The sequence below is a fragment of the Rhodococcus sp. Q genome (assembly GCF_005503035.1).
Lineage (GTDB): Bacteria > Actinomycetota > Actinomycetes > Mycobacteriales > Mycobacteriaceae > Rhodococcus_G.
Genome location: NZ_SCOY01000026.1, coordinates 1 through 57,671, shown reverse-complemented (window position 1 = coordinate 57,671; position 57,671 = coordinate 1). Strand labels below are relative to the sequence as shown.

Genomic DNA, 57,671 nt, shown 5'->3' with positions numbered 1-57,671 from the left:
GACCGACACCGAGGCCAGCAAGCGAGCTGACGGCGCAATGAAGCTCACCATCGGCCTCGCCGGCCTCGCGGTGATCCTGGTGGCCGGGATCGTGTTCAGCGTCATCGTCTTCTTCCGTGACGACGCGGAGCCATTGGTGGCGCTGGACCAGGCCACCGACCAAAGCGTGGTCGAAAGCGGCGAGTTCGAGCCAGATCCGGTGCTCGACAAAGCCAACCGCGTGATCTACGTGCCGCTCGACGAGAACGGGGTCATCCTGTCGAGGTCAACCGCCCAGGGCGGCTCCCGCCCGGAGGATCAGGCTCCCAGCGGCGTGATGCTTCAGCGCATCCACGGAAACATGGATATGCCGTTCTCGACGTCGGACGGTCCGACCGACTTCACCGACACCGGTATCGCCACCGGATTTGCGCGCACTGCGCAGGGTGCGGGTCTCGCTGCCGCTCACTACCTCGGGTACATGAGCGCGGGGGCGGATCGCACGCAGATGCTCGTCGATTCGGGCTTGGTGTCGGACCCGGCTGGAGAGGTGCCGAAGAAGTGGATGATCGTGCCGGGGAGCATCCCGGCTGTTGCGATGCCGATTGTTCGGGTGACGTTCAATCCAGACCTCACCCTTGTTGAGTTCGGCCGGCAGGTGGAGAAGACGTCCGAGGGCACCTCGCACATCCAGCTGCTCAAAGTGCAGATGGTGTGGCGTAACGGCACCGGGTGGGTGCTCAAGGTAGACCCGTCCAGCACGAGCGTTCACACGGAGCCGATGGGATCACCGGGGTGGTCACAGTGGTGGTGACCAAGTCGACGGCGGCGCGGGCGCTGTTCGCCGCGCTCATCCTCATTGTCGTCACGGTGCTCGGCGGCGGGCCAGCACTGGCTCAAGAGACTGCCCCGGCAGAACCCGGGACCTCCGGCGAGACAGTCGCTACGCCGGGAGACGAGTCCGGCGAGGCGGCAGCAGCTGACGACGACTCGGGTGTCGGTGGCGCACTCGCCGGCGCCGCGGCGTGCGCCGCATCCGCGATCAATCCCGGTGCAGGGATGGTGATCGACGCCGCCGCGAGCATCCTCGGTGCTGATTCTCCGGGCTGCGATGATGCCGCGACGGGGGTACTCGGTGCCGCCGCGGACACGGTGGGGGATGTTGCCACCGAGGCAGCAGGAGGTGCTGTCGAGAAGGCCGCGCTGGCGTTCGGTAATGCCGGAGTGGCGATCCTGAAGTTCGCGCTCGGCTGGTGGATCCCGGTCAAGACACTGGACGCCGATACTTTCGAGACGACGGTCGGCAAGATCAACGACTACACGTTCTATATCCAGCTCGCAGCATTCGGGCTGTCGCTGATTCTGCTCGGTGGCCGCTTGGCGCTGGCCCGCTCGGGCGCCATCCGTGATGTCTCGGAAGACGGGCTCAAGCAAATGGCCCGCGCCACGGTCATCTCGGGCGCGCTGACGGGGCTGATCGTCATCGGAACTCGGCTGTCCGACAACATTTCCAGCTGGTTTCTGAACGGGACCGTCGGAGCGGACCCGTCAGGCCTCGTAGAGGCGATGATCACCGTCACGCAGTTCGGCGGCTCGGCCGGCATGGCATTGCTGTTCGTGATCGGCATCATCGGCATCTTGGGCGGTCTGATGATGGCGTTCCTGATGCTCCTGCGCACCGGCTTCCTGGTTCTGATGACGGTTGCCCTGCCGATCGCCGGTGCGGCCGGAGGGACGAAGGTCGGCAGCCAGGCATTCGACAAGATGCTCTCGTGGACCATCGCGTGGCTCCTGGTCAAGCCGGTCGGTGCCTTCGTGATCGGATGTGCGGCAATCCTGTTCGTCGAAGCGACACCGACGATCTCAGATCCGGAGAACGGCGACGGGCTGATGGCGTTGTCCGGCGTGATCTTGCTGTGCGCCGCTGCTCTGGTTCTGCCCTCCTTGATGAGGCTGATCGTTCCGAACGTCGGCGCGCTCGGCGGCGGGGGTTCGGGAGCCGCTACCGCCGCAGGTGTCGCCGGCGCCGTCGCTATGGGCGCGAAACTCGCCGCTACCGGAGGCGCATCCGCTGGTGCTGATGCTGCGCAATCCACCTCCGGCGGCTTCACTCCGCCCACTGGGGCCTCGGGAAATCAATCGGCTCCGGCCAGCTTCGGTACAGGTGGCGAGGGTTCCGGTGGCGGTCAGCAACCGGGCGGAAACGCCACTGGAAGTCCAGGTGGTGGCAATTCGACGGGCGGTCCTGACGGGAACAGCTCGGGCACTCCTGGTGGCGGTTCCGGTGCGGCGTTGGTGGCCGCAGGGGTCGCTGGGGCCGTCGCGACGGGCGCGGATCCGAAATTCGATGACGGAGGTTTCGAACGATGAGTGACAGGCCGACGTACGCCACGTACGGAAACTGGCGTCAGCCTCGCGAAACGGGACTGCTTGGAGCCACTTTCGGGACGTCGATGCTCGGCATCGGAGTCGCCGTCCTGGTGATCTTCTCTGGTCTGCTCCTCGGGATGAAGGCGGCGATCGTCATCGCCGTTCCCGTGGTGATCGGCTTCATTCCCCTGGTCAGTTCCCGCGACGGCCGTTCTGGATACGAAAGAGGACTCATGAGATTTCAGTTCTGGCGTGGGGTCAAGCGCCGCGAGCACATCTACGCATCGGGCACCTTCTCCCGCATCCCCGGCCGTAAGTACCGGTTGCCGGGTGTGCTCGCCGAGACCGAGCTCTACCAGGGGATCGACTCCGACGGCCGCAGTTTCGGCATGATCCACATGCCGAGCAAGAGCGCCTACACGGTCGTATTCGACGCCTTCCCGCAAGGCGCGGAGGCTGTTGACCAGGACGTGATCGACCTCTACGTCGGGAATTGGGCTCAGTTCCTCGGCAGTGCGGGCGAGACGTCGGATGTGCTCGGCGTTGTCACCGTGGTCGAGACACTCCCGGAGACCGGGATCGAGCTGTACGAGACGGTGCACCAGAACACCCTCGCCACTGCGCCACAGCTCGCACGGGACTCCGCCTACCAACTCGCGACCGGACTGACGGCTGGCGGTATCCGCCTGGCCGCGCGGATCGCCATCACCTTCGAGGCGAAAACGGCTGAGCGTAAGAAGGACCCGTCGGAGCAGGCTGTCGAGCTGGGTCGGCGTCTGCCGGGTCTGACCGCGGCGGCTGCGCGTGCCGGCGTGCCGTGCTCGCCGATGGATGCGGACGAGATCATGGCGTTCGTGCGGCGCTCGTACGACCCCTCTGCACTGGTCGATGTGGAGTCGGGTCTGCACTCGAGTGAGGGCACCGGGTTGACATGGGAGGACTGCGGCCCCCGGACGGCCATCGAAACGCCCGACGGCAGCAAGTACGTGCACGACGGCGCGGTGTCGGTGACGTGGGAGATGCGTGAAGCGCCGCGAGGCGCGGTGACCGAGCAGGTCCTCCAACGGCTGCTGGCGCCGAACAGCGGCGTGCCGATCAAGCGGGTCGCCGTGATCTACCGGCCCCACTCGGCCGGTGACGCCACCGAGATCGTGGACCGCGACCACCACAATGCGACCGCGGAAGCGCGCGGCGGTTCCGTCAAGAGCATGGGTGTCGCCTCGGCTAAGGCGCAGATCGACGTCGCTGCCACCGCTCAGGCGCGGATGGAACAGGCAAGGGGCGCAGGCGTGATCCGGTTCGGGATCCTCGTCACGGTCACCGAGCCTGCGGAAAGCTCCGACGTACCGAAGATCGACGCCCTGATCGAAGACCTATCGCGGCAGTCCCGGCTGTCGATCCGACGGTCGCGGTACTGGCAGGCAGCGGCGTTTGCGTCGTCGCTCGGGGTCGGCGTGATCGCGCCTGACCACTCCACCATTCCTTCCTTCCTGAGCACGTAGAGGAGAGGCCACAGATGAGCGCACGTAAGGCTGCTCAGTCGAGTACGAACGCCAGGATCGACAAGATCGCCGCAACACTGCTCTCCGCTGACGAGTTGAACACGCTGCGGGCCGAGATGAACTCGGCGAGCGGTCTGCGGAAGCTGTGGAAAGAGGCGCTGTACAAGCGGCAGATCAGTCGCCAGGCGACGGTCGATCGGTCGATCAGGACTGGGCAGGACGGCTTCGACCGCGATGTTGCATCCATCGGCCCTCGCGGATACGACGGCGAGACGGGTGGCCGCATGTCAACGGTCATTCCTCCCGTTGAGTACCGGGCGACCAGTGTGCAGGTCGCCGGCATCAACCCGTGGGTCGTCGGCGCCAAGGCTCCGCTGCTCGGGACGCCACTCGGTCCGCATCTACGGACAGGTGCCGCCGTCGGATTCGACCCGTTGTATGCGTGGAAGATGAAGGCGATCACGGCTCCGTCGTGCTTCATCTGCGCCCTCAACGGCTTCGGCAAGTCGACGCTGCTGCGCCGTATGGCGCTTGGCGACATTGCGCGAGGCACGCTGGTGCTCGTTCCAGGAGATGTGAAGCCCGACCTCCGCGTGCTCGCGGAGGCGGTTGGCGGTCAGGTTAGCGAGGTCGGCTACGGGACCGGCTCGATCAACCCGCTCGACCGGGGTCCGATCGGTGACGCGATCGAGCGGCTGCCTGACGGAATCGAGCGTGAGCGCGCCGAGTTCGCGCTGCACGCACGCCAACTGAACATGGTGTGCGCCTTGCTTGAAATCGTTCGCCGCGGTCCGCTCGTGGACTTCGAGGAGACCATGCTCTCCTCGGCGATCCGCCATCTCTACGAACCCGGCTCAGCCTTCTCCAATCGCCGACCGGCGCTGCTCGAGGATCTGATGGCCGTGATCGACGACGGCCCGGAAGAGTTGATGGGCGACGCGGTCGCCGACACCGCCGACGAATACCGCAAGCAGATCAAGCCCCTGCTGCGTTCACTGCGAGCGCTGGTCAAGGGCCGCTTCGGCGAAACGTTCAATCGGCAGTCGACGATTCGCATCGACGTCACCAAGCCGATGGTCGACCTCGACATGTCCTCGGTCCCGCCAGGCGACGAATTGATGCGCGCAGCGGTGCTGCTGTCCGGCTGGAACGAGGCATTTGCCGCGGTGGAGGCCGCGCACATCCTCGCGGACAACAACCTTGGCCCCAACCTCGCGGCCCACATCTACATGGACGAAGTGTGGCAGGTGGTCAGTGTGGCAGGAAATGCCTTGGTCCCACGGATGGACGCGGTGCAGCGATTGCAGCGACAGATCGGTGTGGCAATGACGATGGTCACCCACTCGAGCGCGGAGTTCGAGCAGGCCGGCGCATTGGGCATGATCGAACGTTCTCGCGCCCGGATCATCGGCCCCGTCCCCGAAGCGGAGCTGGACCGACTGAGCCGGTTCATGAGGTTCTCGCAGGCCGAACGCGCCATGCTCACCAACTGGGCGACAGACGGAACGTCCTCGGTGGACGAGAAGAAGCAGACGCGACGCAACCGGCAGCGCGTCGACGATGTTGCGACTACAGACAGCTCCGGAGCCCCGGTACGCAAGCGGACCGCGGCGGGCGTCGGACACTTCCTGCTCAAGCTCGGTGAGGGCGCGACGCCGGGAACACCGTTCAAGGTGTGGGTGCCACCTGCTGAGCAGGCAGCGGGGATCCACGACACCGACGCTCGCCTGCGCTCGGCAGACGAGGACCGCGGAAAGAAGGACGCGGCATGAGTCGTCGTCGGTACACCGTGGTCGACGACACCACCCGGGAGGCGGCAGTGCGGGCGGTGGTCAACCGCATCAACGCGGGAGACAGCTTCACCGCCGCTGCGCGGGCGGCAGCAAGTCATTTGGAGGTCGCTGAGACCACAGTCCGGTGCTGGGTGAACAAGTCGGGGCAGCGACCCCGCCGCACATCCAAGGACGTCGCAGCGCTCGAAGCGGAGCTGGCTCTGGCGCGGGAACTGAACAGGTCGCTGATCGAAAAGTACGGAGCGAAAGAGGGGCTGACGGTCCGATGAACGACAAGGGGGGGACGGGGCTGATCGCAATCATCCTGGCGCTCGTACTCGGCCCGTTCCTCCTGATCCTGCTGCTGATGGTCGGCATCCAGGACGAAGAGGACCGACAGCAGGGCACGAGCTGCCTCGGCCCGAGCAGCTCGGCGCAGGGAGGCGATCGCCTCGCGCCATTGGGGTCGTTCATCAAGCCGGTCGACCCGGCCGCCGTCACACTCACCTCCGGGTTCGGGGACCGCGGGGGTGAACAGCACCAAGGCATCGACCTGGCCGGCAACATCGGTACCCCGATCTACGCCTCGGCCGACGGCGTGGTTAGCAACGCTGGCCCCGCAAGCGGATTCGGTCAGTGGGTGGTTCTCGACCACGTCCAGGGCGGTCAGCTCGTCTCCACCGTGTACGGCCACATCGACAGCTACTCGGTGGAGGTCGGGCAGCAGGTCCGCGCCGGCCAGCAGATCGCCACGGTCGGAAACCGTGGCGTATCGACGGGACCTCACCTGCACTGGGAAGTGTGGCAGGGCGGATGGGGTACTACTGCTGTCGATCCGATGCCGTACTACGAAGCGGCACCGGCCCCGGGCGCACCGACCGCGGCGCGTCCGGAGTCGGCCGAGATGACCGGACCGTCTGGCGCTGACCTGTCGCAGCCGCTCCCGGTCTCGGCCGGGTCCGAGACGAACATGCAGTCGGACACCAAGCGGCTGATCCGCGCATTGCACCTTCAGTTCGGGGACAGGATCGACACCCTTGGCGGGTGGCGTGCCGACGGCGGCTACGCCACCGACCACCCCGAAGGTCGCGCCATCGACGCGATGATCCCGAACTACGCCTCGGGCGAGGGTGTCGCTCTCGGCGACGAGATCGTCGACTACGTGCTGGCGAACGCCGAATTCTTCAACGTCGAGTACCTGATCTGGCGGCAGACGTACTACCCCGCCGACGGAGGCCGGCCGAATCTCATGGAGGACAGGTTCACTGACACCCAGAACCACTACGACCACGTGCACATCACCGTCAACGGTGACGGGTACAACGACGTCTCGTTCGACTGGGGGTCACTGCCCGGTGGTAGCGGCAACGCGACCGCGGCCGCCGCTGACTGTGTGATCTCCGGGGAGGGTCTCGGCGACAGCCTCGCCGAGGGCACTGTGCCGCCAGAGTTCGCGCCGTGGATCGAGAAGGCCGGCGCGATCTGCCCGCAGATCAAGCCGTCCCTGCTCGCATCCCAACTCTCCGCCGAGAACGGATTCAAGTACGGCGCGAACGCCCCGGTGTCGGAGGACGGGGCTGGTGGCCCGGCCCAGTTCATGCCAGGAACGTGGGCGGCATACGGCAAGGACTACGACGGTGACGGCCGCGTGGACGTCAACAGCATCGGTGATGCCGTGATGTCGCAGGGCCACTACATGTGCGCGATCGCGGCATCCGTCGACGGGTGGATCGGCGAAGGGAAGGTCAGCGCTCCGAACGGACGACCAGAGCTCTACATCGCCGGGTACAACGCGGGCGAGGGTGCCGTCCTCGCCTCCGGCGGATTTCCCACCGGGTCACCGGATTACGTCACTCAGACCCGACCGTACGTAGACAAGATCCTCGCCAACGAATCCAGCTACCGGGCCATCAACCAATGAAGGGCGCACCCGTGAAGATTCAACGAGCAACTGCTGTGGCCGTGATGGTCGCCGCCGCTGCGGTCACGCTCACCGGTTGTGGCAGCAACGGCGAGCAAGAGCACACCGGCCGCGACGACCACCAGGTGATCGACCCACTGCCTCCGCAAGAGATCGACGCGGACCAGACCGCGATCACAGCAATGCAGATGATCCTGTCGTGGCAGCCTGCCGTCGACACCAGCAAGTCCGACGCGCTGCTGCGGGCGCAGCGGTACCTGGGCGGTGACCTCCTCGCCGTCGCCCAGTCCGACACCCGCGCTGAGGTTCGCCCAGACGCAGACTGGCAACAGTGGGCCGCGTCGAAGGATGCGCTCACCGCGACCTGTGCTCGATCGGACTCGACACCGGCCGCGCCAGCCGGGATGCGGACCCTCGTCATCGACGTCGCGTGCACGCAGACCGTCCTGCACGCGACCGGGCAGAGCACCCGGCTTACGCCAGAGCAGTGGCGCACCACCGTCACCCGGACCGATGACGGCTGGCGCCTGACCGAATACCGATTCGAGCAGTAGGAGAGACGTGATGGCACAGGCACGCCGGGACAGGCCGGCCACCAGTAGCAGCGCCGACGAGATGTTCCTCAAGGTCTTCCCAGTCGCGGCCGCCGCTGCATTCCTCCCGACCATCGCCTACAACCTCGGCGGTGGTCAGAACCCGACGTGGAATCCGATCGGACTCCTGCTGTCCCTGCCATTCGGGACACGCACCTGGACGACGGCCGCGACGGTCATCCTGATCCTCGAGGCTGTCGCCGTCGCTGCGGTGGCCGGCGCGTCTTGGTGGGCGCTGCGTCACTTCGGGGTACTCGAACGGCGGCAGGGCAAGAAGTTCGAGAAGCGGATCGACCGACTCGCACAGACGATGGGCGATCCCCGCGAGGTCGACGAGGCCAACGCGAAGTACCTCGCGCAGAGCACCGACCGGCTCGCTCCGCTGATCCCGCAGGATCACCCTGGTTATCTCGGTATCCCTCTCGGGCGGACCGTGGTCGGGGACCGAGAACTCAGAATGACTTGGGAGTTTGTGGGAGTGGCCTTCGCGGGCGCCCGAATGGGAAAGTCAGCAAGCCTGGCGATCCCGGCGATCTGCCACGCCCCAGGAGGGGCGATCGTCGCCTCGAACCGCGGGGACGTGTACTCCCACACGGTCGGCATCCGCCGCAAGAGTGGGCGAGTGTGGTTGTTCGACCTCCAGGGCGTCACCACCGGCAACCGGGCTGAACACGCGACCTTCTGGTTCAACCCACTGCGGTACGTCACCGACATACCGTCGGCGGCTGCGGTGTGTGGGTACTTCATCTCCGCCGCCACCGACGCCAATGCACGCGTTGACGCCTACTTCGACGGCAACGCCCGCGACTTGTTCGCCTCCTACATGCTCGCTGCGGCGTTGGCCGATGGCGACGTTCGGCACGTTTTCGAGTGGCTGACCGACACCCAGTCACAGATCCCGGCGTTCGTCCTGGAACAGCGGGGATACCCGGACCTGGCACGCACGATGCGCGGCAAGCAGTCCGTCAACGCCAAGCAACGAGACGGCTTCTACGACATGGCTCGACGGTTCCTCGCGCCGCTCGACGAGCCGCGCTATGCCGCAGCCGTCCTACCGAACCGGCGCACTGTCATCGGCACCGACACCGCCGGCCGGATCATGTCCTCGCCGGGTCGAGAGATCCACGACCTGCCCGAGTTCATCGCGCACGAGTTCGTGAAGCGAACCGACACCATGTACGCCATGTCGAAGGAAGGACCGGGATCAGCCTCGGCGATCGCGACAGCATTGGTCGGGCAGATTCTCGCGTGCGCGGAGGAGTATTCCGCCGCGCAGGAGACGGGCCGGATGCCGATCCCGCTGACTGCGGTTCTCGACGAGATTGCGAACATCTGCAAGCTCGACCAACTGCCGAACTGGGCCAGCCACTTCGGCGGCCGCGGCCTGATCCTGCTTGCTTTCTTCCAGTCGCCCTCACAGGGCGAGAGAGTCTGGGGCCGCGAGCAGTTCAAGGCGATGCTCGACGCGTGCAGCGTCGTCTGGTACGGCGGCAACGTCGTCGATGACGCCTTTCTCGGCGGGATGGTCGATGCGGTGGGCACCCACTATGTCGACACCGAGTCCCGCAGCCGCGGGTCCGGGTTCTTCAGTAGCAGCCAGCCCACAGTCTCGAGCAGTTGGCAGAAGGAGAACATCTTCGAGAAGGGTGATCTTCAAGCCTTGCCGAAGACCCGCGCCTTGGTGACCATCGGTGGCTCGCCGCCGATCCTGGTCCGCAAGGGTTTCTGGGGGAACTCGTCGTTCGCAGACGAGATTCGCCAGTCCGTGCGCGAGTGCGCGCAGAGCGGCCAACCGGCCGAGCAGAAGGCGCTACCGATCGGACACTCGGACCGGCCGGACCCCATCGCGCCTCGGGAGCCGGCCACCCCGGTCGCGGTCATTGACGAGAACCCGGACGAGCGCGTGGAACAGCTGTTCGCGTCGCAGTTCATGAAGGAGAACTGACCGATGGTTGATGTAAGCACTCCTGGCGACTGGGAAGTCGACTCCGCGCCCGGCGATTACGACGACGTCGACCCGGACTTCGACGACGACAACACGGACTTCGACGACGACGAGCAGGCGCAGGACATCGAGCACGCAGAGGAAGCCAAGCACCCCGCCTACGCGAACGTCATCGAGTTCGTCGAGGGCTTCTTCCTCGACGTGATCAGGCGGAAGGTCACCGACGGAAGCCCTCTGTCGTGGGACGCGCGCTGGTGGCTGTACCCCGAGGTCGTCGCACGACTGACCGCGCTCTACTACGCCTATGAAGAATCACGCGCGTCGACGTCCGGGCTGGCCATGTCCTCTTGGTGGATCCAGCATTTGGAGCCGCATCTGCGCGTGATCCTGGACGGCGACACGGGGCCTATGGCGAATGCGAGAACCGACGGAAGCTTCTCCGGCTGGCCGCGGATGCCGGCCGAACCGGTTCCGAGCGAAGTGCGCGATCTTCTTCTCAATCAGTAGCCCGACCAATAGCAGGGGGAATCTCATCTATCAGCATGTGAAAGCGACGGCAGACGTGACCGATCCGAACCAACACCCAGTCTCGCAGTCGCCACGGGGGGTACTGCTCGGGTGCGCGGCCACAGCGGTCGGTCTGGTGGTCGCGCTGACCGGTTGCAGCGGCAGCGACAGCGCCGGTGCAGATACCGTGGTCAGCACCGGCACCACGACGTCAGCTGCGGAATTCGTCCCTGACCTCTTCAATGCGGAGTTCAGTGACGGGTGGCGCGACAAGAAGACCCAGCAGCCCGTCACGCCGCCGCAGCGCATCAGGATCACCGGAAGTCTCGATCTAACTGAGGCGGCCGAGTCGATCGGATACGGCGCCGCGGAGCGACGACTACCGAAGAAAGCGGACGCGACCACCGATTCCAGTTTCCCGATCAACGCAAATTCGGTTCGCATGTACACAGACACGGACAACGTTCTGCGTTTGAGCTGGAGCTGCGAGTTCGTCGGGGATGACCCGGATGGTGAGAACTGCCAGAAGGTATACCGCATCGCTTTCGACGTCTCGGGGTCGGAACCGGAGATTGTTGAGACGACGAACACGGTCGGACCTCAGCCAGATGAGCTGATGGATTCGACGACGTTGACGTATCCGCGAGTGGTGGTCGCTGACCCGACGCAGCTGCCGAAGTCTGTCATCGGCACGGACCGAGCCACTGGCGCGACCACGGCCTTGTTGCATGTTGTTGCTCAGCCGCGGGATGGTCTCGCCAAGGTGTACTTCGTGGTGACTGATTCGCTGAAGCTCTACTTCGGGGAACTCGAGCCCAGTCGTTAGATCGCGATAGAAGGAGGACCCCGCACCGAGTCTCGGTGCGGGGTCCTCCGCCGTTCGGGCGAACGGTCGGCGCGCGACTTCGTCGCACCCCTCAATCTCATGCGCGGACAGGTTTGTTCCGCATCCCTGTCGTCCCCTGCGTAGCTGCCCATCCAGGGCGGACTGCGGCCGTGCTCATTCCGTGTCGGACCGGAGCTAGTAGCCGGCCACCAGCTCCGGTCCGCGCTCGGCACCCATGTCGGGGACGAACGCATCGGCGTTGGTGTGGTCTGGCTGCCGGTCGGCGTTGAGCATCTCAGTCACCGATCGGGGATGACTCTTCATTGCCGATCCGATCGCGCCGAGTAGCTCTTGGGTCACCTTGTTCAGATCCACGGGGGACAGTGGCGGCGCGACGTCGTCGTCACCCTGGACCGGCCCGGCGGCTGCGGCGATACCGCGGCCTGCGCTCTGGAGGATCTCGCTCAAGCCACCGAGGTCGTTCCTCGCCTCGGGTTGCGCCGATGGGGCGACCTCCTCGAGAGCGTCGGACACGTCGGCATCCTCAGCAGGGCCGGACACAGCGTCCACGTTCTCCGGCGTCGGCTTGGTGGTGGTGCTCTCCCTTTCACCCAGCTCCGCTCCCTCAGTCGTTGTCCGCTCCGGCTGCGGCGCCTGGCCGGCCACCTCAGCGCCGGTGAGGTGTTCCCGCGACAGGTCGTCGAGTGTCACGTACGGCGGCAGGCTCTTGGCCGCGACGTAGCTCAGTGCGACCGCGGCGGCGGCGTCGAAGACAAGCTTCTCGTCCGCCGCGATCTGCTCTTGCGGTCGACCGGCCTGAGTCTGCCGGGCCTCGATCCGCGCCTGCCGAACCGCGTTGTCCTGCGCGAGCTTCTCCCACCGCCGCGCTTGCTCGGACTCGGCATGAAAGTGGCGTGCTGCGCCTGCGGCTGCGAGAACCTGGATTCGGGTCTGCGCCGCTGGATTGCCTCGGAACTGACCGAGTACCTCGCTCATCGGACGTGGTGTCGGAGCGAACTTGGCTTGGCTGCGAGCGTCGCTCACCCGGCCGATGAACGTGGAGACTGCCGCGATGTCCTTCGTCGCCTGGGCTGCTGGCGCGGTCGGCGCCGTCGCGGCGGGTTGTGGTGCGCTGGGCTCGCGCCGGGTTGGGCGGAACCGGCCCGGATTGCGCTTGTCTGCCATCGTGCGTCTCCTCTACTGCGGTGATGGAGCGGTTACAGGTCGACCCCGGTGTCGCGGGCGTGGTCGGTTGGGTCAAGCACCGGGACTGTGGTGCTCTCGGGCGTCGCGGCCCCGGGGCGCCGCTTGTTCTCGTCGCCGCGGTTGTCTGCGCCCTTCCGGCGGGCCAGCTCGGCGTCGAGCTCGGCGACGACGCCTGCCTCCGCTTGCTGAATGGATTCGAGCCGCTCGATGCGGGCCGAGACCCGGCCGACGGCGCGGTCGTCGATGACATGTGCGCGGTCGTACCGCGCGGCGGACGCACGATTGAACTGCGCGTTGCGTTCGATGATCGGCCAGTCGCGCTCGGCCGGTGCGGCATCTCGCGCCGCATTCTCTTCTGCGGCCGCGGCGGCGATCTGTTCGTCTGTGGCGGTGCCGGATTGGCGCAGCGCATCGAGATGTGCGCGGGCCTGCCGGGCAGCAACGATCTGATCTTCCTGCTCGATCACTTCGGCGACGCGGCGGTCGACGGCCCCGACCGCGGAGTCGCCGCGTAGGCGGGACAGCTCCTGTTGTGCCAGCCCGAGCATCATCCGGTTCTCACCGAGACGTCGCTGAGCAGACCGCCGCGCCGCGGTCAGGTCTTCTTCGGAGTACCGGGAGTAGGGGCGCGGCGCGGCCTTCCGCTTGGTCTGGTGCAGGCGTTCGATCGCCGCCTCGACGTCCTGGCGCGTGCGACCGGAGACGTAGTGCAGGGGGTCGGCTACATCGTCGGTGGCCTTGCCAAGCACACGGGAGAGCGCGACCTGTCGGATGGTCCTCTCCCACAGTGCGCGGCGTCTCGGATCATTGCCGGGGGCTCCGAGGGCGTGGACCCACGCGGCGTTCTGCGCGATGGCGGTGGTGGCGTAGGCATCGACGTAGCCATGCATCTGCTGCTGCTGGGCGCGGGCGTGCGCGGCCAGGATCGTATCCATCTCGGCTACGCCGTCGGGTAGTGCCGGGACACGGTAGTCAGCAACATCGTCGCTGCGAGTGCGGGGGAGGTGCTCGGTCCTGTTCTCGAGCGCGCGTGCCAGAACGTGCCCGGGGGCATCCTTCTTGTCGTTGACCTTGCCGCTGCGGCCCGCCTCGCGCATCTCGGCAACTGCGTCGGCGAGCAGGGTTCGGGTGTCCCAGCCGAACGTCTCGGACTGGGCGATCTGCTTGACGACAGCGTCCCAGCCTCCGAGGTCGTGGACCCAAGCGAACTGCCGCTCGGTGAGCAGCTGGCCGACGAGCTTCTCGGCGTAGTCCTCATAGAGAGCGCTGACCGCGAGACCGTAGATCTCGGTGATCCCCGTCCAGGACTCGGCGCGCCGCTGCTCGTCTTCGATCATCTGATGCGCGGTCCGCTGCGAGCCGTCGCGGGCGAGAATGGCGTTGAGAAGGCCGATTGCGCCGGGGTGCTCCTCTGGGCGGTGCTCGAAGTCCCAGTCGGGCAGCTCGTCGTTTGCGGCGTAGACGATGTTGGTGTTCTTGCCGCGTGTCATCGCCACGTACAGGGACTGGCGGTCCATGTTCGACGAGGCGAGGACGTGGCAGTTGCCGACAGTCATGCCCTGCGATCGGTGCACAGTCGTGGCGTAGCCGAGCTGGACGTTGTCGGCGATGTAGTCGGCAGCGACGGTGACCTCACCACCGCTGATGTTGTTGCGCAGCATCATCGACCCGTCGTCGCCGAGACCGGCGATGGTCCACAGGTCACCGTTCTTGACGCGGCCCTTCTTCTCACCGGAGGTGGTCTTCACGACATACTTCGAGTTGTTCTTCCGGGTCACCACCACGTCACCGACGGCGGCCTCAAGACCGTCGGCGAGGATCAGTCCGGGGCCGGAGACGGTGCCGTTGTCCCGGTAGTAGGCGGCAGCCTTCTCGTTCAGTCCGCGGACCAGGTCGTTCGTCGGGGCGACCATCAGTGCGACCTGGTCGGCTTCGACGTCGGCGACGTAGGCGTCGAATACCTTGTCGGCCAGCTCGTGCTTCATCGCGTCGACGATCCGGCCGTTCTCGTCGTACCACTCGATCGCGTTCTGAGCGCCGGCCCGCATTGCCAGGCTCGCTTCGGCTTCGCCTTCGGTGACGAACCGGTGCACCTTCTCGAGGAACGGGGCGTTGGTCCGTTCGGCCAGATCACGCAGAACGCCGCCCGCCTCGACGGAGGCGAGCTGCTGCGGATCACCGAGCAGGCGCACCACGGCGCCGGACTCGGTGGCGATCTTGGTCAGGTCAGCAAGGTCGCGGGCCGACGCCATGCCAGCTTCGTCGACGAGTAGAAGACTGCCTCGCTCCACGCCGGTCGGGATGCCTGCCCGATGGCGCGTGAGAACGTCGGCGATGGTCCGTCCCTCGACCTCGATCTCGTCGCCGAGAACCTCGGCAGCGCGCGCCGAGGGACCGAGAGCGACGACCTTGCCGTTCGTCGTCTCCCATGCGCGGGCGATCACGGATGCCGCGGTGGTCTTACCCGCACCGGCCGCGCCGACGGCGACCGCGACACGCTTCTTCGCGGTCAAGAAGTGCCGGATCATAGCGATCTGGTCGTCACCGAGACTGTGGCCGGCCTTCTTCTCGGCGATCCGAATCTGACGGCGGATCACGAAGTCGGAGACATCCCCCTCATCGTCGATCTCGGCCTGCTCACGCATGAACTCCTCGGCGTCGAGGACGGGCTGAGCGGTGTAGCGCATCTCGGCGCGATCGCGGGTGCGGGCGCGAACAATGCCCAACTCGACGCGCTCGGACACACGCTCCGGGACGCCGTAATCTTCGGTGAACATCGGCAGGCAGTAGTCCCGCATTGCCAGTTCGAGCGCATTCTCTGTCATTGCTTGAACGTCGTCATCGGCGTTGAAACTGAACTCGCGCAGCCGTCGTTGCACCTCCGCGTTGACCGAGAACACGGTCCACGACCCCACTTTGCGGGAGAGGGTGTCGACGACTTCGGACACCAGCGTGGGCACGTGCTCTGGGTCGAGGATCGGGCGTCGATCGCTCTCACTGCGGACTGCCTCGACGAGCTCGGATGGCACCGTGTCCGGCATCAGTGCTTCGGTCCGCTGACGCCACTCCTCCCGCAACTCTCCCAACGAGCGCGGGGGGTTCTTCGCATTCCTGGTGTCCAGGGTCGCCTGTTGCGCCTGCGCGTACTGGATCTTCTTCGACGGGTTCTTGCCGTACTGGGCACGGTATGCGCGGGCCAACTCCTCCTGACGCGCCTCGATCTCCGATCGGCGAGAGAACTCCTCGATCAAGCCGAGCGGGATCCCCTCGACCTCATAGACGGCCTGCTTTCCGGGCACAGTGTCGGCGCGGGGCGCAAACGTGACTCCGAGCTTGCGGGCGACCAGATCGGCAACGCGGGTGTTGTACTTCTCCGACGCGGCAACGTTCGCCTTGTAGAGGATCGACCCGTCAATGGTGGTCCACCTGCCGTCTGCGAGGACGCGGTTGGCGATGGCGCTGTGGGTGTGGAGGTTGGGATCGCCGGCGCGGTTGTCGAAGTGATCGAACCGGGCGATGAGTAGTCCATCCGCCTTGACCTTGTGCACGCCCGCTGCGCCGCGGCGGGTGTAGATCACCTCATCCTCGATCCATTCGAGGGCTTCGTCGACAGCCTGCTTGTGGGCCTCCTCGACGGCCTGCTTCACTCTCTCGCCGCCGAGTCCCCACAACAGCGACACCGACTTCATCGGTGTGAACACGAGGTCGTATCCGGCAACAGCGTTGCGGACTTTGCCGTACTGCTCGTTGACGAATGTCAACACCTCGTCGTCGCTGAGCAGGTCGGCTCGGTCACCGTCCTTGCGGCGAAGGTGCGTTCGGGCGGTCGAGAGCTGGATCGCCTTCTTGGCGGCGGTGTCGGGATACTCGCCGTGATCTCGCTTGTAGATGTTGCAGCGATCCTCGACGTCGTGGACGTAGTCCTGGCTGTTCTCGAACCACGAGAATGCTCGACCGAGAGCAGTGCTCGCGGACCAGTCGAGTCGTTCCTCTAGCGTCGAACCCTTCCCGGGCCGGGTGGCGAAGGCGTTCGGGGTACGAGCCGCACCGAACACCGAGCGCATGGACAGCTCGGTCACCTCTGTGCCGACCTCGACGCCGACCTTCTCGGCCAGCTTCCCGCACCAGATTCCGGGCGGGGTGCCCTTGGTGACGTAGTAGTCGACGGCGTCCTTGACCTTCTCCTCGGTCGCGTCGCCGTGGGCTACGTGCTTGGTCAGATAGACGTAGCCGTCCCCAGCGCTGAGCTTATGGACGGTCATCACCGGGCCGATTATGCCAGGTCGCAACTTTAGTGCATGAGGTGTGTAGAGCTTTTTCTTCTGACCGCAGGTCAGAAGAGGTCTGTCGGAGCCTCGATGGCTCTGACAGAGCAGCGGAGCTGCGGGTGTTAGGCACGTGAGGGGAGACCTGTACGACGAAAGGTGACCAGAGCTGTGACATGCCAAGGTGACCCGCTCCCGAGTGCGGAACCTCCCGCGAGCGCAGCGAGCCGATAGACTGCGGCCCTATGGCCTCCTCTTCGAATGCGGCGTCGCGCCGCTCACTGCGTCCGCACACCACCCCCAATGTCCGCGAGAATCTGCGCCGCGAACGCGAGCGACTGCTTGCGCGCCAAGCGCACCTCGAGGAACTGGCCGCACCGATCAACGAGGTGGCCGGCAAGCTCGCCAAGATCGACGCACTGCACGACTCCAAGGCGAGCGCCGCGGAGCGGCGGATCGAGCAACTGATGAAGAACCGAGACAAGCGTCTCGAGAAGATTCGCGCGGAGTTCGAAGAGAAGATCGCAGCGGCTCGTGCTGAGGCCGACCAGATCGACGACTCGTTGACACCAGAGGAACAGGAGCAGGAGGACGCACTCCTGCTCGACTACGCGCGTGCCATCGTCGCGTTCACCAACGACGCCTCGGTCGCCGAGCTGGCGTCCGTCCTCGGTGTCAGTGCCCGCGAAGCGAAGACGATCGCCGGGCAAGCAAAGGCGGACCTGGAGTCCACTGGCGTTGCCGCCCGCGAAGCAGCAGACCCGGCACCACCGGTTGCGGCCGAGCAGTCGGCCGCTGAGCCGGCCAGCATCGCGTCCTGAGACGACTGACGATCAGTGCACGCCGGTGACACCCCGCCGTTTCCCGGATTCGATCGATCGTTCGTGTCCGGCGTCAGCGTCCCAACACCCAATGTTCGACCTCGGCGCGGAGCGCGCATCGTCGATGCGACGTTGCGGCCCTCTGCCGAGAATGTTGCGGCATTCTGGACGAAGGTGGTCAAGTCCCCGACGTGTTGGTACTGGGTTGGCGCGATCAGCGCACCCGACGGATATGGCCGGTTCAACTACCAACGTGCGAACCGGCAGCGGACGGTTCTTGCTCATCGATTCTCGGTCGAGTTGGTGCACGGCGTTCTTGAGGACGGCATCGTGTGCGAGCACAAATGCAACGAGCCGCTGTGCGTGAGGGTGGGACACGAGCATCTGGTGCAATCGACCTACAGCGAGAACGTGCGCTACGCGATCGCGTTGGGACGTCTGTCGGGGCACACGCTTCTCGATGGGCAAGGACGGTCACGCTACGAGCGGTCGATCGCGGTCCGCGCGTCGCTCAAGGACGGATATGACGAGGCCGCGTTGCTTCGCGCAAAGACCGATCCCGGTGACGCGCAAGCAACGCTGTTCTAGCGGCGGTCAGTGTTGACCGACGTCAACAAGAGTGAGGGTGTGATGGGCGAGAAGAAGGAACGTTCACGGGTCGAGTCCGAGCTGTACCAACGGACGAAGCATCTGCACTCCATCTCGTCGGAGGAGCTTGAGCGGGTGGTGGCCGGCGAACATGCCGCCGTGCGACGGGATCCGCGAGCCGATGTTGCGTTCCCGCCCAGCGCGGCGGCGGATCTGCTGTAGGTTGGCCGCGTGCGGTTGTCCGCCAGCGCCGGAACGGTGCGGGCTTTGGGTCGGGCTCAATGCCCGTCCCAAAGCCTTCGCTCTCGACAACCGAACAGCGAGAGACCCCCGGAGCTACCTTCTCCGGGGGTCTCTCGCTTTAGCGGTCCTGCCTTACGCGTCTGACGCTTCGGGAAGCTCGACGCCGAGATTCTGCGCCTGCGTGCGTCCGGTGCGCGCAAGCTCCAGAATCTGATCTTGATGCACTCCCGAGGTCAACGCCCGGTGGAGCAAGTCGAGCAGTCGCGGCGGATTCGCGGGGTACCCGCGGATCGCGTCGTATGCGGTGTTGAACGCGATCCCGGCGAGCGGGCCGCGACCGGCCGCGTAGGCGAAGTACCCCGCGACGGTGAGTGCTTCCGCCCGCGCGATTCCGTCGAGCTGGTTCGCGATCGCCGCCATGACACGGTGCGCGTTCATCGGATCCGAGAGCGCCAGTCCCAACGCGGCGTCGCGGGCCACGACGTGGAGGGGGAACAGGATGCCGACACGAGCGGCGAGAGCGACATCCGGCGTGCGTCCGTCCCGCGCAGCGGCGACCAGTTCGGTGAGTACGTTCTGTGCGAACTGGTCGCTTCCCTCCTTGTGTGCGGTCGCCATTGCCTCGCGCATGTCGCCGGTCTCGACGGTGCGCCCTTGCCGGTAGGTGGCGACCATGTTGTCGCGACTGGACTCGACGACGAGTCCGTCAACCACCCGTGCGGTGTGGACGGTCGACGCCATTGGATCGGCGCACACGCCGTTCTCGTTGCCGTCCAGGTTCGTCCAATGCATCCCCGCTTCGATCTTCGGGATGTACAGCGGTCGCGGGGTGATGATGCCCTCGGTGTCGAGTGCGTCGCGGATCGCGTCGAGGGTCTTGAGTGCGGCACCCGCAGCTCGGGCGTCGGCGACCGCCACGAGCAGAACTGCCTCCGCGGTGGGCGTCATTCCCACGAACTTGGCGGCAGTCGCGCTCCGCTCGGGATCGTTGTCGCCTGCGTCGACTCGGATCACGGTTGCGATCTGACCGCCGGAGAGCACGATTCCGACGACCGACTGAGTCGGGTAGAAGCCGAGGAGTGCGGGGATAGCCGCGATCATGTCGGAGGGGGTGCTGATACGGATGGGGCTGTTCACGTGAGGTGCCTCCTGTCGTGACGGACCGGGGCGGCCCGCCTGTTCTTTTGCCCTTCTGGCAAGGAGAGTTTGGACCGGCATGAGGGGGCCGGAGTGCAACCCCTGGGACCGAGAAATCTCGGGGGAGCGCAGCGGAGGAGAGAATTGTCGGGGCCGTAGGCCGCGAAGCGCCCAGGGGTTGCGCGGAGGTCACCGCCGGTCAAAATCGGGGGCCAGAAGGGAAAAAGAGAAAGATCCCTTTTCAGGGCGGAGCGCAGCGGAGCTCAATACGGCGGTCGACGAAGTCGAGCCTCGGCCGCCTGCGGCCGCTGCCGAACCGCAGGCCGGCCTGCGCCAGCACCTCGAGCACCGACTCGTCCGTCGTCGCCGAGTGAAGGTGGGACACGCTTGGGTGCGGTGGCGTACCGAGGTCTGTCAGTTGTTGGGTCGGGCTCGATGCCCGACCCGACAACCTCACTGCCGCTGGCCGACCAGTGAAGGACCCCCGAAGCTACCTTCTCCGGGGGTCCTTCACTGGTCGGGCTCGTGTGTCAGTCGATCGCGACCGCCTCGGCGAGTTCGTGTCTGGCGATGACCTTCTCGACGTCGGTCAACTCGTGGCCGTTCGCTGCGAGCAGCTCGAGGTAGTCGGCGGCACCCTGTGGGTGGCTGCGCCACGCGTCGTTGACCATGCGGGCTTCCATCGCCGCCACGACGAGAGCGAAAGTGATGACCTGGGCGCGGGCTTCACTCGCACCGGCTGCCATCTCGCGCACGCCACCTCTCTTGTCGATCCCCTTGATGCCGAGCAGATCCGCAACGTGCTCGGTGGCGTGAAACGCGCTGATCATGTGCGGGTCGGAGGCCAGGGATGTTGCGACCCACACCGAGGCGCCGATGGGCGGCTTCTTGCTCACGAGCAACGCCCTCAGGAAGGTGCGCCGAACGGTCGTCGCGGCGGCGGTTATCTCGAGCGGAGGTGGTGTCGTCCGTGACGTGTATGACGAGCTTCGGAAATCCCAGGGATTGCGTCATGGATGGGATTACCTTCTGCTATCCATCACGGAAAGCGGGAGGTTCGATGCGAGTGCAACGCGTGCTGATGCCCGACTCGGCGGTCGAGTCGTGGACGCTCCTGGGCGATGATCATGTCCCGGTGAAGCCGGTCGAGCGGTTCCTGGCGTATCTCGCCTCGATCGAGCGGTCACCGAACACCATCAAGGCGTACGCGCATGATTTGAAGGACTGGCTGTCCTACCTCGCGGGTCTGGGGCTTGATTGGCTGGCGGTGACGTTGGAGGAGATCGGTGGTTTCGTTGCGTGGCTACGGCTACCTCCCGAAGCCCGCGATGGGCGGGTGGTGGTCTTGCCGTCTGTGGAACATCACTGCACCGAGTCCAGCGTGAACCGCAAACTGGCCGCGGTCACCTCGTTCTACGAGTTCCACGCCCGCCACGGTGTCGACGTCAGCCGCCTGCTAGTGAGCATGCAGCCGGCGGGTCGTCGCCGAAACGCGGCGACGTCATACAAGCCGTTCCTCGAACACATCACCAAGCACAAGCCGCAGCGTCACCGAACGGTGAAACTGAAAACTGGGCGGCTGCGACCGAAAGTGCTTACCGTCAAACAGGTTCAGTCGATCCTCGACGCATGCGACCATCTCCGCGATCGCCTGTTGTTCGCCCTGATGCTCGACACCGGCGTCCGTATCGGCGAAGCCCTCGGCCTCCGTCACGAAGACCTTGCGATCGCCGAACGTACCGTGACCGTCACACCGCGGGACAACGACAACCGGGCCCGCGCCAAGGCCGGTATCCCGCGGACGATCCCGACCAGCCCGGAGTTGATGCGCCTGTACGCCGACTACCTCAACCGCGAGTACGGGGCCCTGGACTCGGATTACGTGTTCGTCAACCTGTGGGCCGCACCGCTGGGGCAGCCCTGGGCCTACCCGGCCGTGTATGACCTGGTACTCCGATTACGCGGCCGCACGGGCATCGATTTCGAGCCACACCACTACCGACACACCTACGCGACCTGGCTACTGCGCCGGGGCGCCGGGATGGAGTCGGTAAAGGAGTTGCTCGGTCACGCCTCGGTGAGCACAACGATCGACACCTACGGCCACCTCACCGCCGAGGACGCCCGCAACACCCTCGAAGCTGCCGGTTGGTTCACTGGCCGGGAGGTGCGGTTGTGACAATCTCCGGAACAGACACTACCTCCGGACACGCGCGACTGCTGGAAAAGCTCCTCGGCGCCGTCCGCCCGGAGTTCCGGGTCGACATCCTCGTCCCAGATCCGGACGACCCGGTCCTGGGTTACAAACTCTGCATAGTCGACGGTTGCGATCGCCCGCAGCACGACCACGGCATCTGCACCGGCCACAGCCCACGCTGGCGTCAACGCGGCTGCCCCGATCTGACCGAGTTCCTGGCCGATCCCGGCCCACCGCTGCGCGGCCGAATCGAACTCGACAGCTGCACAGTGCCCGGCTGTCGCTACGGCGTCAACGGCCGGGGACTGTGCACCCGGCACGGGGGTCGGTGGCGGCGAGCCGGTCACCCCGATTTCGATTCCTGGATCACGACCATCCCTGTCTTCGACGACATCGCGCACGACGAGTGCGCGTTGTCGTTCTGCACCCTGTGGGTGGAAAACGACCGCACCATCTTCTGCACATCCCACACCACTCGCTGGCGTGGGCTCGGCCTCGATACCGAGGAGTTCATCGCCCACTGCGAACACCGTGGTCTCCCGGTCATCGACTTCAGGGCGCTGCCGGCACAGATGCGGCTCGAACTCCAATACGCCGTCCAGCACCGGCACGACCAGCAACAGGCGGTCGCACCCCCCGACGTGCTTCGGCTCCTGGTCCGTCAACTGGCCGAAAGCGGAGCATCCTCCCTGCTCGAGCGATCGGAAGAGCAATGGCGGGCATGGTGTGAACGCCCCCTCGGGGGACGCGATAGACGTCCCAAACGGGCGGACTCGCTGCTGCTCTACGCCCGCGAGACGGTGGAATCTCTGCGGGACGGCGCCGGCTGGGAGGTCGAGTATCAGCGTGATGTCTGGCGGATATGGATGCTGCCCGGTCTGAAGATCAGCATCGACCGCACGCGGCCGCGCAGCCACCTGCGATTCGACCGCGTCCCCCAGCCCTGGTTGCGCGAACTCGGAAAACGATGGGTGCGATGGCGGTTGGTCTCGGGCCTGTCGATAGAGACCGCCGCCACCGACGTCCAAGCCTTGACCCGCTTCAGTGAATTCCTCACCGCCGCCGTCCCCGACGTCGAGGCGCTGGCGGATGTCGATCGCCCCCTGCTCGAGCGTTACCTGGCCTGGCTGCAGGGGCAACCCGGCAGCGCCCGCGGCATCGGAAGCCGCGTCGGCAGCCTGCAACTGTTCTTCCAGGCCATCCGACAGCACGGTTGGGACGACAGCCTGCCCACCACGGCCGCTTTCTTCACCGGCGACTACCCCCGGCGTCGTCACCAGCGCGTCACCCGTCATCTGGCCGAGTACGTCATGGCGCAGGTCGAGCACCAGGACAACCTCGACCGCTGGCATTACCCCGAAGGTCGGCTGGTCACCACAATCCTGATCCGCTGCGGACTGCGGGTGTCGGACGCCTGCACATTGCGGTTCGACTGCCTGCTGCACGACGGGCAGCAGGCCCCGTACCTGCGCTACTACAACAACAAGATGCAACGCGAGGCCGCGGTCCCCATCGACGAGGAGCTCGGAGCCGAGATCCGCGACCAACAGCGACGGGTGCTCGACCGCTGGCCCAGCGGAAGCCCGAACCTGTTCCCCCGCCCGACCGCCAACACCGACGGCCGACACCCCCTCCTCTCCCGCAGCTACCGGGGCATGCTGAATCGCTGGCTCGAGACCTGCGACATTCGCGACGAACACGGCCAGCCGGTTCACCTGACCCCGCACCAATGGCGGCACACCTTCGCGACCAGACTGATCAACCGGGATGTCCCCCTGGAGGTGATCCGCGTCCTCCTCGATCACGAGACAAGCCACATGACATCGCATTACGCGAAGATCACCGACACGACCGTCCGCCGGCGCTGGCAGCAGGCCACCAAGGTCAACGTCAAAGGCGAGCGTGTCGAACTGGACCCGGACGGGCCGCTCGCTCAAGCCCAATGGGCCAAGACCCGCTACGGCATGGCCACCCAAACCCTGCCCAACGGCTATTGCGGGCTGCCGCTGCAGAGGTCCTGTCCGCACGCCAATGCGTGCTTGACATGCCCGGTCTTCGTGACAGGACCGGAGTTCCTGCCCGAGCTCCGTGAGCAACACCGACGGACCCTCACCCTCATCGATGTCTCCGAAGACAACGGGAACACACGGGTGGTCGAGATGAACAAACAGGTCGCCGCCAATCTGGACCGCATCATCAGCGAAATCGAGAAGAACGAGGACGTCGCAGATGCGCGCTGACAACTCCCACCACATCACCGCCGCCGCCCGGAGGCGGTCGGCCGCTACCCGCAAACGCGCCATCATCGCGCTGCGGCGCATGGACAACGCTGGGCGACCGGTCACGTTCGATGCCCTGGCCCGGGAAGCGAAGGTCTCCCGGTCCTGGCTTTACAACCAACCCGATCTTCGGGCGGAGATCGAACGTCTCCGCGCCCGCAGAAACGGAACAGCTCCGGGACCGCCACCTGTTCCTGATCGGCAGCGCGCTTCCGATGCGTCACTGCTGCGACGACTGGAATCCGCAACCGAACGCGTCCGGTACCTCGAAGCAGAGAACCGCCAGCTCCGCGACGCGCTCGCGGTAACCCTCGGTGAACGACGTGCCGCCGCTATTCTCTGCAACGCTCCTGACGCCTTGTGAACCCGATCACCGAGCAACCCCTGTAGCGGACGGACTCGCCGTGAAGCATGGACTTACTTCCGAGAACTACGAATAGGGCGACTCCTGCCGAAGGCGAGCGCATACTCCGAGAATCTCACCGGACCACCTATACGGGACGTCGCAGTTCAGCGAGTTCCAGTCATGGGACGACGACCGGAACGGCGCCGATGAGCGTTGGATATCTGGGACATCACCGAGGTGCGATTCACCAGGCTTCGAGGCCGCACCCCTAACACGGGCATTTCGGGTATGGCTGACGCGGATGACATCGCTTCCACTCTTAGCGAGGGAGGATGATGACTCGCCGCCGTCCGAACCCGTTCTGGTGCGTGCGCGGTCAGCTCACAGAGTTTGGCTGTCCCGGTCGCGGAGGATCTGGTCACCCAGGCGGGTACACCGCCTCCTCGTCGGGGATCCCGAACCGGGTGGCACGCTCGCGGGTCGCGATGAATGCGCTGGTTTCTCTTCGTCTTGCTGCGTGCGATCTCGGTCCAGGAACGCCTGGCGTGCCCAAAACGCGACCTCATCTACGCCCACGAGGGAGCCTTCCGTGCCCGCCACCTGGAAGCCCAGACCGGACAAGCCGGTGTTTGACCCTGGCCGTGAACGCTGTGATCGCCTGGACCGCAGAGTGTTACGGGCTCGCGGCCCGATTGGATGCGCCGTCAGGGCCGCCGCATCGATGATGAGGTGCTGGCCCACATCAGCCCGACGCACAGCGCCAACATCAACTTCTTCGGCGCGATCGAGGTCGATCTCGACGCCGAACGCGCCGCGCTCGGTCCCACCGGGTACCGGCCGCTGCGGGTCCGCGACACTCTGTTCCGACCGCGTGGCCCGGGTCTGCGGTTACGGCGTTCCGTGCTCGGTCGGGGTGGTTGCTGCCGTGCCTGTTCGGTGGGTGGCGAGAAAGTTGTCGACGAGTCGGGCGCAGTCGTCGTGGTCGATGGTGCGCAGTCCGGTGAGACGGGCGAAGACGATCGGGCCGAGGAGTTGGATGAGGGCGAAGGTGGTGTCGAGCTCGCCGAGCACGGCGCGGGCGTCGGGGCTGGTGAGGATGTGGTCGAAGGGTTGGCGGTATTGCTCGACGACGCGGGCGCGTAGTGAGGTGACCGCGGCCGGATCGGGGTGGCGGCGGTCGGGGTCGGTGTGGTCGTCGCCGATGGATCCCATGGCCAGCCAGGCCAGGGTGGTCATCTGTACTGGGGCCTGTTCGATGAGGTCGGCCTGGGTGGTGAGCAGCGCGATGAGCCGCTCGCGCACGGGTTCGGTGCCGGTGGGTGTGTCGACGTGGGGGAGCAGCCGTTCGAAGGTCGCCGCGAGCAGGTCGGTGGTGCTGCCGAAGTGCCGGTAGAGGGTGGCGCGCGCGACCTTCGACACGCGGGTGACCGCCTTGACGGTGACCGCATCGACACCGCCGGTGGACAGCAGATGGGTGGCGGCGTCGAGTAACCGGTTGCGTGAGCGCGCCAGCCGCGGATCGGCCTGCTCGTCGTCGGCCGCGGTGAGGGGGTCGGTCGCTGCGGGGCCCGGGTCGGTCATGGACGCGCGCTCCTCCGATTCGTGTCGTTCAACCCTGGGTGTATGTGTGGACTCTATCCCACGCCCGACCACTGTGATACGAATGGTCTCGTACAGAGACCGTTGGTCTCTGAGTTGGGAGGCGCCGGTGAACACACGGTCTTTAAGTCGGGAGGTGCCGGTGAACACACCCGGGAGGGACACTGTCGAGATCGCCCGGTGGACCAGGGCCGAGTGGTGGATGCTGACGGTGTCGTGCCTGGCGGTGGCGCTGGTGGTCGCGGCGATGGCGGCGTTGTATTCGGCATTGCCGCAGATCGCGGTCGCGACCGGGGCGACGCAAGCCCAGCTGACCTGGATCGTCGACGGCTACACGCTGGTGCTGGCGTGTCTGGTGCTGCCCGCCGGAGCCATCGGTGACCGTTACGGGCGTCGCGGGGTGCTGGTGGCGGGGCTGGCGGTGTTCGCGGTCGCGTCGGCGCTGCCGCTGCTGCTGGCCGACCCGGTGTGGCTGATCGCGGCGCGTGCGCTGGCCGGGGCGGGCGCGGCGCTGGTGATGCCGTCGACGCTGTCGATCCTGACCGCGGGATTCGCCGCTGCTCATCGCGGCCGGGCGGTGGGGGTGTGGGCCGGGGTCGCCGGGTCCGGGGCGGTGCTGGGCATCCTCGGTGCCGGGGTGCTGCTCGAGCGGTGGTCGTGGCCCTCGGTGTTCGTCGGGTTGACCGTGGCCGGGGTGGTGCTGGCGGGGTTGGCGTGCACCATCGCCGAGTCTCGCCAGCGTGAGCATCCGCCGGTGGACTGGGTGGGCGCGGCGGCGGTGGCCGTCGCGGTCGCGGCGATCGTGTTCGCCGCGATCGAGGTCCCCGCGCGCGGCTGGGCCGACCCGCTCGTCGCCGCCAGCGCCGGGGTCGGTGTCCTCGCGGCGGTGGCGTTCGTGGTCGTCGAGCTGCGGTCCTCGGCGCCGCTGCTGGACGTTCGGTTGTTCGCCCGCCGCGGTTTCGGTGCCGGCTCGCTGTCGGTGACCATCCAGTTCCTGGTCACCTTCGGGGTGTTCCTGCTGCTGGTGCAGTACCTGCAGCTGATCCTCGGCTACGGGCCGCTGGCCTCGGCACTGGCGTTGGCGCCGATGGTGGTGCCGCTGGTCGTGATCTCGGTGATCGCGCCGTGGCTGTCAAGTCTGGTCGGGTTGCGGGTGATGACCGTCACCGGCCTGCTCACCATCGCCGCCGGACTGGTGATGGTGAGCCGGTTTACCGTCGCCGCGGACTACACCGACCTGCTGTGGCCGCTGCTGATCATGAGCGCGGGCCTGGGATTGTGCACCGCCCCGGCGACCTACGCCATCGTCGCCGACACCCCCGAGGCCAAACAGGGGGTCGCCGCCGCAGTCAACGACGCCGCCCGCGAGATCGGCGCCGCGATCGGGATCGCCGTGGCCGGCAGCGTGCTCGCCGCAGGCTATTCCCATCACATCCAGCCCGCCCTGCCCCAGCTGCCCGAGCCCGCCCGCGGCCCGGTCGCCGATTCTCTGGCGGCCGCCCTGCAGGTCGCCGACCAGGCCGGACCGGTGGCCCAGCCGCTGGCCGAGTTCGCCAAGGCCGCGTTTGTGCACGGCAGCGGCCAGGCCGCGCTCGCGCTGGCCGTCCTCACCGCCGCCGGGGCGATCGTGCTGGCGGTCTTCGCTCCCGGCTCTACCACCCGCCGCTCCCGCGCGCCACGCCCGCACACGACCGCCCCTTCCCGCTCAAACACCCCCTTCTCGTGAAAGAGGCCCGTCATGACGGCCTATCGCACGATCCTCGTCGACACCGACGGATCCGACTACTCCTACCGCGTGGTCGACCACGCCGCCGAACTGGCCCACGCCACCCACGCCCGACTCCTGATCATCTGCGCCCGCCACGACATCGACGAACACGCACTCGGCACCGACCTCGACCGGCTCGGACCCGACGCCTACCGGCTGTGCGGCACTACCCCCACCGACGCGATCCTGCGCACCGCCCACCAGCACGCGCTCGCCCACGGCGCCGCCGACATCGAAACCCGCATCCTGCCCGAACCCACCCTGCACGCACTGCTTCACCTGGCCGACACCACCGCCGCCGACCTCATCGTCACCGCGAACCCCCACCGGTCACCACTGGCCCGGCTGCTGTTCACCCCGCCGATCGAACTCGCCCGCAAAGCCCACTGCGACATCCTCATTGCCACCCCACCCGGTGACGACACCCACGGAAAGCACCCATGACCGAGGACACACCCGAGACCGGCACACCCGAGACCGCCGGACCCGGACCTTCCGAGGCCGAGGACTGGATCCGCGCCTTCCCTGTGGTCCCACCCGCACACGCCGACCTGCCGCCCCACCACGACCACTGCCTCGGTTGCGGGCCGGCCAACCCCCACGGCCACCAGCTGCGCGCCCGGCGCGACGCACACGGCGTCCACGCTCACCACAGCTTCGATTCCCGCCACGTCGGCGCCCCCGCGATCGCCCACGGCGGCGCGGTCGCCACCGTCCTCGACGACCTGTTCGGATTCCTGCTCTACACCGTGGGGGAACTCGCCGTCACCCGCCACCTCGCCGTCGACTACCTCGCCCCGGTGCTGCTCTACACCCCCTACACCCTCCGCGCCCACATCCACGCCCGCGACGGCCGCAAACTGCACCTGCGAGCCACCATCGAAGACAACCACGCCCACGTGGTCACCACCGCCACCGCCGTGTTCCTCATCGTCGACATCGACCACTTCCTGACCCCACGACACACCACCCCCCACACCGATAACGCCCCGGCGGCGACCACGCCCACCGCACACGAAGACCAACAACGCCCGCATATGGACCGACCCTGACGTGTTCCGCAAGCCGATCGGTGAGTGGTACTAGCCATGCCGGCGAGGGCCCACTGTCGCGACACGCCGACGAAGAATTTCCAACAGGAAATCGGACCATATTGACGGCTGCGTCGTCGACACATCCGCGTCGAAACGATCCTGGTCACAGCAGTAGCAGTGAAGCTGGCTCAAGATAACGGCGGCGCGCTTGTTCAGCTCGCGCGTCCGCCGGCGCTCTTGCCGCTGCTGCTCCTTGAGTTCCGCCTCCGCCTCGGCGGTCATCGCCACCGGCTCTGCTCGCCGCCCCATCTGGCGGTTGCGGAGTGCCTTCGCGGTCTCGGACAGGTGCAGGCCGCTGCCGTCGAGGTCGTCCGGATCGAGCAGGTGGAACTCGCGGTCCCAGCACCGTCGAGTCTCGATGGTGCGTGCGTGCCGCAGCCCCTCCTCGGGTTCGAGATCGGGCTGCTCCTCGGTTTCCCAGTCGACGTCGTCCTCGGAAACTTCGACGCCGGTCTCGCGGTCGAACCACGATTCGGTGTAGCTCAGCGCAACGCCCCAGCGGGCCGGATCGGCTTCGACGGTGTCCAGGCTGATCGGGTTGCCGTCGTCGTCCAGGACCTCCTCGTGAGTGATCGGGTTCCAGGAGTAGCCGTTCTTGATCGTGAATCCCTTGTCTCGGTAGGGGGCCTCGGCTGCTGCGCGGGCGAGGCGTTCCTCCCGGTCGACGCGGAGCTGTTGTGCCTTGTAGTCGAAGTTGAACGTGCTCGTCCCGAGCAATCTCTCGATGCCGTGAGTGTCGCCTTCGGCCTCGAACTCCGCGATGACGGTCGCCTGATCGAGGGTGAGTTGGTGGTCGTCCATGCTGGTGCGTGCCGCTGCGGACGCGCCGACTGTGGCGAGTGCTTTCACCTTGGATCGGTCGACGCTGGCGGTCTTCGCGACGGCGGTGACCGACAGTCCGAGGTCGAGCATGGCCGCGATGCCGGCCGCGCGTTGGCTGTGCGTCAGTGCGGTGCGCTGGTCGTTCGATCGGATCTGCTCGCCGATGCGGGTTGCCTGGTCCGGTTCGGTGTCGGGATCGCACCGACGGACCACGACCGGGACGACCGGGCGGTGCGCGGCGAGGGCGCCGAGTGTGCGGCGCTGTCCGTCGACGACGACGACGGTCCCGTCGCTGTGGAGGTCGGCCAGGATCGGGTGCATGACGCCGTGGTCCGCGATGGACTGGACGAACTCGGGGTCCTGGTCCAGGTCCACGGTGGTTCGGACGTTGTCGCCGATTACGAGTGTGGCTGGGTCGACCATGAGCAGTTCGAGGGGGTTCGGTACGGACACGTTTCGCTTCTCTCCTCCGCGGGGCCAGGTGGCCCGCCTGTTCTTTTGCCCTTCTGGCAAGGAGAGTTTGGACCGGCATGAGGGGGCCGGAGTGCAACCCCTGGGACCGAGAAATCTCGGGGGAGCGCAGCGGAGGAGAGAATTGTCGGGGCCGTAGGCCGCGAAGCGCCCAGGGGTTGCGCGGAGGTCACCGCCGGTCAAAATCGGGGGCCAGAAGGGAAAAAGGAAGATCCCTTTTCAGGGCGGAGCGCAGCGGAGCTCCATACGGGGTGCGACGAAGTCGCACTGTGGGATCCGGGAACCGAGCGACCACGCGGATCAGGCGCAGCGCGCGATCCCTCTGGTCCATTCCCGTTGTCGGCTCGATAGGCTGTCGTCGCAATCTCACCCGCCACGGTGCTCAACTACGTTGCGTCCGTATCGGGTTCGGGGACACACATGAGGGGGAGTTTTGACGTTCGGCATGTCCGCTATCCGTGCCTTTGGTGCCGGTACAGCAGCAGTAGCAATCGCGGCGGGGATGGTTCTCAGCACCGCGCCGGCGGCGTCCGCAGACGTCCCGCTCCAGTGGGTTGGGCTGGGGCCTGACATTTGGACGCTCTCGGACAACGGCGCGTGCTCGGGTGTGATCCCTGTGCACTTCGAGACCTCGCCCGCCCGTCCCGGTCATCTCACGCTGCGTTTCGTGCCGCAGGGCCAGCTCGCCGCGCCGGGCTGCGCCACCACCGTTCGCGTCCAAGCGCTGACGGGGCTTGTCAGCCAAGCGCACTTCGTCCGAGTCGACGGCGGGCCGGCGACTGTCGACCTGGCCACCGGGACGGGTGTCTCGCTCGTCTCTGCGACGGCGTCGAACCTCGCCAAGGGCGTCAGCAATTGGGTCATCGTTCCGTAGGTCGAGGGGCCGAGTGAGACGCTGCGCCGCACATCCCTTCCGGTGTGCGGCGCAGCGACGTCTGAGGGCTGTCCCTATCGGGCGTCGCGTTCGCGTTCGCGTTGACTGATCCGGGCGTGCGACAGTCCGACGATGGCGGCGGTGTCGCGGGTCGAGAGTCCGGCGTCGGTGCGGAGCGTGTGAATCAGGTCATCGACTGCGGACTCCAGTCGCACCGTCAGGGCGCGGGACTCGGCGCGTAGTGCTTCGAGTCGCTGCATCTGCTCGGTGACCGTGACGGGACCGATGCTCACGCTCGCGAGTGTGACGGTCACGGCGTCCGGATCGTGGCCGTCGTGTTCGCCGGCCAGCTCGCGCACCCGACGCTCTATCGCCGCGTAATCCTTCTCCCTGAACGTCCAGTCGGGCCTGTCCTGCACGCTGACGGTCCACGCCTTGTCGTCGACGTCCGCTCGCGTGATGGTCAAGGTGTACTCACTCATCGGGTGTCCTCGGTGTGGGTTTTGGATCGCCTGTGCAGACAGGGGGTGCGGGGCCGGTTGCTGCGGCCCCGCACCCCCTGGTCGTCAGCTCGACCCTACGGCCGCTCTCCGAAGTCGAACATTTCGAGGATCAGGTTCAGATCACGGACAGCCGCGTCGGTGTCGCCGAAGTCGGTCGGCCAGTCGGCCAGCACGTCGCCCGTGTCGGCTCGGCTGAACCGGAGCATGTCGCCGTCCCACCGTCCAACCGCGCTGATGTGCAGCAAACCGACCGGACTCCGCACTTCGAGCTTGCCGTCCTTGATCTCCCAGTGCTGGCGGTTCGAATCGGTCAGCAGTCGCGCGTAGACGTCCTCGCCGATGTCCTGCGCCCACAGAACCTCGGCGGGCTCGGTGGTGTTGGTGTCTGTCATGACCTGTCCTCTCTTTCGTGTGGGAACTGGGGTGGGGCCTACAGGGCCGCATCGCGCACCGCGTTGAGGCGCTCGGCGGCGGCTCGCTGGCGACGACCGAGCCTGAGCATGTGCTCGAACAGGTCGGCCTCGGGCAGGGATTGGGCTGCCTCGGTGATCGCCAGACCCGCCTCGTGGAAGCTGCGGCGGTAGGCGGCGCACACCACCGCGCGGGCGTAGTGCCCGACACTGGCCCCGTCCGCGCCCGCGGTCGCGGCCGACAACAGGACTCGGCGGCGACGCTCGCCTGCGTGACCACCGAGAAGGCCGTCACGGTCGAGGCGCGCTGCGACCATCGGCGCTGCGGTCGGCGCTCCTTCTGCGGCCATCGCGGCGATCACCTCGAAAAGTTCGCGGTGGACCGGGGTGTGGAAGTCCTCGCCGCGGACATGCTCGACAGCGTGCTGGACTGCGGCCGGGTGTGCCCACAGGAGTGCGCTGAGCAGAAGCTCCTCGAGGTCGGCCACAGGATCGAGCTCCAGGTCGCCATCCCCGATCGCACTGTCGTCGATCCATTCCGAATCACCCTGCATGATCGCCTCCCCAATCCCTCGCTGTACCCACTACGGTATGCGAATCCGGCCGGTTTGTAAAGGTGACTTACCATATTTGGTAAATCAACTTGACAGCTAACGAGGTTGGTGGTTTTCTGAAGTCGTCCCCAACAGAAAGGAGCGCCCCGAATGCGCTTCACGGATGTAATCGAGGCTGTGACCGTGGAGGTCGCCGACGAAGTCTTGGTGCGCCGCCGTGCGCTCGACGGCGGCATGACCGTTCTTGACCGGCTACCTCGTCCGGCGCGGACCACAGACCCACTGGATGCGGTCATCACCTCCGCGCTGGATCGCAGCCGGTGGATGCCGGCCAGCCCGGTACTAGCGTTCGCGGGCGACGATTCGAGCCGCGTCGAGCGCGGGGTCAAGGTCGAGGTGCAGGCGCGCGCCGACGGCCGCGCGCTGGAGAAGGCGGTGCTCCTGACCGAGCATCATCGTCATGCGCTGACAGAGGAGGCTGTCCGCTACTGCGAGCAGATCAACGAGCCGACCGGACTCGGCGCGTACGCCACTGTCCACAACGGTTCGCTGCTCTGGGATGCCCGCCTGCTGCCAGTGCGGTTCACGGGTCACTCCGACGACCGGGACGACTGGATCCGGACACACACCCGGACGGCATCTGGTGACTGGACGCCGGTCGCCGAGCGACCGACTGTCCTCTGGGACTGCCGCCTGACCGCCCGCGTCATGTGGCAACTCATCTGCGAGCTGTCGTACTAACTCCCGCCAATGCCGCGTGCGGGGCCGCAGCAACCGGCCCCGCACGCGGCCGAATCCACTATCCGCGGAGAAATCTCATGCTGCTGACCTACATCGGATGGGCGCTCCTCGTCCTGATGTTCCTGTCGATCCCGCTGTCGATCGTCCAGGCGAGCACTCGCGACTATCGGGATGAATCGCTGTTCGTCTCGTTCGCTCCCACCGTCATCGCCACTCTCGCCTGGATCGCCTTCCAGCTTTTACTCCACGCGCTGGGGGCGCCCGCGATCTGACCCGGGGCCGCGGGTGCCGCCGCCTCGCGAGGGGCCGGTACTCGCGGTGTGTCGGACCGAATTGGTACAACAACACCAACTGCCAAGGGGGCGTCATGCCACATACCTATCGACTGGTCGCGTCCGAAGAGGGCTCCGACTTGAACTTCATGGGCGGACCGATCGACCCGGATCGCCTGGCCGACTTACTGATCTTCGTGCTGATCGTGGCGGGGTACGTCTTCGTCCTGTTGTGCGTGGCGGGCTGGATTCGGTACGCGTCCGTGCGGCGCGATCCCGTCAAACGTGAATCCGCGCAGGCGGGCGTCGCTCTGCCCACCGTGGGCCTGGCCGTCGCCGCCGCTGGCGCGGTCCTCATGTGGGTGATCTTCCGCGCCGACGAGGAAGTCAGCATCTTCCTCGAGGCTCTCGTGCTCGCGGCGCTCGCTGGGTCAGTCGTGTTCGCCGTTGGTGCGCTCCGACGCCGACTGTGGTCGCAGCAATCGACCCTCGCCACTTCCAAGGAAATAGGAAACCTCGAATGTCCACATTCATGATGATCGGCCTGGTTGTGATAGTCGCCGGCGCACTGCTCACCCTGGCCACCAGGCGACGTGCGCTTCCCATCCCAACCCAGGATGGCCGGTCGGAAACGGTGTGGCCGAGTATCGGTCTCACGATCACTGGCCTCGGCGCACTGCTGGTCGCGATAGCGACGCTGGTCGATCCCGGCACGGCCACCTTCGGTCGCGTCGCGGCAGTGCTCACTCTGCTGATCCTCGCCGCGACGGCCGTCTTCGTGGCGAAGGTCAGGCTTCGGCGACACTGACTGTCGATCCCTCGCAAGCGGGGCAGCGGACTTTGTGTCCACTGCCCCGCTTCTGTGTCTGGTGGTCCTGGATACGATGAAAGCCTCGGACCGGGACGGTTGCTGCGTCCCGGTCCGAGGCTTGTCGGCGTCTGTCAGAGCGTGTGCAGGCCGATGAGCTGCCAGATCGTGCGGGCGGTCTCGTGGGGTAGCTCGAGGCTGATCGGCCAGTCTGCCTCGAGGCGGGCGGTGGTGTCGGTGAGCACTCGAAGCACTTGCACGTACATTCCGTCGGCATCCGCGACCGCGGCGAACAGCAGTCGGGTACCTTCGGCGGCCCAGGACAGCACCCCGCCTTGGAGATTGAGGTAGTCGGACAACCCGGCCTCGTCATCCGCGACCTCCTCGGCAACGGTGTGCAGGGCGTCGAGGTGGGTGACCGTGAACGGCGCGGTGATCCGGGGGCCGATCGTGCAGGCGAGTGGGGTGAGCGGGTGGCCGGGACCGTGGTTCCGGATGATGGTCAAAGTCATCGTGGTTTTCCTTTCTGAAGTGGATGTGGGGGCCGGGAATGTGTCCCGACCCCCACACCAAGGGTTAGTGCTGAATCGCGGCGTCGATCACCTTCTGGATGCGGTCAACGTCGAAACCTGCGTCCCGGGCCTCGCTGATGAGGATCACGTAGCGGGGCAGCAGTTCTGCCAGGCGTGGTCCGGTCGACATGTTGCTGACGACTGCCGCAAAGTCCACTGCGACCTGCTCGGCGCGCTCCAGGAAGTCGCGCGTCATGGCTGCTTCCTCCTCGGCCATGCGGCTCGGTACGTCGATCTGTTCGTCGCGGCGGCGCACGCCGTCCTCGGGATCTTCGGTCCACTCGGCGCGGGAGTAGGCCACGCCGCCGACCACGATGTCGTCGCCGATGACCTCGGTCAGGAAGTCGAAGTTGTCGTCGCTGCTCATGGTGTCTCCCCTGTCAGACGTGGCGGACCGGGGCGGCCCGCCTGTTCTTTTGCCCTTCTGGCAAGGAGAGTTTGGACCGGCATGAGGGGGCCGGAGTGCAACCCCTGGGACCGAGAAATCTCGGGGGAGCGCAGCGGAGGAGAGAATTGTCGGGGCCGTAGGCCGCGAAGCGCCCAGGGGTTGCGCGGAGGTCGCCGCCGGTCAAAATCGGGGGCCAGAAGGGAAAAAGAGAAAGATCCCTTTTCAGGGCGGAGCGCAGCGGAGCTCGGATCAGGGTGCGCCGCAGGCGTACTTGTCGGTCTCCCCCGCTACAGTCTCGGGGCAGTGGCGAGCGGTGGGCCGCTACCTCTCCTACGCGGCCTCGACCCCTACGGGGGTCTCGGCCCGAATCCGGCGGTCTCGGACTGTCGGGTTTGGAGGTAGCGGCCCACCGATTCCGTTAGACGGCCCGGCCGTCGTCCTGGTCCGGTTCGTACTGTTGCCCAGTCTCGTATCCCTGTTCGGCCTGTTCGGCCTCGGAGGCGTCGACCCCACTGCCGGTGCCCACCTCGTGCAGCGGGCGGACGTTGCTCGCCGCGTTGAGGCCACGAATCAGGTTGTCGTCGAGCGTGAACGGCTCAGCATCGGCCCCCTCGGTTACCCGCTCGGTCGGCTCCACGATGGGCTCGGCAACGGGTTCGGTCGCCTCGACTACCGCGTCTCGCTGGCTGCCCTGCTGGTCAGGCGTAGCCGGCAGTGGCTCGATTCGATCCCTGCGCTCCATGCTGGCCTTGTAGAGCGCATCGGTTGGTACCTGTCGAGCGTCGGCGAAGGTGTCAGCGGCGTGCTTGGCTGCGTAGGTCGCTTCGCTCCGCTTGTCCGCCGCTCCGGTCTCCACGGCTCCAGTCCCGTCCCAGGCTTCCCACTGCCACTGGCGGTCGTGCCACTGAACCGAGCCTCCTGGCATCGACCGGTCTGCGTCGAAGCCGTAACTCCACTTCGCCTCGGTGTCGTCGATCGCGACCCACGGACGTGCGCGGCGACGTTCCTCGCGCTCGGGGGCCTCGTCGATCCACTGCTGTCGGGCCGCTGCCATCTTCTGCGGCACGGTCAGCTTGAGGTCGGCCACCGACATGCCCTGTTCGACCGCCCACGCCTTGGTCGGGTTGAGGTCGAGCGTCCAGCCCGGATACTGGCCATCCGCTGCACGGCGCTCTCGCTCAAGGCGGTCCTTCCGCAGGGCCGTAGGCGAGTTCTCCCGCGAGTTGACCTCCAACCGCAGCTCCTCGGCCACGGCCTGAGCCGCTGCGAGCTCCTTGGCTTCGTCCTCGGAGAACACGAGCTCGGGCTCTGCCTGAGCCTCTGCCAGCCTCTCCCGGCTGGTCTCGATCTTCGCCTCAATCGCGGGCACCTGCCTGACCACCTTCGCGGCGAGGTTGCGGATCGAGGTCAGCAGTCCCTGTGCCGCGCTGGCGCGTTCGAGCACCTGCCCGAACCGTTCACGGTCGACCCAGGTCACATCGTCGCCGATGGAGACGTAGAACTCGCCGATACTCTGTGCAAACGCAACGGTGACGGGGACGCCATTGATGACCGTGAAGGTTCGCTCGTCCCGACTGGACATGAGGTCCTTCCTCAGGTCGATGAGGACGTGACGCACCGCGTCTCCCAGGTCCGCGGTCTCCGAGTCCGGGATCGTCGCCGTGGGGAAGGTCCACATCTTCTGGGCGCGATCCTCGATTTCGTTCCACGCGGTGATCTTCTCGGCGACGGCGCGGGCTTCCGGGAGCGCTTTCTCCCCGTCGGCGATCGCCTTGTCGAGTCCGCGGATCGCGGCCTGGCGCGCAGCGTTCGCGTTGCGCGTCGCGTCCCTCTTGGCTTCGAGGTTGGCGACCTTCTGGTCCGCCTCGACCTGTTCGACGAACACCGGATCGCCGGTCGCCACGGCCTTGCTCTGCGCCCACGTCGCGGTGAGGTCACCGCCGAGGTCCTCCATCCTCGCGGGCACGTCGGCGTTGCGAATGGTGCTGTTGAAACCCGACTTTCGGGTCACGTACTGGTACATCATCGCGTCGAAGCTTCTGCGGGCGACCAGGTTGGTCACGCGCACGACCTCGTGGACGTTGCCTTGCCGGATGATCCTGCCGATGCGCTGTTCCAGGTCCGCGGCCGTCCAGGCGGGGTCAAGATTGACCAGTTGCTTGAGGGCACGTTGGGCGTTAAGTCCGGTGCCGCCCTTCTTGGTGGAGGTGATGAGGACTCTGACCCGCCCGTCGTTGCACGCCTCCATCAACTTGGCCTTGGCCTTGGGGCTGTCGTGGTGGTGCATGAACGCGATTTCCGCGGCGTTCATGCCACGCGCGACCAGCGCGTCTCGCAGTTCGGTGTAGAGGTTGCGCGATCGGGGGCCGGCCGTCGGGCTGGGTGTGCCCCGATCGCAGAATGCGAGCTGGAAGACACCGGTCATGTCCGGGCCGTACTTGTCTGCCGGGATGTGCAGGTCGACGTTCTCGGCGTAGACCTCCCAGATCGCGTCGGCCGCGTGCTCGATCCGGGAGTGCTCCGGATCTGGGGCGCCCAGACCGGCCAGGGTCGGGTACATCGTGAGGTTCCGACCGTCGTTCGAGATTTTCAGGCTGTTGTCGATGTCCATCTGGTCGCCCTTGATGTTGCTCATGCGCCAGTCCAGATCGGCCATTGCGTCGATGGAGCCCTGCCCCATGTCGAACTCGACGATCTGCGGTGTACCGCCCACCATCGTCGGCAGTTTCACCGGAATCTGCTCGGCTTTCACCACGTCCCGGAACTGGTCGTACATGGCGATGAGCTGAGGGACGTTGGCGTACTCGGCCATCCGCGTCTTCATCTGGATGCGCGTGCTGGTGGCGTTCATCTCCGCGACGGTCACCGGCTTGGCGAAGGTGCCGGCCCAGTTGTCGATCCGACCCAGACCGGCCTCGATCAGGAGGTCCGGCCGCAGGAACTTCATCATCACCCAAATCTCCGACAGGGAGTTGGTGATCGGGGTGCCGGTGGCGAACGCCAGGGCCTTGGCCGGCGCGTGCGGCTTGCCTTCGAGCTCGTTGCGTTTGCGCGCCTCTGCTCGCAGGTACTTCGCCTTCATCTCCAGGTCCGTGGCACGCTGCGCGCCTTCGGTGACCGCGAGGTCAGCGCTGTTTGACGGCCGGGTGAGGTTCTTGTAGTCGTGGGCCTCGTCGACGAACATGAAGTCGCACCCGGACTGCTCGAAGGTGAGCCCGTCATCGGTGGCCTTGGCCGCGACGATGTTCTCGATGCGCGTGGTCGCGCTCTTGATTGCGTTCTCGATCTGCTTGACCGTGAACTCCGCCCCTTGCTCGTTGGCTGCGTCGAGCGCCATACGCAGCTCGCCGATCTCACCCTCGAGGTACTCGATCTGCGCTTCCCTGCGCATCGAGATCTTCCCGAACACCGACTGCGGGACGATCACCATGTCCCAGTCTCCGATGGCGGTCTGCCCGACGAACCGCTGCCGGTCGTCGCGGCCGTCAAGTTCGGAGGCGACCAGAATTCTCGCGTTCGGGTAGGCGTCGCGGGACTCGACCGACCACTGCGCGAGCAGGTGATTCGGCACAACGATCCAGGGTTGGCGCACCTGGCCGAGTCGCTTTGCCTCCATGCACGACGCGAGGATCGTCAACGTCTTCCCGGATCCGACCACGTGGTCGAGCAGGATGGTCTCGTCGTGCAGGAATCGCTGTACAGCGCTGCGTTGGTAGGGGTACAGCGAGAACTTGGGGTTCAGGCCAGGGAACGTCATGCCCTGGCCGTCGTGGACGGGTTTGACGAACGAGTTGTAGCGGTCGTTGAAGGTTCGCACGAGCCGCAGGTAGCGGTCGCCGTCCTCCCACAGCCATTTGTCGAACCGGTCCTCAAGCACCTTGGCCGACGCCTGCGCGGCCTCGGTCATCTTGACGTGGAACTTGGGCTTGGCGTTGCGCTCCAGCTCCTCCTTGGTCTTGGCGACCTGGATCGGCTTGTTGTTGGCGAGCAGTTCGAACATCTCGACGCCGGAGAGTCGGTCAGTGCCGTACTTGTCGGCGTAGCCGACGTTCCAGTGGTGCCGATTGCGTTCCTTGGTCTCCAGCTTCCAGCTACCGGTGACAGCATCGTGCTCGATGGTCAGCCGTTCCGGCTTGAGCCCGAACTCCTGAACGAGGAAGTCGCGGTAGTCGTCGAGCGGGATCCATGTCGCGCCCGCTCGGATTCCGATGTCGGCGGGATCGGTGTCGATCGGCACTGCGGCTTCGAGGGCGGTGACGAGCCCCGCGTAGCGGGGGTTGTCACTGGCGCGGACCCGTGCCAGTGCGAGCTTGTCTCGGACGTGCCCGGATAGGGCGACGGTCGAGGTCTCCCACTGCTCGGCGTCCATCAGTGATGGATAGATGCGGCCCTCGGCCTGCTCGATCACCTCGTGGATCGGCAGGCCGAGCAGTTCTCCCATCCGCTCGGGTGAGATGTAGCCCAGCTCGTCGAACGAAATGGCCAGGGCCTCGTCGAGATTCCCCGCGGACGCGGCCGGCTCCTTGAACGGGGTGGTGTCGTCGGTGAAGATCGCTGTCTTCGTCGCGACCGCATCGGTGCCGTCGAATCGGGACCGGAAGTCCTCCACGGCCAGGACCATCCCGATCCGGGGATCGCGCGCAATGGCTCCCGAGAGGTGTGACTGGCTCTTCTGCGGGATGGGCTGTTGGGCGGCCCGCTCCTGCATCTCGTCGAGAATGTCGTCCGGGATGGGTCCGTCATACGGGACAGCATCGGCGGCCGAGAGCCCGTCCTCGGCCGCCTCGGCGCGGCCGATCTTCTCCCGCCACGCGGTGATCGCCCTGTCGAGCCGGTCGGCGATCTGTTCCTCGGTGCGAACCTTCGGCTCGGTGAGCTTGAACCGGTTGAGCGGTCCCCATTTCCGTACGTACCCGTCGTAGAGATTGTTGAGCCGCGTACGGATGGCGTCCCGGTCGTCGAGGGTGGAGGCGCGGGATCGGCTGGCCTCGGACAGCTCCATCACGGTCTCGCCGAGCGCGATCATGACTTTCCACTGCTCGGCCCGATCCTTGCCTCGGCACGGGACGTCCTTCCACCCGAAACCCACGGTGTACTGCTCGAATTCGGAGGTCGCAGCGTTGTAGCGCATCGCCCCTGGCAGCACGTCCTCGGTCTCGAGGTCCGCGGCGGTCCGCAGTCCGGGCGAGGTGAACGTCTCGACGGCCGCGGGCTCCGGAGCGGCTGCGGTGATGCCGTGTCCTTGCTCGACGGCCTGGTCGATGATCGGGTCGAGCGCGTCGCGAAGCTGCTCTGCGAGCGGCTGGGCTGTCCTCGGTTGCACGCTCAGCGATTGCCGGGAGTACATGCCGTTGCCGACGGCCAGCCTGCCCAGGACTCGCTCCGGGTAGAGCTTGAAGTACGGGTTTACCACCGCGGTGGCCCGGTCTCCGGTCGTGAGGTCGGTGGCCGGTACCTCGACTGCCGGCTGCGCCCATGCAGTGGTGTCGGGGGTTGGCTCTGCTCCGTCCTCGCGGCGGCGGAACACGAGCACATCGGTGACGACGGACGTGCCGGCCTGCTTGTCGAACGCACCGGTGGGCAGCCGGACGGCACCGATCAGGTCGCCCTTGGCGGCGATGACGGCGCGTTCGTCACCTCGCTTGGCGTCGGAGGTGAACATGCTGGTCACTACTGCGACGTAGCCACCAGGCTCGGTCAGTTCGAGCGACTTGGCGATGAAGTGGTTGTGGATCGACAGCCCGGCCGCGTTGTGGATCGGGTCAACGGGCGCGAACCGGCCGAATGGAACGTTTCCGATTGCTCCGGTGAAGGTGCTGGTGGCGGCGAAGTTTCGCTCGAAGCCGTGGTTACGGATCTGCTGGGACGGATACAGGTAGTGCGCGATTTTCGCGCTGATCGGTTCGAGCTCGACACCGACCATGTTCACCGTGTCGGGGGCGTGGCCGACGAAGTGGCCGGCGCCGCAGCCCGGTTCGAGCATCAGGGCATTGTCGGGCAGACCTGCGCGGCGTACTGCCCGCCACAGCTCGGAGACGATCGCCGGGTCGGTGTAGTGGGCGTTGAGGGTCGTCTCGCGGGCTTGGGCGAAGCCCTTCTCGTCGAGCAGATCGACCAGGGCAGCGCGCTCATCGGACCACTCGCTGAGGAACTTGGCGCGGTTGTCGAAGACCTCGGGGACCGCTCCCCACCCGGACCATTGCGCGAGGACGGCCTGCTCGTCGGCCGTAGCCGGCCTTTCCTGTTCGTCGAGCTCGCGGATCAGGCGCAGCGCGGCGATGTTGGCGCGGACGCGGGCCTTCGATCCAGACGGGACAAGAACTTCGGTGCCGAGTTGGAAGTCCTCGGCCGCAACCAGAGGCCGAGGCTGCGGCGGGGAAGCCAGCTCCGGTTCTGGTTCTGCCTCGAGGTCAAGGGATGCGGCTGCCGCGTCTCCCTTGACCGCCGGGGCGTCGAGGATTGTCTCGGTTTCGGGCCGGGTGACCGCTTCCCGCTCTGCTTCCGGTGCGGGGGCGACCTGGGGCGCGGGATCGGGTCGCTCGGCCGCGACGGCGCCGGCATACTCGGCGGCCTGTTGCGGGGTGATCCAGACGTATCCGCCGGATTCCTTGCGGGCGCGGATCAGTCCCCCGGTCCGCCACAGCGGGTGGGTGAGCGATGCCCCTCGCTCACTCTCGGGTACCACAATCTCGTCGACCGCGACCATCTCGTCGACCAGTCCTGCGGCGGACACCAGAGCTGATGCCTCGACCTCGGCAGTTACGGGTAGCGGGGCGGGTGGTGCGATGTGATCGACGATCAGGCGATCATCGAGAACCCACGGCTTCTCGTCTGCCGCGACCTCGACCGGGGCCTGGACCTCGGCAGGGGCGGACTGCTCAGCAGTGACGTCCTCGAATACGACCGCGCCTGTCGTCGTGTCGACAGCAGGCGCTACGACTCGGGGGGATGGCGGCGGTGCCTCCGACTGCTCGGCCGCGGGCGGTGACGTGGGCTCAGATTCGGGGAGGCGAGACGCTACCTCGGCGATGGCCTCCGCTTCGAGCGGTGCGTCTGCCGGCGCCGGGGCTTGTGCAAGGTCGGTGCGCACCATTGCAATGGCGTCTTGGAACGTCATAGCGGGATGGAAGTCCGTCTCGTCGACGAAGATGCCCACGTCCCAGAAGTGTGACTCACGGACCCGGACGCGACGGCCGTCGCTACCGGTGACGTAAACGTTGTCGGCCGTATCGAGAACCAGGTCTGTGGGCCTGAGGCTGTAGAGGTCGTCGCCAGCGGCTCGGAGGTCGCGCAGCACCTGAGGGTCGACGTCGTGGCGCAGCATCCAGTCCAGGTCGACTCCGACCGATTCGAGCATTGCGACATGGTCGGGCAGTTCGGTGCGGAGTCGCTCGATTGTCTCCCGCCGCACGTCTTTGATGAGGTAGTGGTCGGCGACGGAGCTGCCGTTGCCGTGCTTCCACATGGGCTCGGAGCGGGCGGCGGCGTGGTAGAACTCGCTGCCTCGAGCGTGTCCTACGGCCTTGGCGACAACCGCGGCGCGGGCAGCCGCGTAGGGCTGAAATGCCCGGTCGATCCACTCGGGGATCGGCTTGTTGCGGGCCGCAAGGAGCGCGCCGACGGCGATGCGGGCATTGTCACTGCACGTGACGGAGGTGCCGCCCCCGTCGAGGCTGTAGTGCCAGCCCCTCATTCCGACGTGCCGGATCTGCGACTCCTTGTAGTCGCTGAGCCTGACCTCCTCCGACCAGGCGCCCGTGGTGAATGCGGCGGTCGGGTCGCTCCCGTCGACGAGCTGCGGCAGGTTCGGGATGATGCGCCCGCGCAGCTCGGCGGCGAGACGGTCCCTCGGGATGGTGGCGGTCGACTCGATCAGATCGGGGCGCTCCTCGGCGATCACGTCGAAGGCGGTACCGATGCCGGTCTCGATCACCTCGAGGCGGGTCTCCCTGGGCATCCCTGCCCACGTCCCGATCATGGGGTCGCGGCGTAGCTGCATGGTCATCCATGCCGACCACTGCTCGGCGGTGGTCTCGTCCCATGTCAGCTCGGGACCGTGCACTCGGTCCCACTCGGCGTACGCGCCGTCGTAGAACTGCTCGGGCAGCTCGTGTTCCGTCAACAGCACCTGCGCCGCGGCCTGATGCAGCGGCGAGCGCTCACGCACCAAGTCCGCGATCACATCCTTGGCGACACTGCCGATCGCCACAGTCAGCTCACCCTCGCGCCGGCCACCGACCTCGGCGATTACGCGAGGATCGCGGCACGCCGCGTCGAGCAGTTCCTGCCGCTGCGCAGCGGTGGCGTCACGTCGGCCCTGGCGGGCACCTTCGTACCACTGCGACTTCATCGCATCGCGGGTTGCGCGTCCGCGAAGCAGCGTCAGGGCGGCGGCGGCTTCCGGATCCTTGTCCGGGTCCGGCAACGCCGTGGGTGCTTCGGCATCGAACGCGGCACGACCGCGGGTCCACCACTGCGTGATTTCGGGGGTGGCAGCGAGGTCGATCGCCTCCTGGGCGGCCTCGATGTACTCCTCGTAGTCGGCGCCCTCGTCCATGTCGTCGAGGTCCAGGTCATCGAGCACGCCCTGGGCGGTGTCCAGGTGGTCCTCGCCGGCGGATCGTTCGTCGGTGCCGCGGGCGGCGGTGATTGCGTCGGTGACCTCGCTCGTGACGGGGTGCTCGACGGGTTCGGTGGTGTGGGCCTGCCAGTACGCCTCGGCGGCGCGGTGACCGATCTCGCTCCACCGCTTCGGGTCGGCGAGGATCGACCGGCACACCATGAACATGTCGTCAGTGATTTGGTCGCGGTCGGCCATCAGGTCTGCGAGTTCGATCTGCGCCTTGACCTTGAAATGGCCGTCTGCCCAGGAGAAGAACTGGGCGGGCCGGTTCACCTGCGGGTTCGCGGCGGCTGTCGCTTCGGTGTCTGGCTGCGCGAGACGTTCGAACAGGATCCGTTCGACCTCGGCGAGCGGATCAATGACCTGCGTGGGTGGCCGAGTGGGCTGGCCCGCGGCGTTGGTGGCGGCGACCTTGCCGTCCGGTTCAGCGTCCGGAGTGGGTGGGGCGGCGCGTAGGAGCAGTGGCCCTGTGGGACGGCCGGTGAGCTGCACGTTCGGCAGGTCACCTGCCAGGATGCCCGAAATCAGGTCGTGGGCCTGGCCCTTGGTCATGTCGTCGTCGAGTACGACCTCGATCCCGGACTTGTGGGCGAGGTCGTCCAGCGCACGCAACTGTGCGCGGGTCGCGGGATGCTCACGCCACGTCGGCCGCGCCGCAGCAACCTCGCGGACGACACGCTTGGGCACGCTCTCCGGTGCGATCCCGAGAGCTTGGCACTCGTCGCGAAGCTGCGTCTCTCGAGCGTTGGCGGTGCGCCACTCCCCTCGCAGGCGGGCGATCTGGTCGGTGAGGGCAGCCACTCGTCGACCGTTGGTCTCGATGCCGGCGGGCAAGTCGCGTTCGCGGGCCGTTTCCAGGGCCGCTGTCGCTGACTTGAGCGTCGCCGTCAGCCGTGTGCCCTGATGTTCGAGAGATTCGAGGTGATCGCGGGCTTGTGCCCACTCCGCCTGAATCAGAAGGGCAGTTCGGGATCCGCTGGCGGGTTCCGCCGCATCTCGTCCTCGATCAGTTCCGTCAGCTCGTCCACCAGTGGGTCGCGGGATGTCATCGGTACCGGCTGCCGGTCCTCGATCCGCTGGGCGATCAACGCCTTCGCGAGCGACCGGAACCATCCGGGCTTCGCCAGCCAGACCCGCTCGACCACTCTCGTCGCTGCCCGGCTCGGTCGGACGTTCTGGGTGCGCCACCGGTCGGCGTCCTTCGTCTCCCGTGCTCGGTCCCACCTCTCCTCGGTCATCTTGTCGAGAACCGAGTCCAGCGCCTCGCGCTCGGCGATCATCTCCGGGGTCACCTGCGGATACAGCTCGTTGGTCAGCACCAGTTCCCGCGCGGTCCTCCACGCGGTCTCCTTCGCCTGCACCACCTCCGAGTAGAACGCCGCCTGAGGCGCCGGGTTCTGCTGCTCGTATGCCTCCGCCGCTTCCTCCGTCAGCCCTTGGAGTCGCAGTGCCTCCTGGTCGATCTGCTCCTGGTTCGTCGACGGATCGACCCCGATCCACTCGACCAGGATTCGTCGCGTCTCGTCCGCGATCATCACGTCGATCCCCTCGACCTGCTCCAGCATCTGCTCGTCCATCTGTCCCTCCCTGACCATCGGTACGTTCTCCGCCCGTGTTGGCGTTCTCGTCTGCCACGTGACCTCCTCGACTGCGCCCGCCGCGGGCGCAGTTCCCCCCCCAAATGGGACGATTCGTGAGGCCAATTCTACTATCAATCACAGTCAAAAACCATCTATGACCTGCGGTTTTACTGGTTGCCTAGCCACCGCTCAACTATGGCAGTCGAGCCGCTCGTGGGACCGCCGCAGCGGTCGCCAAGATCACCAGGAACGGCACAACCAGCAGTCCCCCAAGTCCGGCGAATATCGCTCGACCGACGCTCCTGTGACGAAGATAGGAGCGGTTGGCGCACAAGATCGCGCACACGGTCGAGACGACGTTGAAGATCAGGAAGACGGCCATTCTGAGCCTCCTTGCTCGGCGGGTGTTAGGCGACCGCGGTCGTTACGCCTCGAACAGCGACAGTTGATCCTTGGCCGCTGCTTCATCGGTGGTCTTCTCATGCTGGCGGGCCATCGCCGCCGCGACCTGCGGTGCGCAACCCAGTTCGCGGCCGACCGCAGCCCAGTCCGCCCCATCGGACCTCATCCTCCATGCGGTGCTCTGCATCTCGACGTCCATCATCTCCGTGCCCGTACCTCTCCTCAGTAGCGTCCTGTCCATATTGCAATATTGCTGTTCGGACAGCAAGTGCGGGCGCCAACTTCATCGATCGTTCGGGAAAAGTAGGGCCAAAGAAGCGGCCAGCCCGCAGGAGAGGCGGGCCGGCCGCGCCTATTGTTGCGGATCTGCTGCGCGAGCGAGCTATTCCGAGGTCAAGGCGCTGGAGCGACTACCAGATTGCGAGCTGCTGACTTGCAGGGCGTGACGCCCTCGTAGCGCGCCTCCGCGGCTGGGCCTGCGGCTGAGGACCGCCGTCATTCCGCACACCGGCGAGGTCGGCGATCGCCGCCTTCACTCGAGCCCGCTGCGCGGCCGCCACGCGGCCGGTCTCGGAATCGCGGGAATCCCATAACTGACGCCACTGTTGCGATCCGGCGGGTGGCGCTCCCAGCACCGCGTCGGTCGCACGCTCGAGAAGTATGTCGATCTTCTCGGCGACGACGTCGGCGGCGTCTGCGATTGCCGCGTGCGGTGGTTCTCCCACGCTCATGCCGGAAGTGTAGGTGCAGACACCGACGACATTGGGGTCACATTGCCTGAGGTCAGCGGCGCGAACCGATCGAATAGCTGGCAGCTTTCAGACCCACTCCCTGCGATGGCGTTCAGCGCCGTGTCGGGGGATGCGACTGCGTCACTCCTGTAGCGAACCTCTCAACATTCGCCGACCTCAGGTTCCTTGCCGATGTGGAGCCGTTCGCGGTCGTACTGGTTGGATCGCTCGACGGCCCTGCGTGCTGCGTCCTCCGATCCCCAGACGTACGCCAAGAACGCGTCGTCGAACCGCGCGCGTTCTGCGGCGCGACTGTCTCGCGCCATCGCATACCGCGTGTAGGGGGTGCGGGCGTGTTGGTTCACCGTCCGCTTACTCATCCCGAGGAGCTTCGCTGTCTCCGACTGGCTGAGGCCGCCCAGAAGGGCGTCCTTCACCAGCGCTGACCCAACGACGTTGTCCTCGAGGAAGCGGAGGTGCTCGACGAGATGTCGAGCGTCCTGGCGGCGCGCGGCGATGTTGGCCGGGTTCAGTGGAGGATGCATCGGGCCAGTATCGCGGTACTCGGCGGATACCGCAATACTGACCGCGCTGCACCCGTCAGCACTCCACCGCCCGGACCACCGGCCCCAATGGATCTCTTAAACGATCGTTTTTGCGACCCATTGGCGCGCGTGTCAGTTTCAGAAGTCGACTGCACTGTCACCTTGCGTTTTGCGGCGTGTGCTGACGGCTTCCGACGTTTGCGTGTCAGAAGTGCCGTGCACGGTTCGGCGCTGGTCCGCCATGTGCATGTTGATGTAGCGGTAGAGAGTGGCACGACTGAAACCGAGGACCTTGGCAATCTCAGCCTTGGGAGTGCCGTCTTCGAGCATCCGTTTGACCTGTCGGGCCTTCTCAGGTGTGACCTTCGGTGGCTGGCCGCCGATCCTCCCCCGCGCGCGGGCGGCCGCCAGTCCGGCGAGTGTGCGTTCCCTGACCAGTTCTCGTTCGAACTCCGCGAGCGCACCGAACACGTGGAAGGTGAAGCGGCCGTTCGGGGTCGATGTGTCGATGCCGTCGGAGATGCTGCGGAGAGAAGCGCCGGCATCCTCGATCCGGCGGACGGTCTCGATCAGGTGGCTCAGTGATCGACCGAGCCGATCGAGCTTCCACACCGCGATCTGGTCACCCGGCCTCAGCGCGTCAAGAACCTTCTCGAGCTCGGGCCGGTCTCGGCGGGCACCGGAGGCTGTCTCTTCCCAGATCCGAAAACAGCCGATCGCCCTCAGCGCGTCCGTCTGTAGATCGACGGACTGATCGGTGGTCGACACCCTCACGTAGCCCAGAATTGCGTTCACGGGCAAGACCGTCTCAGAAACGTCCGACACCTGCCAGCGGGCACCACAGAGCGTGAAACACGTTTCTGAGACACATCACGAATTGGTAACACAATCGGTCGATTCGGGTGAGACGAACTGGTCGACCCCCTCGCGGGCGCCCGGCGGGGCTGCCGGCGCCTGAGGGACGACCGTCTCACGCGACGGTGTCGCAGAATCGGTCGTTACCGCGACCGCCACGTCCGCATCCCGTGCACACCACTGCTGACATCCGTGCAGGCGACTTCTGAAACTGACAGCGCGAGGTGTCTCCGCAGGTAGCGTGAGTCTCGAAACTTGATCTTGAAATCAACGTCTCAAATAGGTCGATTCCATAGTTAGGAGACTCATCAGTGGCGAAGTTCGGCTATGCGCGGGTTTCGACCCGCGATCAGAACCCGGATCATCAGATCGACGCCCTCCTCGCGGCCGGGGTCGACGAGGAACATCTGTTCGTCGACAAGATCTCGGGCAAGCTCGCCTCGCGGCCGCAGCTGGATCTCATGCTGGCCAAGCTTCGTGCCGGCGACGAAGTGGTAGTGACCCGACTCAAACGCATCGGCCGGTCACAGCAGCATCTGCTTGAGCTCGTGCGCTGGTTCGGTGAGCACGACGTCGACTTCGTGGTCCTCGAGCAGGGCATCGACACCTCCACCCCTGGCGGGCGTCTGGTGTTCCACTTTCTGGCGGCGCTCGCCGAGTACGACCGCGAGATGATCGTCGAGGGCACCCGCGACGGACTCGCCGCGGCCCGGGCGCGCGGCCGCGTCGGTGGCCGCCCCCCGGCTTTGAGTCAGATCCAGCTCGATCAGGCGCAGCGTATGTACGACTCCGGCAAGTACACCGTCGACGAGATCGCCGCGGCCTTCAAGGTCGGTCGGGCGACCCTCTACCGGCAGCTCCACGCCTACGGCACCGGTGGGGACTGCGCACTAGTGGTCTATCGCAACACCCACCCCAAGATCGACCCCGACGGCAACCGGCGCTACGGCGAGACCGGGGCGCCAGAAAGCCAGCAGATCGACGCCGACCGCAAATGGTGGAACATCGCCGCCGACCGCAGGCGCCGCCTGCGGGCGATGATCTATGTCGCCGACGGTGTCGTGGTCCGGGTCCGAGCTGTAGACCCCGACGAGAACAGGTGGGGCAAGGACGACGATCGTGGCTACGCCGACGTTGCGGTGAGCGCTCCCCTCACCGACCTCCAGATCGCGACCCAATTCCCAACCCTGGGAATCCGTCTCGGAGATCACCGCCCGCATGTGCGCGGCAAGATCCGCGAGTACGTGTCGCTGTAAGAGAGGCTCGGTGACCACAGTCGATGTCGGCGAGCCCGGCTAAAGTCGCGAGCGCGCGGCCGACGGGGTGCCGCCTGCCCAAGACAAAAACCAGGGGGAACATTGGGAAAGAGCAAGCGCCGCAACTCATCATCTGATCGCAGTGCACCGAAGAAGACCGCTCCCGGGGACCAGTTCCTCCAGGACCGCGCGGTCCGTCAACGCGCTCACATGGCGCTATCGAATCTGCGGCCTGCACAGATGCCGCTGCTGCTCGATGCCCTGGATGCGGCCGCAGCACCGGTCGTCGAGCACCTCGACCGGTACGCGCAGGTGGTTCCTGAACTCGACGCGTTTCGCCGGACCCGGGCCGTTGGCCCGTATCTGTCGAGATGGTGCCAGCTCTCGGGTCTTTCACCCGAGGCGCTACTCGTGCACCGGGAGAACTACTTCGGGTTCGCCGCGGCGAACGACCCGTCGCAGGGCTTCGTCGAAGAAGGGCTCATGAAAGCGATGTACTGCGCGTATCGGTGCACCGCTGGCGCGACCACCGACCGTCATGCGTACTACGCCTCGGAGGAAATGACGGCTCTAGTTCTTGCTGGCAGCGAGACGTCGGCCGAGGTCAGCGTGAGAGTGCACGACCTCCCTTCGCCTTCGGGTGTCGCATATCTCGCCCATGCGGAGACCTCGCTCATGTTGCTGTGGCGTCTCAACGACCTCGTGCTGGAGGTGCAGCTGGTCCGCGCGCGAGGTGTGCAGGAATTCATCGGCCACGACGGCGCACTCCAGGCCGGGTCGGGCTTCCGGTTCATCAATCACGTGTACCTGCCGTTCCTGACTGCGGAGGCGGAGCTGAGTCCGCCGGACAGCGACGAGGTTCCGTGCTTGCGTATGACGGGCGGGTTCTCGCTGAAAGTGTCAGCCGACGACAAGCCCGACGAACGCGAGATCTACACCGGGTGGACTCCCGCCAAGATCCTCGAAGTCTTCATCTCGTTCACCCACATGCTCAGGCAGGGGCCGGGTTTGGTGGAAACGACTGAGGTCGCCGGCGGGAAGGCGCCAGGTGCTCGCCGCCGCCCGTCAACGGTGACGTACGTGACCTACCGGCCGCGGACAGCACGGAGCCGCGACGACGCGGACCAGGCGCCGACCCGCGTCTACTCGAACCGGTGGGTCGTCCGCGGGCACTGGCGGCGGCACTGGTACCCCAGCGAGGAACGGCACCACCCGAAGTGGATTTCGTCCTACATCGCAGGACCGGAGGGTGCTCCGATCAAAACCCGCGACAAGGTCACCATCGTCAGACCGTGACGCATGGGGCTACGTCGTCGGGGTCTTCTGCGCACGGCGAGTGCGCTCGATCTGGAGTTGGGCGTAGACGCTGGAGCGGCTGAGGTCGAACCGCTTCTGCAACTCGGCGACGGACACCTCCCCCGCTTCGTGGAGGTCGTAGATCTGTCGTCGTTGGGCGTCGGTGATCTTGGACTTGCCGCCGGGGTAGCGGCCCGCAGCCTTGGCCTTCTCCCTCGGGCCGGCCAGGCGCAGTTCGTAGATGCCGGCCTCGAACGCGGGGAACAGGCCGACGAGCAGGTCGAAGGCGACTCGGCCGCCCTCGGAGTTGGGGTCGTAGACGGTGCCCGCGATGTTGAGTCGGGCGTGGCGTTCGCGCATCGTCGCTGCGACCTTGCCGAGTTCGGCTGCCGAGCGTGCGAGCCGTTCGGCGCCGGTGACGATCACAGTGTCGCCGGGCGCCAGCGCTGCGAGCATGGCAGCGCGGTGGGGTAGGTCGCGGCGGGTGCCGGTGAGTCCGACATCGATGAACAGGTGATCGCGCGCGGCTCCCAGCGCGACCAGCTTGGTTCGCTGTTCGTCCTCGTCCTGGCCCTGCTCGACCCTCGCGTATCCGGTCATCACACCTGCATCGTAGTACAGGCTGGAACATTGCCATTCGGACACCGAGTGTTCGAATCCCGAGTCAGGTCCGCCACCCCTGGACTGACTTAGCCGCTAGGTCGCAGCGACAGCTTCCCTCCGTCACTCGACCTAGCGGCTACGATGATCGTACCCCACAAAATCGAAACTATGTTCGATCAATGCGGCTGGGTTCGATCGGTTCCAGAGGCTGCGGGTCACGGCCCACGAACGCGGACCGGATCATCGCCGCCTCCGCCCGCAGCTCGTCGGCTGTGCGCCATCCGCCGCCTGCGTCGGGCTGCTCACCGCGATAGCACCTGCGGACGAACTCGATCTTGTACTCGTCGTGAACCTCTTGCAGCTCCTTCGCAGCGGCGATCATGTCCTCCTGGGTGGCCTCGTCGAGTGCCGCCCATTCGTCGGCGAGTTCCTTGGCTCGACGTTCAGCAGCTTCCGCCTCGGAAGTAGCGGCTGCGCTTGATGCCGTTGCGCTGACCAGTCCTCCGGCAGGAAGGGGCGCGCGGCCACGTTTGCGGCGGGTGAGGCGCTTGAACATCTGGGTCTCCTTGATGGTGGTTGTCGGTGCGAGTGGTCAGGTGGTGCGGTGGGTTCCCTCGAGGTAGCCGAGTTGTTCGCGCAGGTCAGCCGCGGCATCTTCGAGGGCATCTGACGTGCTGCGGGCGGAAGCGACAGTGAGATCACTGGCGGCGATGTGCTGATACAGGCTGTCGATGCGGTGCGCGTCGGCTGCGAGGTCGGCGGTGGTTCGCAGATCCTCTGTGAGCCGGTGCACCGTGTCGAGTCTGGTTTCGATCGCGCGTAGAGCTGCGGCACGGTTGACCAGAGCGGCGCGACTGTGCCCGAATGCCGCCTGTCGACGACTCCACTCTTGGTGGGCGTAGGACGTGCCGTCCGAGTGCGGGGGTGGCGCAGGAGTGCTGCCCCGGAGCGTGAGCAGCTCGTGCACGGCTGCGGCGTACGCGTGCAGCTCCATATGGAGGGCGATCACCGATCGCGCACCGACCACAGGCGACTCCCACGCGGGGTGGGCGGCGATCCGGTCGATGATCCCCTCGACCACAGTCAGTAGTCGGGTCTCGTCGCAATCGACGGTCGCCGGCCACTGCAAGGCCGTCATGGCGGCGTCGATGAGCTGTCGCTCACTGGCGGTGAAGGTTGCGGAATCGCCTCGCAACCATCGCTGTCGGGGCAGATCGCTGTAGTCGACAGAGCCGCCGTTTTCCCTGGCCAGTTCTTCGAGTCGACGTTGCATCGCAGAGGGAACCCGCGTCCAGTCCACCAGTCGTGATGTGCGCGGAAGTCGTTGCGGGTAACGCAACTGCTCCCCTACCCATCTTGCAGAGCTGTCGTCCATGCCGTCCCCCTCCAGCCTGCTCGCGGGTGTTAGGCGCTCAAAGCCGGGCGATCGGGATCTGGCAGTTCGGTCCTGAGCGCGTCAGCGACCTTGTAGAACGGTGTCCCGCTGTCGAGTAGTTGACCAGCCCGAGCCCTAACACTTGCGCCGACGATCCCGGCTGTGTGCAGCACACTCATAATGGTGTCCAGGTGGCGGGTACGGGCCTCGACACCCCGATTGAGGGTCGCGGGGCCGGTTGCCGTGCCCGCTGATCGTCGTTGGAGTTTGGGCCGGTTAGCGGCGGTTTCAACCTTACTTGCGGCGCCCGCAGCAGTGAGGCCAGTGGCCGACTCGTTCGTAGCGTGAGCGGCGCCCTGCGCGGCTCGGATGCTGGCGATCGCGGCGTCGACAGCCTTTCCCACCAGAGTTTCCTCGCTGATCCCGAACGTGCTGGTACGAGCCTCGGCGACCTCTCGGATGAAGCGTGAGAACGCAGCGCCCCAGCAACGCCTCCGCTTCGGAGTCCCGGAGTTCATCGTCTCGACGAATACCTCGGCGGCGTGGTCCACATCGACCCCGTACTCCAGCGCGACCGCACGGTTCGCGTTGTTCGGCTCCCACTGCGGATGCAACGGCCGCGGCGACGGTGTGGCCTCCCCTGCTCGATGCTTCGTCTCCTCCGACTTCTCCACATCAGCGACGAACCGGGCGACCGTGTCGGCCGAGATCTTTTCGGAGGTCTTTGAAAGAGAAGGAGGGGAAGGTTCTAGTTCGTGTGCGTTCGAGCGCACCCCCCGGGTGCGCTCCTTCGGCATGACTTCGCTCGGGCTGGTGCGATCGTCTACCTCCTGGGCGATCGCCACCCGCGACGGCCTCAGGTTGACCCGGTAGAGGTTGCTCGTCTGTTCGGTGTGCGTCGCGTCGGCCTTGTCGAGTACCACATCCCCCCAGTTGTGAGGGTCGCGGAAGCGCTTGCGGATGGTGAGCAAGCCGGCTGAGCACAGTTCGGCGAGGTACTTGTCGAGGGTGCGACCCTGCTTGTACTGGAGGCGCTTTGCGAGGGTCGACTTCCGGGCGAATGCCTCCCCGGTCTCCCAGTCGGCGTAGCTGCGGAGGATGGTGTACAGCCATCCCGCCTGCGGGCTCAGATTGTAGGTGCGAGCGATTTGCCAGTCGACCTTCACGAAGCGATCGGATGCCTCGGCTGTCGTGCTGTCACGGTTCGCGGCCGTTGCGGCGGTCATCGATGGTCCTCTCAGATGTGGACGACCGACACACACCCGAACCAAGTAGGCAGGTGCTCAAGCACCCTGTAGCATCAGAGGCGGTAAGGTTCGATGCCACACTTTTCGGGTGTGTGTCTGATCTTTTGTTTTGCCGCAACCCCTCGGTTCGCACCCGGGGGGTTTTGGCATTTCTGGAGCTAGCTCGCCTTCAACGAGCCGAATTCGGTGAGATAGCTGCCAACTGCCTCACGAATGAGCTTCGAGACGGTGAGTCCGGTTTGCTGCGCCAGTGCCTCCAGTTCGGCATCCATGACGTCGGGCAACCGCACGGACCTCCTCGGCGAGATCGCGGTGTTACTCCGTGGGTTGAGGCGACCGTTCGGCCTGATGTGCGGTGCCATCACTCGACGCTGGGTCTGCTCGGTCATGCACTCCCCTCCTTCGTCCCCCGAACTCGTTTTCGTGTGGGGCGACAGTACATCTCCCCACACGAAGAACGTCGGACACTAACTTTGGTGGGCGTGTCGCAGTCCCCGTCTGCCGAGGGAACTTTGGCTTGCGCGTCGCCTGGAAGCCCGCGGGCACATCCTCGCCGTCGACGGTCTCCACTCGTCGCCCCGACGCTCGCGGTGCCGGGCTGGCCATCGCGCCAGGTGCCGGTAGTGCTTGTATTGCTGGCATTGCCAGCGAATCGCGTCCCTATGCACTGCGGTTGCGGAGTCCTTGGACGCGAGCTCGCCGACGGTTCTTTACTGTCATTGCCTGCATTGCAGGCAGGTTGCGGTTGTGCGTGCGTTGCGCGGACCATTGCGAGCGTTGCGCAATACGGCTGCAACCGGGCACTAAAGTAATGCAAGCAATGCTGCCCAAGGCTCCGGGCCGACACGGTGCAAGTAATGCTTGCATTGCGGGGATTGCTGGTAACCTCGGCCCAATGCTGGCATTGCCAGCAACGCCGGCAATGCCAGCCGGAGGAAGCCGCAACACATCTATTGCTGTTAATGCCAGCATTGAAAGCGACCACGTCGGGAAGGAGTGAGAGATGATGAGCGCCCGCACAACAGCATCCCCTCGTCGCAATGCCGAGGTATTGCGCCGGGTCATTGCCGTCACCAACGGCAAGGGGGGAGTGTTCAAGACGACGCTCGCCGCCAATATCGGTGGCCTGCTGGCCGCGTCCGAGTACAAGGTATTGATCGTCGACCTCGACCCGCAGGGCAACCTCGCGGAGGATCTTGGCTACACCGGCACCGACGTAGACGACGAAGGCCGCAACCTCGCGCAGGCGTTGGCGTTCGGCGAGCCTCTCTCGCCCCTGCGGGACGTTCGACCCAACCTCGACGTTGCGGCCGGCGGCGCGCATCTCGAGACTGCCACCGCCGCTTTGACCTCGCGTTCTTCGAAAGACCCTGTTGGGGCACGACTCTCGCTCGCAATGGCACTAGCGCCCATTGCGGAGCAGTACGACATGATCTTGCTCGACTGCCCGCCCGGGGATGAGACGTTGCAGACCGCGGCGGCAGCTGCGGCGCGCTGGTTGCTGATCCCGGTCAAGACAGATGCGTCGAGTCGCAAAGGCATGGCGGCGGTTGTGAGCCGACTCAACGCGGTAATTGACGACAACAAGGAACTTGACCTGCTCGGAGTTGTGCTGACCGGTGTCGGAACGTCCGCGACGACTGTCCAGAAGCGAGCCCGCAACGCCATTGCGGAGGCATTCGGAGGCAGCATCGACGTGGTATTCGACAAGACTGTCCGGCACTCCGAGGCTACGGCTCAAGCAACCCGTGAGCGTGGACTGCTCGTGCACGAACTCGACGAGTTCGTGCGCAACGGTCCGAAGTGGTACGAGGTGTTGCGAGGCGACGCCGAAGCGCAGAACCTCGCGCCCCAGTCTTCAGCATCCGTTGCCGACGACCTGGTGGGGGTAGCCGAGGAAGTAGTCCGCCGGATCACTGCGGCGGAGACAGAGGAGGCCGCATCGTGAGTGAGCCGCAGCGTGCCATCACCGGCTTGCCACGCCGATCGACCGGTGGTGCGCGGCCTGTGACCGGCGATCTGTCGGCGTTGCGGGCGAAGAACCGCAACGCTGCAACGGAGCCGCAACAGCCCGCCGCGGGGGCAACTGAGCCGCAGCAGGCCGAGAAGAAGCAGAGCAACAAGCCGATGACGACCTACGTTTCGCCGGACGTACTGACGCAGGCTCGGCTCGCATTCCGGGCCACCCGCACAGTCGAATCCGACCGAAACTGGTCGCACTTCGTGGAGAAGGCCCTCGCCGCCGAGACTCAGCGACGGGCTGCACTCCACAACAATCACGCCTCGTTCGCGGGGGAGGACGCCCCGTTGTCCCCTGGTCGGCCTCTCGCCGACGACTAACAGACAAGGGAGGCCCCCACCGTTGCGCCGGCAGGGGCCTCGACGACCGGGAACACCCTGAAAGGAAAGCCCCGATCATGAACGACCTTAGTCGCAACGCCGACCGCATTCCGTTCGCTGGCCCGCCCAAGCGCCGCCTGGTCAAGCGGACCCCCAAGCCCGAAACCTCGGCGCCGACCGGCTCCCACCCCACCGTGTCTGGCGGGGCCAAGGTGCCAGTGTTCGACGCCCTCATCACCTACGCGCTCGCCGCGATCGGCCTGTGGATCTCCTACACGGCGCTGGCCGACCTCGCGCTCCGCGCTGGCCTCGGACACTGGCAGGCCGCAGCATGGCCGCTGATCGTCGACGGACTGATCCTCGTGGCGACCCGGTCGGTGTTCACCTTCGGCGAGCACCCCGCGAAGCGATACGCATGGCGATTGCTCATCGCGGCGGCCGCGGTGTCGATCGCAGGGAACGCGGCACACATTCTGCTTCCGCCCGGGAAGGTCCACCCGTTCATCGCACTCGGTGTCGGTATCGTGCCGCCGGTGGTGACGCTCGCTGTGACACACCTGGTGATGGTGCGGGCGAGGGTGCGGCGCGAGCAGGACGCTGCCGTCGCGGACGCTTCCGCTGGCGTTGCGGGAATGCCACGCAACACGGTTGGCATCACCTCTGACGAGGTGCTCGACGACTTCGAGCCCGCCTCATCCCCGGCCGGCGACGCAGTCATCGGTCGGCCGATCGACACCCGTGAGTCGATGATGCCCACGAACGATAGCGTCGCCGTTGCCCAGGTTCTGGCGCATGGTGCGGACCCCGCACTGGCCGAGACCGAGTTGCGCAACGCCATTGCGGACCCGGCACCGGTCGAGACTGAGGTGCGCAACGCCATTGTGCCCGTTGCAGCGCCAAGCGCGGTTGCTGAGGATGTCGACTTGGGGGAGGGGCCGGAGCAGACCGTCGAGGCACTGCTCCGGTTCATCGACCAGGCACCCGAACTCGACGACGAGGTCCGTGAAACCGCGCGCTTGAAGATTGTCAGGGGGCTGTCGTTCGCGGCCATCGCCAAGAAGACCGACGCAAAAGCGCCCAGCACCGCCATGCGCCGCTACCGGAAAGCCGAGGAAGCCGCGCTGAACGCAGGATTCAAGATCCCGCCCCTGCCGGACACTTCCGAGAACGTCGTCGAAGACGACCAGCACTCGCGCCGCGACGAGGCGATGGCGCTGGTGGCGCAGTGACCCCCGGGGCCGTGCTCACGGGCGCGGCCCCCAGGTCACCCAGATGCCCGCCTAAGCGGCCGGGACCTGGCCGGCTCGAACCAGGCAGGTTGTTGTGACCTTCTGCACAATCGAACCAACCGTTCATTTCGTGAGCAATAGAATCTATGGATTCAGCAGGTTATGCGTTGCGCTCCCCTTTGGGAGGAGGTGGGCCGACGCCAGGGGGGTGCGGTC

General features: G+C 66.2%; 52 protein-coding genes and 1 pseudogene (1 of these 53 running past the window's edge). 30 read left to right on the top strand and 23 right to left on the bottom strand.

The genetic code is table 11. The features are described from left to right. The 10 genes from FFS72_RS20170 to FFS72_RS20125 form a co-directional block, all read left to right on the top strand. Positions 1-793, top strand: partial view of a DUF8175 domain-containg protein gene (locus tag FFS72_RS20170; protein WP_137875591.1) — the 3' portion only. The gene continues 47 nt to the left of window position 1, outside the view; the window shows 793 of its 840 coding nt (coding positions 48-840); the start codon falls outside the window, past its left edge; it ends in the stop codon at positions 791-793. A gap of 245 nt (positions 794-1,038) precedes the next feature. Beyond that, complete coding sequence (locus FFS72_RS20165; protein ID WP_249353423.1) at positions 1,039-2,349, top strand: hypothetical protein; 1,311 nt, start codon at positions 1,039-1,041, stop codon at positions 2,347-2,349. After that, entirely contained in the window at positions 2,346-3,851 is a 1,506-nt protein-coding gene (locus FFS72_RS20160; protein ID WP_137875590.1) for an SCO6880 family protein, read from the top strand. The genes FFS72_RS20165 and FFS72_RS20160 overlap by 4 nt, the downstream gene beginning before the upstream one ends. A 14-nt stretch (positions 3,852-3,865) precedes the next feature. Beyond that, a complete protein-coding gene (locus tag FFS72_RS20155) occupies positions 3,866-5,623 on the top strand; it encodes a putative type IV secretion/conjugal transfer ATPase (protein WP_137875589.1) in 1,758 nt (585 codons plus the stop codon). Then, positions 5,620-5,913 carry a hypothetical protein gene (locus tag FFS72_RS20150; protein ID WP_137875588.1) on the top strand — a complete coding sequence of 98 codons (294 nt, stop codon included), beginning with the start codon at positions 5,620-5,622 and terminating at the stop codon, positions 5,911-5,913. Before FFS72_RS20155 ends, FFS72_RS20150 begins: the two co-directional genes overlap by 4 nt. Then, positions 5,910-7,544, top strand: coding sequence for a peptidoglycan DD-metalloendopeptidase family protein (locus FFS72_RS20145; protein WP_137875587.1), 1,635 nt, complete (start codon positions 5,910-5,912; stop codon positions 7,542-7,544). Before FFS72_RS20150 ends, FFS72_RS20145 begins: the two co-directional genes overlap by 4 nt. 11 nt (positions 7,545-7,555) lie before the next feature. Beyond that, positions 7,556-8,098 (top strand): hypothetical protein, encoded by a 543-nt coding sequence (locus FFS72_RS20140; protein WP_137875586.1) that lies wholly within the window; start codon positions 7,556-7,558, stop codon positions 8,096-8,098. A 10-nt stretch (positions 8,099-8,108) separates the two neighbouring features. Further along, entirely contained in the window at positions 8,109-10,082 is a 1,974-nt protein-coding gene (locus FFS72_RS20135; protein WP_137875585.1) for a type IV secretory system conjugative DNA transfer family protein, read from the top strand. 3 nt (positions 10,083-10,085) lie between these two features. Beyond that, positions 10,086-10,589: a DUF4913 domain-containing protein gene (locus FFS72_RS20130; RefSeq protein WP_137875584.1), complete on the top strand. Its 504-nt coding sequence runs from the start codon at positions 10,086-10,088 to the stop codon at positions 10,587-10,589. Between the two features lie 55 nt (positions 10,590-10,644). Further along, positions 10,645-11,415: a hypothetical protein gene (locus FFS72_RS20125; protein ID WP_137875583.1), complete on the top strand. Its 771-nt coding sequence runs from the start codon at positions 10,645-10,647 to the stop codon at positions 11,413-11,415. A 195-nt stretch (positions 11,416-11,610) separates the two neighbouring features. Here the strand turns inward: FFS72_RS20125 and FFS72_RS20120 are convergent, their stop codons facing one another. Beyond that, positions 11,611-12,600, bottom strand: coding sequence for a hypothetical protein (locus tag FFS72_RS20120; RefSeq protein WP_249353422.1), 990 nt, complete (start codon positions 12,598-12,600; stop codon positions 11,611-11,613). Positions 12,601-12,632: 32 nt separating this feature from the next. Next, positions 12,633-16,883 carry a MobF family relaxase gene (gene mobF, locus FFS72_RS20115; protein WP_171018759.1) on the bottom strand — a complete coding sequence of 1,417 codons (4,251 nt, stop codon included), beginning with the start codon at positions 16,881-16,883 and terminating at the stop codon, positions 12,633-12,635. Between the two features lie 248 nt (positions 16,884-17,131). On the opposite strand from mobF, the gene FFS72_RS20110 reads away from it, so the two are divergent. The 3 genes from FFS72_RS20110 (at position 17,132) to FFS72_RS20100 (ending at position 18,517) form a co-directional block, all read left to right on the top strand. Beyond that, positions 17,132-17,707 (top strand): hypothetical protein, encoded by a 576-nt coding sequence (locus FFS72_RS20110; RefSeq protein WP_137875582.1) that lies wholly within the window; start codon positions 17,132-17,134, stop codon positions 17,705-17,707. A 63-nt stretch (positions 17,708-17,770) separates the two neighbouring features. Further along, positions 17,771-18,295: an HNH endonuclease gene (locus FFS72_RS20105; RefSeq protein ID WP_249353421.1), complete on the top strand. Its 525-nt coding sequence runs from the start codon at positions 17,771-17,773 to the stop codon at positions 18,293-18,295. 9 nt (positions 18,296-18,304) lie between these two features. Next, positions 18,305-18,517, top strand: coding sequence for a hypothetical protein (locus FFS72_RS20100; protein ID WP_137875581.1), 213 nt, complete (start codon positions 18,305-18,307; stop codon positions 18,515-18,517). A gap of 153 nt (positions 18,518-18,670) precedes the next feature. Here FFS72_RS20100 and FFS72_RS20095 read toward each other — a convergent pair whose 3' ends face one another. From FFS72_RS20095 to FFS72_RS20090, 3 genes are all read right to left on the bottom strand, one after another. After that, positions 18,671-19,675, bottom strand: coding sequence for a DUF4192 domain-containing protein (locus FFS72_RS20095; protein WP_171018757.1), 1,005 nt, complete (start codon positions 19,673-19,675; stop codon positions 18,671-18,673). Between the two features lie 241 nt (positions 19,676-19,916). Continuing rightward, positions 19,917-20,060: a hypothetical protein gene (locus FFS72_RS26550; protein ID WP_171018756.1), complete on the bottom strand. Its 144-nt coding sequence runs from the start codon at positions 20,058-20,060 to the stop codon at positions 19,917-19,919. A gap of 145 nt (positions 20,061-20,205) precedes the next feature. Continuing rightward, positions 20,206-20,571, bottom strand: a complete 366-nt coding sequence (locus tag FFS72_RS20090; protein WP_137875579.1) for a hypothetical protein — start codon at positions 20,569-20,571, stop codon at positions 20,206-20,208. A gap of 164 nt (positions 20,572-20,735) precedes the next feature. Here FFS72_RS20090 and FFS72_RS20085 point away from each other — a divergent pair, with 164 nt between their 5' ends. From FFS72_RS20085 to FFS72_RS27065, 4 genes and pseudogenes are all read left to right on the top strand, one after another. After that, positions 20,736-21,854 carry a tyrosine-type recombinase/integrase gene (locus FFS72_RS20085; RefSeq protein ID WP_137875605.1) on the top strand — a complete coding sequence of 373 codons (1,119 nt, stop codon included), beginning with the start codon at positions 20,736-20,738 and terminating at the stop codon, positions 21,852-21,854. Beyond that, complete coding sequence (locus FFS72_RS20080) at positions 21,851-24,112, top strand: tyrosine-type recombinase/integrase (RefSeq protein ID WP_212744378.1); 2,262 nt, start codon at positions 21,851-21,853, stop codon at positions 24,110-24,112. Before FFS72_RS20085 ends, FFS72_RS20080 begins: the two co-directional genes overlap by 4 nt. Further along, positions 24,102-24,515: a DUF6262 family protein gene (locus FFS72_RS20075; RefSeq protein WP_137875578.1), complete on the top strand. Its 414-nt coding sequence runs from the start codon at positions 24,102-24,104 to the stop codon at positions 24,513-24,515. The genes FFS72_RS20080 and FFS72_RS20075 overlap by 11 nt, the downstream gene beginning before the upstream one ends. 531 nt (positions 24,516-25,046) lie before the next feature. Beyond that, positions 25,047-25,361: pseudogene (locus tag FFS72_RS27065) on the top strand (Tn3 family transposase); the annotation flags it as partial. Positions 25,362-25,385: 24 nt separating this feature from the next. Here FFS72_RS27065 and FFS72_RS20065 read toward each other — a convergent pair. Then, entirely contained in the window at positions 25,386-26,078 is a 693-nt protein-coding gene (locus FFS72_RS20065; protein ID WP_137875577.1) for a TetR/AcrR family transcriptional regulator, read from the bottom strand. A 220-nt stretch (positions 26,079-26,298) separates the two neighbouring features. Here FFS72_RS20065 and FFS72_RS20060 point away from each other — a divergent pair, with 220 nt between their 5' ends. Genes FFS72_RS20060 through FFS72_RS20050 form a run of 3 tightly spaced genes read left to right on the top strand, consistent with a single transcriptional unit; the run spans position 26,299 to position 28,916 of the window. Next, positions 26,299-27,822 (top strand): MFS transporter, encoded by a 1,524-nt coding sequence (locus FFS72_RS20060; protein ID WP_249353426.1) that lies wholly within the window; start codon positions 26,299-26,301, stop codon positions 27,820-27,822. 12 nt (positions 27,823-27,834) lie between these two features. Then, positions 27,835-28,308, top strand: a complete 474-nt coding sequence (locus FFS72_RS20055) for a universal stress protein (RefSeq protein WP_137875575.1) — start codon at positions 27,835-27,837, stop codon at positions 28,306-28,308. Further along, the gene (locus FFS72_RS20050; protein ID WP_137875574.1) at positions 28,305-28,916 is read left to right on the top strand and encodes a PaaI family thioesterase; all 612 of its coding nucleotides are present in this window, start codon (positions 28,305-28,307) and stop codon (positions 28,914-28,916) included. Before FFS72_RS20055 ends, FFS72_RS20050 begins: the two co-directional genes overlap by 4 nt. Positions 28,917-28,946: 30 nt before the next feature. Here FFS72_RS20050 and FFS72_RS20045 read toward each other — a convergent pair whose 3' ends face one another. Next, complete coding sequence (locus FFS72_RS20045) at positions 28,947-30,233, bottom strand: ParB/RepB/Spo0J family partition protein (RefSeq protein WP_137875573.1); 1,287 nt, start codon at positions 30,231-30,233, stop codon at positions 28,947-28,949. A 634-nt stretch (positions 30,234-30,867) separates the two neighbouring features. On the opposite strand from FFS72_RS20045, the gene FFS72_RS20040 reads away from it, so the two are divergent. Further along, on the top strand, positions 30,868-31,125 hold the full coding sequence (locus tag FFS72_RS20040) for a hypothetical protein (RefSeq protein ID WP_137875572.1): 258 nt from the start codon (positions 30,868-30,870) through the stop codon (positions 31,123-31,125). A gap of 74 nt (positions 31,126-31,199) precedes the next feature. Here FFS72_RS20040 and FFS72_RS20035 read toward each other — a convergent pair whose 3' ends face one another. The 3 genes from FFS72_RS20035 to FFS72_RS20025 all read right to left on the bottom strand — a co-directional run bounded on the left by FFS72_RS20035 (position 31,200) and on the right by FFS72_RS20025 (position 32,592). Continuing rightward, on the bottom strand, positions 31,200-31,607 hold the full coding sequence (locus tag FFS72_RS20035) for a hypothetical protein (RefSeq protein ID WP_137875571.1): 408 nt from the start codon (positions 31,605-31,607) through the stop codon (positions 31,200-31,202). A 95-nt stretch (positions 31,608-31,702) separates the two neighbouring features. Beyond that, entirely contained in the window at positions 31,703-32,020 is a 318-nt protein-coding gene (locus tag FFS72_RS20030; protein WP_137875570.1) for a hypothetical protein, read from the bottom strand. Between the two features lie 38 nt (positions 32,021-32,058). Next, entirely contained in the window at positions 32,059-32,592 is a 534-nt protein-coding gene (locus tag FFS72_RS20025; protein WP_137875569.1) for a DnaB-like helicase N-terminal domain-containing protein, read from the bottom strand. A gap of 183 nt (positions 32,593-32,775) precedes the next feature. Between FFS72_RS20025 and FFS72_RS20020 the strand changes: the two genes are divergently transcribed. The 4 genes from FFS72_RS20020 to FFS72_RS20005 all read left to right on the top strand — a co-directional run bounded on the left by FFS72_RS20020 (position 32,776) and on the right by FFS72_RS20005 (position 34,413). Continuing rightward, positions 32,776-33,333 (top strand): hypothetical protein, encoded by a 558-nt coding sequence (locus tag FFS72_RS20020; RefSeq protein WP_137875568.1) that lies wholly within the window; start codon positions 32,776-32,778, stop codon positions 33,331-33,333. Positions 33,334-33,410: 77 nt separating this feature from the next. After that, positions 33,411-33,605 carry a hypothetical protein gene (locus FFS72_RS20015; protein ID WP_137875567.1) on the top strand — a complete coding sequence of 65 codons (195 nt, stop codon included), beginning with the start codon at positions 33,411-33,413 and terminating at the stop codon, positions 33,603-33,605. A 95-nt stretch (positions 33,606-33,700) separates the two neighbouring features. After that, complete coding sequence (locus FFS72_RS20010; protein ID WP_137875566.1) at positions 33,701-34,141, top strand: hypothetical protein; 441 nt, start codon at positions 33,701-33,703, stop codon at positions 34,139-34,141. Beyond that, positions 34,126-34,413: a hypothetical protein gene (locus tag FFS72_RS20005; protein WP_137875565.1), complete on the top strand. Its 288-nt coding sequence runs from the start codon at positions 34,126-34,128 to the stop codon at positions 34,411-34,413. Before FFS72_RS20010 ends, FFS72_RS20005 begins: the two co-directional genes overlap by 16 nt. Positions 34,414-34,547: 134 nt before the next feature. On the opposite strand, the gene FFS72_RS20000 is transcribed toward FFS72_RS20005, so the two are convergent. The 8 genes from FFS72_RS20000 to FFS72_RS19960 form a co-directional block, all read right to left on the bottom strand. Beyond that, positions 34,548-34,925: a hypothetical protein gene (locus FFS72_RS20000; RefSeq protein ID WP_137875564.1), complete on the bottom strand. Its 378-nt coding sequence runs from the start codon at positions 34,923-34,925 to the stop codon at positions 34,548-34,550. 64 nt (positions 34,926-34,989) lie between these two features. Beyond that, a complete protein-coding gene (locus FFS72_RS19995; protein WP_137875563.1) occupies positions 34,990-35,352 on the bottom strand; it encodes a hypothetical protein in 363 nt (120 codons plus the stop codon). 439 nt (positions 35,353-35,791) lie between these two features. Beyond that, positions 35,792-44,797: a helicase-like domain-containing protein gene (locus tag FFS72_RS19990; protein ID WP_249353420.1), complete on the bottom strand. Its 9,006-nt coding sequence runs from the start codon at positions 44,795-44,797 to the stop codon at positions 35,792-35,794. A gap of 152 nt (positions 44,798-44,949) precedes the next feature. Beyond that, positions 44,950-45,573: a hypothetical protein gene (locus FFS72_RS19985; RefSeq protein WP_137875562.1), complete on the bottom strand. Its 624-nt coding sequence runs from the start codon at positions 45,571-45,573 to the stop codon at positions 44,950-44,952. 427 nt (positions 45,574-46,000) lie between these two features. Continuing rightward, the gene (locus FFS72_RS19975) at positions 46,001-46,180 is read right to left on the bottom strand and encodes a hypothetical protein (protein ID WP_137875560.1); all 180 of its coding nucleotides are present in this window, start codon (positions 46,178-46,180) and stop codon (positions 46,001-46,003) included. A 208-nt stretch (positions 46,181-46,388) separates the two neighbouring features. After that, positions 46,389-46,709 (bottom strand): hypothetical protein, encoded by a 321-nt coding sequence (locus FFS72_RS19970; protein ID WP_137875559.1) that lies wholly within the window; start codon positions 46,707-46,709, stop codon positions 46,389-46,391. A gap of 161 nt (positions 46,710-46,870) precedes the next feature. Continuing rightward, on the bottom strand, positions 46,871-47,254 hold the full coding sequence (locus FFS72_RS19965) for a hypothetical protein (protein WP_137875558.1): 384 nt from the start codon (positions 47,252-47,254) through the stop codon (positions 46,871-46,873). Positions 47,255-47,392: 138 nt separating this feature from the next. After that, positions 47,393-48,049, bottom strand: a complete 657-nt coding sequence (locus tag FFS72_RS19960) for a recombinase family protein (RefSeq protein ID WP_137875557.1) — start codon at positions 48,047-48,049, stop codon at positions 47,393-47,395. 371 nt (positions 48,050-48,420) lie between these two features. On the opposite strand from FFS72_RS19960, the gene FFS72_RS26670 reads away from it, so the two are divergent. Then, positions 48,421-49,365: a recombinase family protein gene (locus FFS72_RS26670; RefSeq protein WP_212744377.1), complete on the top strand. Its 945-nt coding sequence runs from the start codon at positions 48,421-48,423 to the stop codon at positions 49,363-49,365. A gap of 210 nt (positions 49,366-49,575) precedes the next feature. Continuing rightward, positions 49,576-50,661, top strand: a complete 1,086-nt coding sequence (locus FFS72_RS19950) for a hypothetical protein (protein ID WP_137875556.1) — start codon at positions 49,576-49,578, stop codon at positions 50,659-50,661. A gap of 9 nt (positions 50,662-50,670) precedes the next feature. Here FFS72_RS19950 and FFS72_RS19945 read toward each other — a convergent pair whose 3' ends face one another. From FFS72_RS19945 to FFS72_RS19925, 5 genes are all read right to left on the bottom strand, one after another. Then, positions 50,671-51,261 (bottom strand): recombinase family protein, encoded by a 591-nt coding sequence (locus FFS72_RS19945; RefSeq protein WP_137875602.1) that lies wholly within the window; start codon positions 51,259-51,261, stop codon positions 50,671-50,673. A 169-nt stretch (positions 51,262-51,430) separates the two neighbouring features. Next, entirely contained in the window at positions 51,431-51,820 is a 390-nt protein-coding gene (locus FFS72_RS19940; protein ID WP_137875555.1) for a hypothetical protein, read from the bottom strand. Positions 51,821-51,856: 36 nt separating this feature from the next. Next, on the bottom strand, positions 51,857-52,639 hold the full coding sequence (locus FFS72_RS19935) for a hypothetical protein (protein ID WP_137875554.1): 783 nt from the start codon (positions 52,637-52,639) through the stop codon (positions 51,857-51,859). A gap of 29 nt (positions 52,640-52,668) precedes the next feature. Continuing rightward, a complete protein-coding gene (locus tag FFS72_RS19930; protein WP_137875553.1) occupies positions 52,669-53,865 on the bottom strand; it encodes a helix-turn-helix domain-containing protein in 1,197 nt (398 codons plus the stop codon). Between the two features lie 179 nt (positions 53,866-54,044). Next, positions 54,045-54,275: a ribbon-helix-helix protein, CopG family gene (locus tag FFS72_RS19925; protein ID WP_137875552.1), complete on the bottom strand. Its 231-nt coding sequence runs from the start codon at positions 54,273-54,275 to the stop codon at positions 54,045-54,047. 614 nt (positions 54,276-54,889) lie between these two features. Here FFS72_RS19925 and FFS72_RS19920 point away from each other — a divergent pair. The 3 genes from FFS72_RS19920 (at position 54,890) to FFS72_RS19910 (ending at position 57,455) form a co-directional block, all read left to right on the top strand. Then, positions 54,890-55,834 (top strand): ParA family protein, encoded by a 945-nt coding sequence (locus FFS72_RS19920; RefSeq protein WP_249353419.1) that lies wholly within the window; start codon positions 54,890-54,892, stop codon positions 55,832-55,834. After that, entirely contained in the window at positions 55,831-56,226 is a 396-nt protein-coding gene (locus tag FFS72_RS19915) for a ParB family protein (RefSeq protein ID WP_249353418.1), read from the top strand. Before FFS72_RS19920 ends, FFS72_RS19915 begins: the two co-directional genes overlap by 4 nt. A 77-nt stretch (positions 56,227-56,303) precedes the next feature. Further along, positions 56,304-57,455, top strand: a complete 1,152-nt coding sequence (locus FFS72_RS19910) for a DUF2637 domain-containing protein (RefSeq protein ID WP_137875551.1) — start codon at positions 56,304-56,306, stop codon at positions 57,453-57,455. Positions 57,456-57,671: the final 216 nt, after the last annotated feature.

What these genes read in the sequence shown, in the direction of transcription:
- FFS72_RS20165 (WP_249353423.1), top strand. Translation starts at nt 1,039, where the DNA reads ATGGTGATCGACGCCGCCGCGAGCATCCTCGGTGCTGATTCTCCGGGC.
- FFS72_RS20160 (WP_137875590.1), top strand. Translation starts at nt 2,346, where the DNA reads ATGAGTGACAGGCCGACGTACGCCACGTACGGAAACTGGCGTCAGCCT.
- FFS72_RS20155 (WP_137875589.1), top strand. Translation starts at nt 3,866, where the DNA reads ATGAGCGCACGTAAGGCTGCTCAGTCGAGTACGAACGCCAGGATCGAC.
- FFS72_RS20150 (WP_137875588.1), top strand. Translation starts at nt 5,620, where the DNA reads ATGAGTCGTCGTCGGTACACCGTGGTCGACGACACCACCCGGGAGGCG.
- FFS72_RS20145 (WP_137875587.1), top strand. Translation starts at nt 5,910, where the DNA reads ATGAACGACAAGGGGGGGACGGGGCTGATCGCAATCATCCTGGCGCTC.
- FFS72_RS20135 (WP_137875585.1), top strand. Translation starts at nt 8,109, where the DNA reads ATGGCACAGGCACGCCGGGACAGGCCGGCCACCAGTAGCAGCGCCGAC.
- FFS72_RS20130 (WP_137875584.1), top strand. Translation starts at nt 10,086, where the DNA reads ATGGTTGATGTAAGCACTCCTGGCGACTGGGAAGTCGACTCCGCGCCC.
- FFS72_RS20120 (WP_249353422.1), bottom strand. Translation starts at nt 12,600, where the DNA reads ATGGCAGACAAGCGCAATCCGGGCCGGTTCCGCCCAACCCGGCGCGAG.
- mobF (WP_171018759.1), bottom strand. Translation starts at nt 16,883, where the DNA reads ATGACCGTCCATAAGCTCAGCGCTGGGGACGGCTACGTCTATCTGACC.
- FFS72_RS20110 (WP_137875582.1), top strand. Translation starts at nt 17,132, where the DNA reads ATGGCCTCCTCTTCGAATGCGGCGTCGCGCCGCTCACTGCGTCCGCAC.
- FFS72_RS20085 (WP_137875605.1), top strand. Translation starts at nt 20,736, where the DNA reads ATGCGAGTGCAACGCGTGCTGATGCCCGACTCGGCGGTCGAGTCGTGG.
- FFS72_RS20075 (WP_137875578.1), top strand. Translation starts at nt 24,102, where the DNA reads ATGCGCGCTGACAACTCCCACCACATCACCGCCGCCGCCCGGAGGCGG.
- FFS72_RS20065 (WP_137875577.1), bottom strand. Translation starts at nt 26,078, where the DNA reads ATGACCGACCCGGGCCCCGCAGCGACCGACCCCCTCACCGCGGCCGAC.
- FFS72_RS20060 (WP_249353426.1), top strand. Translation starts at nt 26,299, where the DNA reads ATGCTGACGGTGTCGTGCCTGGCGGTGGCGCTGGTGGTCGCGGCGATG.
- FFS72_RS20055 (WP_137875575.1), top strand. Translation starts at nt 27,835, where the DNA reads ATGACGGCCTATCGCACGATCCTCGTCGACACCGACGGATCCGACTAC.
- FFS72_RS20050 (WP_137875574.1), top strand. Translation starts at nt 28,305, where the DNA reads ATGACCGAGGACACACCCGAGACCGGCACACCCGAGACCGCCGGACCC.
- FFS72_RS20035 (WP_137875571.1), bottom strand. Translation starts at nt 31,607, where the DNA reads ATGAGTGAGTACACCTTGACCATCACGCGAGCGGACGTCGACGACAAG.
- FFS72_RS20030 (WP_137875570.1), bottom strand. Translation starts at nt 32,020, where the DNA reads ATGACAGACACCAACACCACCGAGCCCGCCGAGGTTCTGTGGGCGCAG.
- FFS72_RS20025 (WP_137875569.1), bottom strand. Translation starts at nt 32,592, where the DNA reads ATGCAGGGTGATTCGGAATGGATCGACGACAGTGCGATCGGGGATGGC.
- FFS72_RS20015 (WP_137875567.1), top strand. Translation starts at nt 33,411, where the DNA reads ATGCTGCTGACCTACATCGGATGGGCGCTCCTCGTCCTGATGTTCCTG.
- FFS72_RS20010 (WP_137875566.1), top strand. Translation starts at nt 33,701, where the DNA reads ATGCCACATACCTATCGACTGGTCGCGTCCGAAGAGGGCTCCGACTTG.
- FFS72_RS20005 (WP_137875565.1), top strand. Translation starts at nt 34,126, where the DNA reads ATGTCCACATTCATGATGATCGGCCTGGTTGTGATAGTCGCCGGCGCA.
- FFS72_RS20000 (WP_137875564.1), bottom strand. Translation starts at nt 34,925, where the DNA reads ATGACTTTGACCATCATCCGGAACCACGGTCCCGGCCACCCGCTCACC.
- FFS72_RS19995 (WP_137875563.1), bottom strand. Translation starts at nt 35,352, where the DNA reads ATGAGCAGCGACGACAACTTCGACTTCCTGACCGAGGTCATCGGCGAC.
- FFS72_RS19985 (WP_137875562.1), bottom strand. Translation starts at nt 45,573, where the DNA reads ATGGACGAGCAGATGCTGGAGCAGGTCGAGGGGATCGACGTGATGATC.
- FFS72_RS19975 (WP_137875560.1), bottom strand. Translation starts at nt 46,180, where the DNA reads ATGATGGACGTCGAGATGCAGAGCACCGCATGGAGGATGAGGTCCGAT.
- FFS72_RS19970 (WP_137875559.1), bottom strand. Translation starts at nt 46,709, where the DNA reads ATGAGCGTGGGAGAACCACCGCACGCGGCAATCGCAGACGCCGCCGAC.
- FFS72_RS19965 (WP_137875558.1), bottom strand. Translation starts at nt 47,254, where the DNA reads ATGCATCCTCCACTGAACCCGGCCAACATCGCCGCGCGCCGCCAGGAC.
- FFS72_RS19950 (WP_137875556.1), top strand. Translation starts at nt 49,576, where the DNA reads ATGGCGCTATCGAATCTGCGGCCTGCACAGATGCCGCTGCTGCTCGAT.
- FFS72_RS19945 (WP_137875602.1), bottom strand. Translation starts at nt 51,261, where the DNA reads ATGACCGGATACGCGAGGGTCGAGCAGGGCCAGGACGAGGACGAACAG.
- FFS72_RS19940 (WP_137875555.1), bottom strand. Translation starts at nt 51,820, where the DNA reads ATGTTCAAGCGCCTCACCCGCCGCAAACGTGGCCGCGCGCCCCTTCCT.
- FFS72_RS19935 (WP_137875554.1), bottom strand. Translation starts at nt 52,639, where the DNA reads ATGGACGACAGCTCTGCAAGATGGGTAGGGGAGCAGTTGCGTTACCCG.
- FFS72_RS19930 (WP_137875553.1), bottom strand. Translation starts at nt 53,865, where the DNA reads ATGACCGCCGCAACGGCCGCGAACCGTGACAGCACGACAGCCGAGGCA.
- FFS72_RS19925 (WP_137875552.1), bottom strand. Translation starts at nt 54,275, where the DNA reads ATGACCGAGCAGACCCAGCGTCGAGTGATGGCACCGCACATCAGGCCG.
- FFS72_RS19920 (WP_249353419.1), top strand. Translation starts at nt 54,890, where the DNA reads ATGATGAGCGCCCGCACAACAGCATCCCCTCGTCGCAATGCCGAGGTA.
- FFS72_RS19910 (WP_137875551.1), top strand. Translation starts at nt 56,304, where the DNA reads ATGAACGACCTTAGTCGCAACGCCGACCGCATTCCGTTCGCTGGCCCG.